We start from the raw sequence: 57,325 nt of genomic DNA, 5'->3' as shown, positions 1-57,325 counted from the left end.
GCAGTTTGCCCAGCCGTCGGCAATCGAAATGGTGCGGCAGACCGGCGACCTGACCGCCGACATCGACCTCGACTTCCTCTGGGAATGCGCGCCGGCCGAGGAATTCGGCTTTGCCGAGCTGGCCGCCGAATACTACGGCGCCGATGCCGGCCCGGTGCAGCAGGCCGCGCTGGCCATGGCGCTGCATGGCAACCCGGTCTATTTCCGCCGCAAGGGCCGTGGCCGCTACCTGCGCGCCCCGGAAGACCAGCTGCAGGCCGCGCTGGCCGCCGTCGAACGCAAGAAGCAGCAGGCGCTGGTGCAGGCCGGCTATGAAGACCAGCTCAAGGCGCGGACGCTGCCGGACGCGTTCCGGGGCAAGGTGCTGCAACTGCTGTTCAAGCCGGACAAGAACAGCCTCGAATTCAAGGCGATGGACGCCGCCTGCACGGCGCTCGGCATGACGCCGATGCGGCTGATGGTGGCCGTAGGCGGCGTGTCCAGCCCGCGCGCGCTGCACGAGGCCAAGTTCCTCTCCGAATGCTTCCCGAAGGGCACCGGCTTCCCGGACGTGGACGTGCCGGAGCCGGGCGGCGACCTGCCGCTGGCCGACGTGCAGGCGTTCTCGATCGACGATGTGACGACGACCGAGATCGACGACGCGCTGTCCGTCACCGAACTCGACGGCGGCAAGCTGCGCGTGGGTATCCACATTGCTGCGCCGGCGCTGGGCATCAAGCGTGGCGATGCGCTCGACGCCATCGCGCGGCATCGTCTGTCCACGGTGTACTTCCCGGGCGACAAGATCACCATGCTGCCGGACCCCATCGTGGAGCGCTACACGCTCCAGGAAGGGCGCACCTGCCCGGCGCTGTCGCTCTATGTGACGGTGGACCCGAACACACCGGACGGCATCGCCATCACCGCCAGCGAAACCCGCGCCGAGCGGGTGCCGATTGCCGCCAACCTGCGCCACAACCTGCTCGAGGACGTGGTGACCGAGGCCGCGCTGGCCAACGGCACCGGCGACTACCCGTTCCGCTCCGCGCTGACGCACCTGTTCCACCTGGCCAACCACCTGCATGACGAGCGCCAGCGCGCGCGCCTCGCCAGCGGGCTGCGGCCGGAGTCGCACAACCGGGCTGACTACAACTTCTATATCGATCAACTCGAAGGCGGCGCCGAGCGCGTGCGCATCGAGCAGCGCCGCCGGGGCTCCCCGCTGGACAAGATCGTGGCCGAGCTGATGATCCTGGCCAACAGCACGTGGGGCAAGCTGCTGGCCGACCACGGCGTGCCGGGCATCTATCGCACCCAGAAGGCGTGGGGCATGCACCGTACGCGGATGCAGACCTACCCGGCGCCGCATGAGGGGTTGGGCGTGGCGCAGTACGCGTGGAGCACCTCGCCGCTGCGCCGTTACGTCGATCTGGTGAACCAGTGGCAGATCCTGGCGGTGGCGCAGCATGGCGTCACGGCCAAGCTGGTGGCGCCGTTCAAGCCCAAGGATGCCGRCCTGCTGGCCGCTGTGGCGGACTTCGAAGGCACCTATGCGGCCTATGCCGAGCACCAGTCGACGATGGAACGCTACTGGTGCCTGCGCTGGCTGGCCCAGGAAGGCCGCGAGAAGCTGATGGCGACCGTGCTCAAGGAAGGCGCGGTGCGCTTTACCGAGATTCCGCTGGTCACGCGCGTGGCGGAACTGGCGCAGGCGGCCCGGGGCACCCAGGTGCTGCTCGAGATTGCCTCGACGGACGAGATTTCGCTGGAAGTGTCGTGCCGCGTGCTTGAGGTCTTCGCCGGGGAAGGCGAAGTCCCCGAGGAAGAGCTGGAGAGCGACGAGGAGGCGGCGGAAGTGTCGGCCGAGGCCGCTGCCGAGGCGGCGGCCGAAGATGCGGCGGAAGCGGCTGCCGAGGGTGGCTCGGAAGGGGCGCCGGAAGGCCAGGAAACCCCGGCCGGGGAGGGCGCCGAGCCCGCYTCGGACGACGAGGCGTCGGCGCCACGCGACACCGGGGCCRGCCCGACGGCCTGACCCCTTCGGAAAAGCAATCCGCTCCCTTACAATCGAAGTCTGATCCGGCCAACCCCGCCTGCGGTGGGGTGGCCGCCCTTCGTATTCACTGTCTGCATTTCCGGACGCTCCCGCCCACCGCCATCGTGAACGCCGTTCTTGTTGCTCCCCGCCATCCCCTGCAGTGGTGGCATTCCAGCGGCACGCTGGCCAAGGCGCTGGCCGTGTCGGTGGCCATTCACGCGCTGATCCTGATGGTGCGGATTGCCGCGCCCGAAGTCTTCGAGATCAAGCGGTCCGATCCGCAGCTCGACGTGGTGCTGGTCAACTCCAAGTCCGCCGAACGCCCCCGCAACCCGACCGTGCTGGCCCAGGCCAACCTGGACGGCGGCGGCGACCACGACGCCCAGCGTGCCACCACGCCGCTGCCGGCGCAGACCGAGTCCAAGGATGGCGACCTGATGCGGCTGACGCAGCGCCGCATCGAGCAACTGGAAGAAGACCAGCGCCGGCTGATGACGCAATCGCGCGAAGCCGCGCCGAGCGTGCGCAGCCAGCCCGTGAAGCCGGGCGAACAGCRGCAGCCGGCCCCCACGCGTGGCCAGGACGACCGCACCGCCGTGACCGAGATGGCACGGCTGGAGGCCGAGATCGGCCGGAACCTGGAGCAGTACGCCAAGCGGCCCAAGCGCATGCAGCTGACCGCGACCAGCGCGCAGGGCGTGGACTACGCCCAGTATTACGACCGCCTGCGCCGCAAGATCGAGACGCGCGGCACGAGCGACTTCCCCCAGCGCAATGGCAAGCCGCTGTACGGCCAGCTGATCCTGGTGATCAACGTCAACCGGCTCGGCAAGCTCGGCTATAACCGCGACGGCTACAACGTCGAGTCCATCGACGTGGCCAAGAGTTCGGGCGACCCCGCGCTGGACCGCCAGGCCGTGGCCATCGTGCGCGCCGCCGCGCCGTTCGGCGCCTTTACCCCGGAAATGCAACAGCGCCAGGACATCCTGGAAGTCATTTCCACGTTCAAGTTCACGCGGAGCGGGCTCGACGTCCGCCTGCAACCCCGTTGATGACCACAGACCTGACTTCCCAGCCGAACCCGCCCGTGCAGCAAGACCGCTACGTGGTGGTGGGCAACCCCGTTTCGCACAGCCGCTCGCCGGCCATCCACGCCGCCTTCGCGCGCCAGACCGGCGAAGCCGTGCAGTACGACCGCCTCGAAGCACCGCTCGGCRCCTTTGCCGACACGGTGCGCCGCTTCCTGGCCGAAGGTGGCCACGGCTTCAACGTGACCACCCCGTTCAAGCTGGAAGCGTACGACCTGGCCGACCGCCTGACCCCGCGCGCCGAAGCCGCGGGCGCGGTCAATACGATGTGGATCGAGGACGGCCTGATCCATGGCGATAACACCGACGGCGTGGGCCTGGTCCGCGACATCCAGGACAACCTGGACGTGCTGCTGGAAGACAAGCGCATCCTGCTGCTCGGCGCCGGTGGCGCGGCCATGGGAGCGATGCTGCCGCTGATCGAGTGCCGTCCGGCGCGGATCGTGGTGGCCAATCGCACCGCTTCCAAGGCGAGCGATATGCTCGAGGAATTCGTCGAAGCGGCCGACCAGTACAACGTGGAACTGTGGGGCGGTGGGCTGGACGCGCTGTCCGCCCTGAGCGAGGAAGAGCGCTGCGACGTGGTGATCAACGCCTCGTCGAGCAGCCTCCAGGGCGAAGTGCCGCCCGTGCCTGACTACCTGCTGGGCGAGGGCGTGCTGGCCTACGACATGATGTACGGCGCCCGTCCGACCGTGTTCCTGGCCTACGCCGCCCAATGGGGCGCGCGCACCAGCGACGGCCTGGGCATGCTCGTGGAGCAGGCCGCCGAGGCGTTCTACAACTGGCGCGGCGTGCGGCCCAACACTGTCCCCGTTCTCGCGGAATTGCGAGCCGGGCTCCAGGCCGAAGCCGCCCGCTGAGGCCACCCGGCTTGGCGCGCCAGCGGACTTCCTCCCGATCGCCGGCGCGTGCCGGCAGCGCGGCCAATCCGCTGCGCTGGCTCGGCTATCTCGCCGGCTGCCTGGTGGCGGGCGTGCTGGCGATGCAGCTCTACTTCTTCCTCCAGATTGCYGCGTGGCAGGTCGTGAACCCATCGTCCACGACCTTCATGCGCGCCGAGCGCTGGCGGCTCTGCGGCGCCAATGTCTGGAGTTGCGGGGTCGAGCGCGAGTGGGTGCGCTACGACGACATCTCGCGGCACCTGAAGCGCGCGGTCATCGCCAGCGAGGACGCGGATTTCGTCAATCATCCCGGCTACGACCTCGACGCGATGCTGACCGCCTGGGAGCGCAACAAGCAGCGCGGGCGCATCGTGCGCGGCGGGTCGACCATCACGCAGCAGCTCGCCAAGAACCTGTTCCTGGCGCCCGAGCAGCACTACCTGCGCAAGGGCCAGGAGCTGGCCATCACGTGGATGCTCGAGTTCTGGCTCGACAAGCAGCGGATCTTTGAGATTTACCTGAATTCGGTGGAGTGGGGCGAGGGCGTCTTCGGTGCCGAGGCCGCCGCCCAGCACTACTTCCACACCTCGGCCGCCAAGCTAGGCGTCGGGCAGGCCGCGCGGCTCGCGGCGGCGCTGCCGGCGCCGAAATGCTTCGACAAGAAGACATATTGCGCCAACGTGCACGTCAACTTCCGCGTCAAGGCGTCGATCATCGCGCGCCGCATGGGCGCGGCCACGCTGCCGGACTAGCGCTTCCGGCAACGGGCGCTGGCGCTGGCACTGACTTCAGCTCAGCCAGCCCTTGCGGCGGAAGTAGATCAGCGGAATCGCCGCCGACACGGCCATCAGCGCGATGGCCCACGGGTAGCCCGCGGCCCAGTCCAGTTCCGGCATCAGCTTGAAGTTCATCCCGTAGATGCTCGCGATCAACGTCGGCGGCATCAGCGCTACCGACACCACCGAGAACAGCTTGATGATCTTGTTCTGGTTGATGTTGATGAAACCGACCGTCGCATCCATCAGGAAGTTGATCTTGTCGAACAGGAACGCGGTGTGGTTTTCGATGGAGTCGATGTCGCGCAGGATCTGGCGGGCCTCGTCCTGCTGCTCGGCGGACAGCAGCTGGCTGCGCATCAGGAACGACACCGCGCGGCGCGTATCCATGACGTTGCGGCGAATGCGGCCGTTCAAGTCTTCCTCGCGGGCGATGGTTTCCAGCACGTCGGCGGCGGCGGCATCGGTCACGTTCTCGGCCAGCACCCGGCGGCTGGCTTCCTCCAGCCGCTCGTAGATCTCCTCGATGGAGTCGGCGGAGTACTCGGCGTCGGTGGCGTACAGGTCCATCAGCACGTCCTTGGCATTGCGCACCGAACCCGGCCGCATGCGCGCGCGCAGGCGCACCAGCCGGAACACCGGCAGATCCTCGTCGTGGATGGAGAACAGCACGTCGCGCGTGAGCACGAAGGCCACGCGCACGTTGCGCGACGCCTCGTCCTCGGCCAGCAGGAAATCGGTGCGGATGTGGATGTTCTCGTCCTCGCCCTCGAAATACCGGGCGGACGCTTCCAGGTCACCGAGGTCCTCGAGTTCCGGCAGGACGACGTTATAGGCTTCCTTGATCCATGCCAGCTCCTCGTCGTCGGGGCTGACGACGTCGATCCAGATGGGCTTGTGCTGCAGCAGCTCATTGCGCTCGTCGACCTGCTCCTGGGCAAGCCGGCCTTTCTGCAGGACGAACAGGTTGATCATCCCTGGGTTCCTTGTTACTGATGGCGCGGTTGTCGATGCATCGAAGACAGGCGCAGGCAAGGCAAGCCAGCCGGGTGACCATGGCGCGGCCACGGGCAAGCGTGATCGCGCTGCGGACGGCCGCAACAAAGCGGCGCGCGGGCAAGGCGATGGCGTTTGCCTGGGTTTGGCTGGCTGGCCGGGAGAGGGAAGATCCGAAGCGCGACACGGCAGTCAGGGCGACGGCCGCAGGGGGAAACGGAAAGACACTCACCCGCAGGTGTCTGCGGGCAAGGACGTCGATAAGCAAGGGCAGGGCCCCGCGGATCGTCGTTACGCAGCCCGCAGTGACATGGCATCCGACGATGTCGCGGTACGACCGCGGCAACTCGAACACCCGATGCTACTGCCCACGTACTTTCTCCGGGATTCTGATGGCCGCGAGTGTAATCCAACGCAGGGGGGCTTGTTAAGCGAAATCTCATCCCGCGCGCCACCCGTTGCGCGCCGCGAACGCCGCCCTACGTTTGGCTTACAGGCGGCGGCGCAGCAGCGGGGCCAGCATCACCGAAGACAGCGCCGCGAACATCAGCACGATGGCCGCGTAGTCCTGCCAGTGCGGCGTCTCGCCGAGCAGCCACATGCCCGAGAAGACCCCCACCACGGGGATGAACATGATCGACAGGCTGGACACCACCGGCGGCAGGCTGCGCGCCAGCGCGAACCAGACCAGGTGGCAGTAGGCGAAGACCACCACGGCGTTATAGGCGATGGCGCCCCATTCCACGGCCGTGGGCATGCGCCAGCCCGACTCCAGCAGCAGCGTGCCGAGGCCCAGGAAGGGCAGGGTGATGGCCAGCATCCAGAACGTGAGCGCGCCGATGGGAATATCCACCTGGGTCCGCTTCATCAACTGGGTGCCGAGGCCCCAGCCGGCCGCCGCCACCAGCATCAGCAAGGTGCCGGCCGGGCTGCCGGTGAGCGCGGCGATCTCTCCCGAGAGCAGCAGCACCGTGCCGGCCAGCGCGCAGGCAATGCCGATCCAGGCGGACAGGGCGATGCGGTCCCGGAACAGCACCAGCCCCCAGACCACGGCCCAGATCGGCATGGTGTAGCCGAGGATGGCCGCGCGGCCCGAGGACAGCATCTTGACCGCGCAGATCGCGAACAGGTGCCAGATCACCATGTTCGGGATGGCTAGCTTGATCACCATCGGCCAGCTGGCGCGCGGTACGTGGAGGGATTCCCCGCGCAGCTTCAGCGCCAGTCCCAGCGCCACCAGCCCGCCGGCCATGCAGAGCAGCCGGAAGCCCATGGCCGGGAAATGGGCGACGCCCACCTTCATGATGGGCCAGTTGATGCCCCAGGCGAGCGTGAGGATGACGAGCAGGACGATGCCGCGGCGATCGAGGGTCATGGGAGGCGAGACGGGATTTGGCGACGTAGCGAGGTCGCTCTTATTAAGCGGGAGCGCAAAACCCGAAAACGATAGCACGCAACGGGTAAAATTGCGCCAACGCCATATATCGTGCGCCGGACCGCGCTGCCGGCGCCCCGCGACAACCGGCCGGCGCGCCGCCGCGTTATCCTTGGATAACGTCCGGCCCCCGGGCCTTACCCAACATCGAGCATCCCATGACTTTCACCGAGCAGCTGTCCGCCGCATGGCAGCGTAACGATTCCCTGCTGTGCGTCGGCCTCGATCCGGACCCGGCCAAGCTGCCGCTGTCCCTGACCAGCACGGGCGGCGCGATTTTCTCGTTCTGCCGGGAGATCGTCGACGCCACGGCCGACCTGGTCTGCGCCTTCAAGCCGCAGATCGCCTATTTCCATTCGCAGCGCGCCGAGGACCAGCTCGAGCAACTGATCGAGTACATCCACGATGCCCACCCGGGGATTCCGGTGATCCTGGATGCCAAGCGCGGCGACATCGGCTCCACGGCCGAGCACTATGCCGTGGAGGCGTTCGAGCGCTACCGCGCCGATGCGGTCACGGTCAGCCCGTACATGGGGTTCGATTCGATGTCGCCGTACCTGGCGCATCCGGGGCGGGGGGTGATCGTGCTGTGCCGGACCTCCAACCCGGGCGGCTCGGACGTRCAGTTCCTGCAGGTCGACGGCAAGCCGCTCTACCAGGTGGTGGCCGAGGCCGCGCGCGAGCGCTGGAATACTAACGGGCAGATGGGACTGGTGGTCGGCGCCACGTTCCCGAATGAAATCGCCAAGGTGCGCCAGATCGTGGGTGACATGCCGCTGCTGATTCCGGGCATCGGCGCGCAGGGCGGGGACATCGAGGCCACGGTGAAGGCCGGCCGCACCGCCGACGGCACCGGCATGATGATCAATTCCTCGCGCGCCATCCTGTACGCGAGCCGTGACAAGGATTTCGCCACGGCCGCCCGGAATGTGGCGTTGCAGACGCGCGAGACCATCAACCGCTATCGTCACGGTTAAGCGACGATCAGCGTGATAGCCGCCGGAGCGGGCAGCTTACTGCTCGTTTCGGATCAATTCGAAGAGGCCGCGCATGGCATGCTCCGCGGCCTGGCGGCGGATCTGGGCGCGATCGCCCTTGAACCGCTGCGTCTGCGTCAGCGTGGTAACGCGGTTGCTCCAGCCGAAACAGACCATGCCGACGGGCTTTTCCGGCGTGCCGCCGCCCGGGCCGGCCACGCCGGTAATCGCCAGCGACACCTGCGCGCGGCTGTTCAGCAGCGCGCCCTCGGCCATGGCATGGGCCACTTCCTCGCTGACCGCGCCATGATCGCGGATCAGCTTCGCCGGCACCCCCAGCATCGTGGACTTGGCTTCGTTCGAATACGTGACGAAGCCGCGCTCGAACCAGCCCGACGACCCGGCCACATCGGTGATCGCGGCGGCGACGAGGCCGCCGGTGCACGATTCCGCCGTGGCAAGCATCAGCGAATGTTCCGCAAGGACGGATCCGGCCTGGATGGCAAGCTGGTCAAGCAGGCGACTGACGGACATATCGACGAATCCTTATTTGACGATGCGATGCCCGCTCAGAACGAGCGCCAGAGCGCGAACACGAGCAGGGTGTAGAAGGCCGCGAAGATGTCGTCGAACATCACGCCAAACGCGCCGAGCAGGCCGGGGCCCTTGAGCGTGCGGTCGTAGTAGGCGATGGGTGCGGGTTTGGCGATGTCGAACAGGCGGAACCACAGGAACGCCGCGAACTGGCCCCAGAAGCCGGTGGGGGTGACGAACAGCAGCACCAGCCAGAACGCCACGATCTCGTCCCAGACCATGCTGCCATGGTCATACACGCCCATATCGCGCGCGGTACGCCGGCACGCCCAGATGCCGACGAGGAAACCGCCGGCGATGATCCAGAGCCACGTGGACGGCTCGATCCACATCGAGATCACAACGAACGACAGCCAGCCGTACAGCGTGCCGACCGTGCCCGGGCTGACCGGCGACAGCCCCGAGCCAAAGCCGAGTGCGATGGCGCGTGCGGGATGGCCGAGCATGAAGCGCGCGGTGGGGCGCGTGACGCGCGCGGTTTGTCCCGCTTCCAGCGTGACGGGGGGAACAGGGTCGCGCGGCGCGGCCCCGGGAGGATAGGCGGACATCAGGAGTTGGCTCGTCTGTCTTGCTTTTGTCATATGGCGCGCGGCGGTGGCTCCCGCCGAGCGCATGGCGGCATCATGACATGGCTCGTGCGCGAAGTGTCAGGAAGCGAAGTGGTCGAACGCGGTGCCGCTGAAGGCGTAGGGGTTGCCGTCACCATCCACCAGGCGCAGGCCCGGCTCCGGTGTGATGCTGCCGGCACGCGTCAGCGGCAGGCCGAGTTGCCGGGAGATGCCGGCGATGGCTTCGCGCGCGCCGACGGGCGCCGTGAAGCACAGTTCGTAGTCATCGCCGCCGGCCAGTACGCATTCGCGCTGGCGCGCCAGCGGCTGGGCGCCGAGCACTTCGGAGCGAGGCAGCGCATCCACGTCGATGATCGCGCCCAGCGCCGACCGGGTGAGGATATGGCCGAGGTCGCCGATCAGCCCGTCCGAGATATCGAGCGCGGCATGGGCGATGCCACGCAGCGCCATGCCCAGCGCCACGCGCGGGGTGGGGGTGTCCATGCGCGGCCGGATGATCGTGAAATCCGGCTCGGGCAGCAGCCATTCGCCCCGGCAGTCGCCCAGCGCCAGGCGGGCGTCGCCGAGGGTGCCGGAGATCCAGATATCGTCGCCGGGCCGCGCGGCATCGCGGCGCAGCGCCTGACGGCCGGGCACATCGCCGAACACGGTAATCGACAGCGTAAGCGGTCCCTTGGTCGTATCGCCGCCGATCAGCTCGCAGCCGTGGGCATCGGCCAGCGCCAGCATGCCGGCGGCCAGTTCGGCCAGCCAGGCGGGGTCCGCCTCGGGCAAGGCSAGCGCGAGCGTGAAGGCGCGWGGTTCGGCGCCCATCGCGGCAAGATCGGAGAGGTTGACCGCCARTGCCTTGTGGCCGAGCGCACGCGGGGGCACATCGGGGAAGAAATGGCGGCCGCTGACCAGCATGTCGGTGCTAATGGCCAGTTGATGGCCCGGACGGCCCTCGATCAGCGCGCAATCGTCGCCTACGCCCAACGCGGCCTTGTGGACTGGCCGGGTGAAGAACTGGCGGATCAGGTCGAATTCGGAAAGCGGGGCGCTGGCGGGGTCCGGCATGGGGGATGGGSGTTTGGCGAAAAAAGCCGTGGGAGATTACCGGTGGTCAAGCCCTTCGGCATGCGGCATATTGTACCGAAACGCAAAGCTGCCTCGCGCAAAACGCTTATTGTGAAATAATATTTCACAATATAAAATGCGCAGTTCAAAAAGCAGAGACAGCGGGTACGTGGAGCCGGCCCGCTCGGTTTTCCGCGAATTTCAGTGCGGCTCCACCGATCGGAAGATGCGCAGATGACCAGTCCTCAGCAGTCCCCGTCCCAAGACGATCTGAAACAACAGCAGCGTGAGGCGCTGCGCAAGGCCGCGCTCGAGTATCACGAGTTTCCGACCCCGGGCAAGATCTCCGTCACCCCGACCAAGCCGCTCTCGAACCAGCGCGACCTGGCCCTGGCCTATTCGCCAGGCGTTGCCGCCGCTTGCGAGGAGATCGTTGCCGATCCGGCCAATTCCTTCCGCTACACCGCGCGTGGCAACCTCGTTGCCGTGATCACCAACGGCACGGCCGTGCTGGGCCTGGGCGACATCGGCGCCGCAGCCTCGAAGCCGGTCATGGAAGGCAAGGCCGGCCTGTTCAAGAAATTCGCCGGTATCGATGTGTTTGACATCGAGATCGACGAAAAAGACCCGCAGAAGCTGGTCGATATCATCGCCTCGCTCGAGCCGACCTTCGGCGGCATCAACCTTGAGGACATCAAGGCGCCGGAATGCTTCTACGTGGAGCGCACGCTGCGTGAGCGGATGAAGATTCCCGTCTTCCACGACGACCAGCACGGCACCGCCATCGTGGTGGGCGCGGCGGTCATCAACGGCCTGAAGGTGGTGGGCAAGGACATCTCCGAGGTCAAGCTGGTCGCCTCGGGCGCCGGCGCGGCCGCGCTGGCCTGCCTGGACCTGCTGGTGGACCTGGGCCTGCCCATCGAAAACATCTGGGTGACCGATCTGGTCGGCGTGGTCTACGAAGGCCGTACCGAGCTGATGGACCCGGAAAAGGCGCGTTTCTCGCAGAAGACCGACAAGCGCAAGCTGGCCGAAGTCATCGATGGCGCCGACATCTTCCTGGGCCTGTCCGCTGCCGGCGTGCTGAAGCAGGACATGGTCCAGCGCATGGCCGACAAGCCGCTGGTGCTGGCACTCGCCAATCCGAATCCGGAAATCATGCCGGAGCTGGTCAAGGAAGTGCGTCCGGACGCCGTGATCGCCACGGGCCGTACCGACTACCCGAACCAGGTCAACAACGTCCTCTGCTTCCCGTTCATCTTCCGCGGCGCGCTCGATTGCGGCGCCACGACGATCACGCGTGAAATGGAAGTGGCCGCCGCGCACGCCGTGGCCGAACTGGCGCGCCAGGAACAGAGCGACATCGTGGCGACGGCCTACGGCATCCAGGACCTGTCCTTCGGCCCGGAATACCTGATCCCGAAGCCGTTCGATCCGCGCCTGATCGTCAAGATCGCCCCGGCCGTGGCCGAGGCCGCCGCCAAGTCCGGCGTGGCCGCGCGTCCGATCGAGGACATGGACGCCTACCGCCTCCAGCTCCAGCAGTTCGTGTACCACTCGGGCACGCTGATGAAGCCGATCTACGCGGCAGCGCGCAAGGTCGAGATGGAGAAGAAGCGCATCGTCTTCGCCGAGGGCGAGGAAGAGCGCGTGCTGCGCGCAGTGCAGGTCATCGTCGACGAAAAGCTGGCCAACCCGATCCTGATCGGTCGTCCGGCCGTGCTGACGCACCGCATCGAGCGCTTCGGCCTGCGCCTGCGCATGGGCGTGGACTTCACCGTGGTCAACCCCGAGCACGACGAGCGTTTCCGGGATTATTCGGAAAGCTACTACAAGATGATGGCGCGCGAGGGCATCACCCAGCAGTACGCCAAGCTGGAGATGCGCCGCCGTACGACGCTGATCGGCGCCATGCTGGTCAAGAAGGGCGAGGCCGATGGCATGATCTGCGGCACGGTCAGCACCACGGCCGCGCACCTGCGCTACATCGACCAGGTGCTGGGCGGCACGAACAAGGTCTACGCGGCCATGAACGGGCTGGTCCTGCCGGGCCGCCAGATCTTCCTGGTGGACACCCACGTCAAYATCGACCCGACCGCCGAGGAACTGGCCGAGATCACGATGATGGCGGCGGAAGAACTCAAGCGCTTCGGCATCGAGCCGAAGGTGGGCCTGCTGTCGCATTCGAACTTCGGTACGTCCGAGGCGCCTTCGGCACGCAAGATGCGCRATACGCTCGCCATCCTGCGCGAACGCGCACCGGAACTCGAGGTGGATGGCGAGATGCACGGCGACAGCGCGCTCGACCAGAAGCTGCGTGATTCGCTGGTGCCGGACGGCGCGCTGGTGGGCGAGGCCAACCTGCTGGTGTGCCCGAATATCGACGCAGCCAACATCTCGTACAACCTGCTCAAGGTGGCGGCGGGCAATAACGTGGCCATCGGCCCGATCCTGCTCGGCGTGAAGGAGCCGGTGCACATCCTGACGCCGTCGGCCACGGTGCGGCGTATCGTCAACATGACCTCGCTGGTCGTGGTGGATGCGGCGGCCAAGCGCTGAAGTCGGGTATTTGCCACGCGGTATCAGGAAAGCCGGGTTCGCCCGGCTTTTTTCATGCAGCCGTTCGGGGCATCGTATGCAAGGTTAGTATGCGCCCACATCCAAATAACATATTGAAACAATTGAAGATTTCCGGCGCGGCGGCGCGCAGGGATTGATTATTGGTGGACATGCGCGTAACCTTACGCCTTTGAATGCAGGCGCTCGTCCCGGGCGCGCCGGTGCCCGCGAGCAGGTTTCGCGCGCCGGAATGACCGTCCAACCAATATTTCGATAACGTGGGATCCAGGATTTCCCCGAACCAGACGCAGCGGCAGTCACTTTGGCAGTCCCTGAGCCTGGCACGACGCCTGGGCCATGTGTTGGCGGGCGCGGCGCTGTCGGTGGCCATCGCCACCGGTGCGCAGGTTGCGGTGGCTCGGCAGGCGACGCAGGATCTGGGCGCCAGCATCGACGGCATGGCGGGAACCATCGCCACGCAGCAGTTGCCCAACGATGCGCGCCAGACACTGGAGCGCATCGAGTCCGGCGGGCCGTTTCCGTTCGACAAGGATGGTTCGCGGTTCGGTAATTACGAACGCATCCTGCCGCAGCAGCCGCGCGGGTATTACCGCGAATACACCGTCAAGAACAGCAACACCAAAAGCCGGAATCGGGGAGCCAGGCGGATCGTTTGTGGTGGGGATCAGCGCGCCGCCAACGACTGCTATTACACGGAAGACCACTACAACAGTTTCAAACGGATAACCAAATGATGACTGACATTTTCGGATTGGGCGACGCCCTTGCCGCCCGCGAGGAGCGCGGCGCCGGAGATGGCTGGCAACGGGCCCACCATCAGGCCCAGAACCTTTATGACAACGTGCTCATGATGCCCCGACAGGAGCTCACGCACAGACTTCCGCCCGCATGCGCGCCCGCCATGGTGACCTGGGCCGACGACGGCACCAGCGAGGGAGCCATGAACCTGTTCAAGACGGTGCGTCCGAACATCGTCCAGTCGATTCGCGCGTTCCGCGTGCCTGAACTGGCCCACGCGGCCGCCGCGCTGAACCAGCATTTCCTGTACGCCAATTGCGCCCATTGCGCGAGCAAGGCGGAGATCCTTGAGACGATTGCCACGGAATTCACCTTCCCGAAGCATTTCGGCAAGAATTTCGATGCGCTGTCTGATTGCCTGACGGACATGATCCACAAGGCCGGCCCGCAGCCGGGCTTCGTGATCGTGCTGGAAGGACTGCCGATTGCGCAGAAATTCGACAAGGAAGGGCGTGAGGTGCTGCTCGACGTCTTCCGCGACGCGGCCGAGTTCTGGGCCGAGCGCAAGGTCCAGTTCCGGGTGTTCTACTCRTTCGCCTGAAGCCGCCTGCTGAATAAGAAATGCCCGCTGTTGCAGCGGGCATTTTCTTTTTGCAGGTTCGGACGGGCGGGTCAGGCCGATGACGGCAACTGGCCGTTCGGCGTGAGCCGGTCGATCAGCTCGGGCAGGCCCTCGCTGAGGCTGGCCGCCACGTCGTCCTGCGACATGCCCGTGGTTTCCGCCAGCGATTGCAGCGCGCCGCTGCCGCCGAGTGCGCCGCTCAGGTCCGCCGGGCTGACCGGCTCGTTGGCGCCGCCGCCAATCCACGAATCCACCTGCTGGCCGAGACCGGCCTGCGAGAGCATGTCGCGGAGCGCGCCGATGCCGCCCGTGGCCGCACCCATYGCCTGCGCGCTGCCGGTGGCCTCGCCCTGGCCGCCCAGCAGGCCGCCGAGCAGCGAGCCGAGGTCCATGCCGCCGGGCGCCGGCGCGCTGCCACCGCCCAGCATGCCGCCGAGCATCCCGCCCAATCCTCCAAGTCCACCCAGTCCGCCAAGCCCGCCCGCCGCGCCCGGATCGCTCGCGTCGGCCGGCGCCACGCTGCCATCGGCGCCCTGTGTCTTGTTGCGCATCGCCATCATGGCCAGCAGGCCGAGCGCGATCATCAGCTTCGGATTCATGCCGCCCCCGCCGGGCTGGCCATCTTCGCGTTGCCCGCCCAGTTGGCCGAGCACGCCGCCCAGCACGCTATCGAGTAGTCCCATCATCGACTCCTTTGGAGTTTGGAAGGTCAGAATCCGCCAAGTACGGCGTTCAGGGCCGCCAGGCAGGTCAGCCCGGCGGTTTCGGTACGAAGGATGCGCGGCCCCAGCGACACGCCCGTGAATCCGGCGCGGATCGCCGCCGCCTCTTCCTCGGGAGATAGCCCGCCTTCGGGGCCGATCACCAGCGTTACGCCCTGTTCGCGCCAGGCATCGCGGTGCGCGGCGGCCAACTCGGGCAGCGACGCCGACGCGCGTGGCGAAAGCAGCAGCCGCGGCGCACCTCCAGCCGGTTGGGCCGATGCCGCCAGCCACGCTTCCAAGGTAGCCAGCGGCGCCACGTCCGGCAAGCGGTTCCGTCCGCATTGCTCGCACGCGGCCTGCACAAGGGCCTGCCAGTGCGCCTGGCGGCGCGCGGCGCGGTCGCCCGACAGCCGCACGACCGAGCGCGCAGCCTGCAGGGGCTGGATCTCGGTGACGCCGAGTTCGACGGCTTTCTCGATCAGCCAGTCCATCTTGTCGCCGCCGGCCAGCCCCTGCGCCAGCGTCACGCGGTAGGGCAGTTCGGCCTCGGCCGGGTCGTGGCCGGCCACCTGCGCGGTGGCGTGCCGCTTGCCGATGTCCGCCAGCGTGGCCGCGTGGCTGCCGCCGCGGCCGTCGAACAGCGTGATGGCGTCGCCCGGGGCGAGGCGCAGCACCTGGATGTGACGCACCACGGCGTCGGGCAAGTCGAGCACGGCATCGGCAGTCAGTGCCGAGTCAATGAAAAAGCGAGGGGGCATCAGTCAGTCAGGAGTTGGCGGGCGCCTTGGCCGGGTCGAGGCGGGTGGCGAAGCCCCAGCGGTAGCCATCCGGGTCTTCGACCATGCAGTAGCGGTCGCCCCAGAACTGGTCGGCGGGCGGCATCACGCTGATGGCGCCGGCGGCGAGGGCCTGGGCGTAGATGGCGTCCACGTCGCCACAGTAGACATAGAAGGTCTGCGGGGCCTCCACGCCGAGCGAGCGCGGCGTGCGGGCGGTGCTGCCCCAGGCGCCTTCAGGCGCGAACATGACCACGAGTTCGCCCTGGTAGTGCATCTCGGCGTGGGTCGGCACGCCGTTTTCGTCGAGCACATGGCCGGCGGTGAAGCCGAACGCGCGGCTGTAGAAGTCGAGCGCGGCGCGACCACTGGCCACCGTGAGGTACGGGGTCAGCCAGGGCGTGTTGGACGGTCTGGGCATGATGGTCTCCGGATGGGCAGGCGTTTCCGGTGCATGTTACTTGGAGCCGCCGGCGCTGTCGAAGATCGCCTGCAGATGGCGCGGGTGCGTGAACAGCGTCGGATGGAGATCGGCGTGGTAGCAGCGCAGCGCGGACGCAAGCTGCCACTGGCGCAGGCGCGCGGCGATCTGGCTCGCGGGGCAGGCGGCGATGTCGAGTGCGTCGCTGGTCAGCGCGATCCCCCACAGYGCGCCGTAGGCCGGGATGAACGTGGCGAGCGGCGCCACATGGGCGAATAGTTCGCGCAGGCGCGCCAGCAGCAGCCGGGCTGTGTCGGGCCGGTGCAGCGGCGGGCCGAGGTGGATCGACATCGCCCCGCCCGGCGCCAGGCAGCGGCGCGCGGCCTGCAGGCCGTGGAGGGAGAAGAGGGCGGTGGCCGGGCTGCCATCGTCGGCTTCGGTCAGATCGAAGACGATCAGGTCGAAGCGCCGGCCGGCGCGGCCGAAGGCTTCCATCAGCCCGAGCGCGTCGCCGATGGCGATGTGCAGGCGCGGATCGTCGGGCTTGCCGGGCGCACTCAGGGCGCCCTGATGGATGCCCGGCAGCCATTCGCGCGCCAGGCGGACCACCTCGGCGTCCAGTTCGGCCACCACCACCTCGCGGATCGTGGGAATGCGCAGCAGTTCGAAGGCCGAGCCGCCGTCACCGCCGCCCACCACCAGCGCACTGCGCGGGCTGCCGTGCGCCGCGGCCATGGGATGGACCATCAATTCATGCTGGATCCAGGCGTCCGCTTCGGTGCTCATCACGCGGCCATCGAGCCGGAAGATGCGGCCAAATTGGGCGCTGTCGCCAATTTCGATCTGTTGATGGRCGGAACGTGACGCCGCAACCACATGGATATCGCCCAATGTGGCGCCTACGCCGGGTGCCAGCCATTCGGTCCAGCTTTGACGACCCCTTCGAGCCGTGCCCGGGCGTCCGGAAATACCCTCTGCTTCTGCTAAAATTGCGGTTTTCCCGCGCTCAGGTTCTCGCCGCATGTCTGCCCTCGCCCATCCCGCCACCAGCCCTTTCGCCTCGCAGCCCGCCAAATTGATGGCGGACGCCATCCGCGTGCTTGCCATGGACGCCGTCCAGCAAGCCAATTCCGGTCACCCCGGTGCACCGATGGGCATGGCGGATATCGCCGTGGCGCTCTGGGGCCGGCACCTGAAGCATAACCCCACGAACCCGCACTGGCCCGACCGCGACCGCTTCGTGCTGTCCAACGGCCACGGCTCGATGCTGGTCTACGCGCTGCTGCACCTGACCGGCTACGACCTGCCGATCGAGGAACTGCGCAACTTCCGMCAACTGCACAGCAAGACCGCCGGCCACCCCGAGTACGGCATCACGCCGGGCGTGGAAACCACCACCGGCCCGCTGGGCCAGGGCATCACCAACGCGGTGGGCATGGCGCTGGCCGAGCGCCTGCTGGGCGAGGAATTCAACCGCCCCGGCTACGACATCGTCAACCATCACACCTATGTGTTCCTGGGCGATGGCTGCCTGATGGAAGGCATCAGCCACGAAGCCTGCTCGCTGGCCGGCACGCTCAAGCTGAACAAGCTGATTGCGATGTGGGATGACAACGGCATCTCGATCGACGGCGACGTGGTGCACTGGTTCGCCGACGACACCCCGAAGCGCTTCGAAGCCTACGGCTGGAACGTGATTCGTGGCGTGGACGGCCATGACGTGGTGGCCGTGGACAACGCCATCGCGCAGGCCAAGGCCAGCGACAAGCCGACCCTGATCTGCTGCCGTACGATCATCGGCAAGGGTGCCCCGAACAAGCAAGGCGGCCACGACGTGCACGGCGCCCCGCTGGGCGGCGCCGAAGTGCTGGCCACGCGCGAGGCGCTGGGCTGGACGCACGCCCCGTTCGAACTCCCGCAGGACGCCTACACCGCCTGGGACGCCAAGACCAACGGCAACGCGCTGGAGCGCGCCTGGGACGCGCTGTTCGAGTCGTACGCCGAAGTGCATCCGTATGAAGCCGGCGAATTCACGCGCCGCATGCGCGGCGAGCTGCCGGGCGCGTTCGACGCCGCCGTGGACGCCTTCATCGCCAAGTGCGAGGAAAAGGCCGAAACGATCGCCACGCGCAAGGCCAGCCAGAACACCATCGAGGCCTTCGGCCCGGTGCTGCCCGAATTCCTGGGCGGCTCGGCCGACCTGACCGGCTCGAACCTGACCAACTGGTCGGGCAGCCAGGCCGTGCGCGTGGACGCCTGGGGCAACCACATCAACTACGGTGTGCGCGAGTTCGGCATGAGCGCCATCATGAACGGCATCACGCTGCATGGCGGCTACATCCCCTACGGCGCCACGTTCCTGACTTTCTCGGACTACAGCCGCAACGCGCTGCGCATGGCCGCGCTGATGCGGATCCGCTCGCTGTTCGTGTTCACGCACGATTCCATCGGCCTGGGCGAAGACGGCCCGACCCACCAGTCGATCGAGCACGTGGCCAGCCTGCGCCTGATTCCGAACATGGATGTCTGGCGTACCGCCGACACCACCGAGACCGCCGTGGCCTGGGCCGAGGCGATCCGCCGCGAGAACGGCCCGAGCTGCCTGATCTTCAGCCGCCAGAACCTGCCGTTCCAGCGCCGCGATGACGTCACGCGCGCCAATATCGCACGCGGCGGCTATGTGCTGCGCGATGGCACCAACCCGCGCACCAAGCGTCCGGACGCGGTGATCCTGGCCACGGGCTCCGAAGTGGGCCTGGCCGTGGGCGCCGCCGAGCAGCTGGCTGCCGATGGCGTGCACGTGCGCGTGGTATCGGTGCCGGCGACGACCGTGTTCGACAAGCAGGACGCCGCCTACAAGGTCAGCGTGCTGCCGGCTGGCGTGCCGCGCGTGGCAGTGGAGGCCGGCGTCAGCGACTTCTGGTGGAAGTACCAGGTCCAGGCGGTGGTCGGCATCGACACCTTCGGCGAATCCGCCCCGGCCGGCGTGCTGTTCAAGCACTTCGGCTTCACGGTGGAAAACGTCGCCGATACCGTGCGCGCCACGCTCGCCMAGTAATTCCCGCCCGCGCGGCAGCCGGTGCGACGCGCCGGTTGCGGCGCCGGCCCCGCTTTCATCGATCGCACTCTAGGAGATAGACATGACCATCAAGATCGGCATCAACGGCTTCGGCCGCATCGGGCGCATGGTGTTCCGTGCCGCCGTGGCCAACTTCAAGGACGTTGAAGTGGTCGCCATCAACGACCTGCTCGAGCCCGATTACCTGGCCTATATGCTCAAGTACGACTCGGTGCACGGCCGCTTTGACGGCGAAGTGGCCGTGGACGGCAACACGCTGGTCGTGAACGGCAAGAARATYCGCCTGACCGCCGTGAAGGACCCGGCCGAGCTGAAGTGGGGCGAGGTGGGCGCGGACGTGGTCATCGAATCGACCGGCATCTTCCTGACCAAGGAAGGCGCACAGAAGCACATCGACGCGGGCGCGAAGAAGGTGATCATGTCGGCGCCGTCGAAGGACGACACYCCGATGTTCGTGTACGGCGTGAACCACGCCTCGTACAAGGGCGARGCGATCATCTCGAACGCCAGCTGCACGACSAACTGCCTGGCCCCGGTGGCCAAGGTGCTGAACGACAAGTGGGGCATCAAGCGCGGCCTGATGACCACGGTGCACGCCGCCACGGCAACGCAGAAGACCGTCGACGGCCCGTCGAACAAGGACTGGCGCGGTGGCCGCGGCATCCTGGAAAACATCATCCCTTCGTCGACTGGCGCTGCCAAGGCCGTGGGCGTGGTGATTCCGCAGCTGAACAAGAAGCTGACCGGCATGTCGTTCCGCGTGCCGACCTCGGATGTGTCCGTGGTCGACCTGACCGTCGAACTCGAAAAGTCGGCAACTTACGATGAAATCTGCGCCGAAATGAAGGCACAGAGCCAGGGCGCGCTGAAGGGCGTGCTGGGCTACACCGAAGACAAGGTCGTGGCGACGGAYTTCCGTGGCGACGCGCGCACCTCGATCTTCGACGCCGAAGCCGGCATYGCGCTGGATGGCACCTTCATCAAGGTCGTGAGCTGGTACGACAACGAGTGGGGCTATTCGAACAAGTGCCTGGAAATGGCACGCGTGGTGGCCAAGTAATCGTCGCAGGCTGGACGAAGTACGATAAAAAACGCGCCTTCGGGCGCGTTTTTTTTATGGCTGCGAGGCGAGTGGCGGTAGCGGCTGGGCGTCGACGCCGTCGCCATCGACAATGAAATGGCCGCCGGCCACATGGTGGATGGTGCGCAGTGCATCGTGGCCGGCAAAGTGCCAGCGGCCCTCGCTGAACACGCGGCCGTCGGCATGCGCGGCCACCACTTCGCCGAGGAACAGGTCATAGCCGGCCTGGATGGCAGGTTCCGGCAGCAGCCGGCATTCGAGCCACGCGGCACAGCCCTCGAGCAACGGCGCACCGACGACATCGCCCTGGAAAGTCTGCAGTCCGTAGGCGGCGAACTTGTCGATCCCTTGCTGCTCGGAGATGGCCAGGCCAGAACTGGAGCCGAGGGCTTGCGTGACATCCACCTGGCTCACCGTCGGCACGTGCAGCGCGAATTCACCGCTGGCCTCGAGCAGTTGGCGCGTCCACGTGGCWTTGTCGAGCACCACGGCCACCTTCGGCGGTGCGAAGTCCAGCGGCATGGCCCAGGCCGCCGCCATGATGTTGCGCTGGCCGCCATGCGCGGCGCTGACCAGCACGGTCGGGCCATGGTTGAGCAGCCGGTAGGCTTTGGCGAGTTCGACGGGAAGGCGGTGGGACGTCATGGCGCGAAATCGGACGATTCTGAGTGAAAGATGCGGGCTTCCGCTCACTATACGCCGTCGGCGCAAAGGCTACCGGGGCGTCTTTTGACATTATCTGTCGCTATCCAGTCAAATCCCGCCCAATCCGAGCCCTCGTAGTGCGAGAAATGATGAATTTGCTTTTCCCGGTAGTTTTTTTCTCTTACACTCGGAAGAATCTGTTGAACTCTGATGTGCAGCCAGTGAAAGTGGTGGGGCCATCTAAGCGTGGGCATAACAACCGGGCCTGATCATGGTGAATGTGGATACCAAGCTGCTGGTGATTTTCACCGAGCTGCTGAGCAAGCGAAACGCCACATATGTGGCGGAAAAGATGCATATGACCGCACCTGCGGTCTCGCATTCGCTTGGCCGCCTGCGCGAGATCTTCGACGATCCTCTTTTTATCCGCGTGCCTCACGGCCTGACGCCGACGCCGCGCGCGCTGGAACTGGGCCCCAAGATCCGCGACATGCTGGATCTCTGGTCGTCCATCAATGAAGGTGAAGTCGACGACTTCGACCCGGCTATCGCGACCGGCACCTTGAATATCGGCTTTGCCGCCGAACTGGGCGACACGGTCTTCAATCGTTTCATTCTCCGTATCAAGCAGATGGCGCCGGAACTGCACATCCGGCTGGTCGAATCCCATTCGTGGGAATCGGACGTCGCTTCGATGCGCGCCAACGAGCTGGACCTCGCATTTTCGCCATTCCCGACCCGGCATCCGGAGATCGTCGAGGAGATGGTGACGTCGTTGAACCTCTGGGTTTGCGCCCGCAAGGACCACCCGCTGCTCAAGACCGATTTGACGCTTGAGCAATACCTCGATTGCAGCCATATCTTCATGGCGCACTCGGGCGGCGCCGGCCGTCCGGCTCCGTCGCTGATTCCGCTCGATTACGCCCTGCAGCAACGAGGCCTCAAGCGGAATGCGACGCTGACGGTACATTCGTGGCGTGCTCAGGCCGAACTGGCTGCCCAGACCGACATGATCTTCACGGTCAACGCGCTGACCAAGGACATGGCCTGCGAGACCTACGGCCTCAAGGCTTTCCCGCTACCAGCTGAACTCAACACGCTGCTGGGCCTGAACATGTTCTGGCACCGCAGCCGCAACACGCACCCCATGCTGGTATGGGCGCGTGGCCTGTTCCGGCAAGTGGTAGCCGAGTTCGTCGGCGTCCAGGCCGTCACCCCGCGCGGCCTGCGCGTGGTGGAAGAACAGGATCAGGATATTCCGCAGCCGTAATCGGACTCTGCAGCAAGCGGTTAAACGACTCGGGCGCCTTGTGCGCCCGAGTCGTTTTTATTTGTGCCATCGCAAAGTGCCAGCAGTTTCGGACATGTCTCATATCCGGCCAGGTGATGCCCTGCTAGCGTCGCCATTCGCAACCAACCCAGGGAGCAATGAATGGCGCAGGACATTTTCTTGAACCTCAGCGGCATCGCGGGCGAGTCCATCGACGCGACGCATACCGGTGATATCGAAGTGCTCGAGTGGGCGTGGTCCGTCAGGCAACCCGCAAACATGCACGCAGGCAGCGGGGGCGGCGCCGGCAAGTGCGCCGTCGAGGATCTGACGTTTGACCACTATACGGATCGGGCCTCGCCCAATCTTGTCCAGTACTGCCTCACCGGCAAGCATATTGCCCGCGCCATCCTCGTCATGAGAAAGGCGGGCGGATCACCACTCGAATATCTGAAGATGACGATGGAGGACGTGCTGGTCACGCAGGTGGCTCCCGTCTACTACAACACCATGCGCGTGCCGAGGGAGCGCGTGGCGCTGTCGTTTTCGCGATTCCGGCAGGAGTATGTCGTGCAGAACGCGGGTGGCGGTAGTGCGGGGACGATAGGGGTGGGGTACGACGTCAAGGCCAATGCGGTGATTTGAGGAGAGGTCATGTTGCTTATATCGAAGAGCGGCATCGTTGACGCCGAGCGGGTCAAGGTGAAGATCTTTCCAGGATTGGAGAGAACCCCCATGCTCAAGGTCAACGGGATAGTGGTCCACCAAACGAACTCTTCCACATCGGGCAGTACGTTCGCGCATTATCAGAAGGCGGGAGCGCATGGCGCGCATTTTCTGATCGACAAGGATGGGACGATATACCAGACCGCATCCGTGTATAAGCGTACCAACCATGTTGGCTGGCTTAAATCACGCTGCCTGGAAACCAGCCAGTGTGCGCCTGCCGAATTTCGGGATGCGCAGAGAATCAAGGGGATCAAGAAGCTCTCCGCGTATGAGCACAAGAAAGAGTCTCCAGCGCGATATCCGGGCAACAATGACTCAATCGGAATTGAAATCGTTGGCCGGGAAATCGGTAAAGTCGAGGGATATGAGGCCGTCAACGAAGCGCAAAATAGATCGTTGCGTTGGCTAGTCAGGGAGCTCGCCGAAACGTTGGGAGTGTCGATGCGCGAAGTGCACAAGCACCCCGACATATCCTACAAAAAGCCGTCGGAAGCGAGGTCGGCGAAATGGCAGGACTGAGAAACGCCGCACTAGCGCTATGTCTCTTGAGTGGGCTAGCAACTCATTCTTACGCTAGAGATGTTAAGAAGGTCGTTGTGGAGAGCGTCGGCCTGAGCGATATAGAGGGGGTTGCCGAGGAGGCCTGCAAAGCGTTTAAGCCAACCGCTTCTCAGATCCGGGCGTATTTCTCAAGAGCTTATCCAGTTGACGGATTCTGGTCGACTAATAAATTCTATTCTCCGTGCCATGCGAAAGGCTCTGTGGAATTTTCCGACGGAAATGCGGGGCGGTGGATCCTGACGTCCAGTGGCATCGCCGAGTTGACGTGGAACCTAAGCGGGCGGGTAGTGCTATATCACGAGAAAAATGGGTGGAGCGACCCATTTCGAGGCATGTACGATGGGCCGGAGCAATAGCGCGRCCGAGGGGAGGCGAGGGGGCAACGACTCGATCTAGCCTCCCAAATAAAAAAACCGGCGCCGAGGCGCCGGTTTTTGTTGCCTGCTCGCTGGGCCGTGGCCCGCGGCGGCTTATCGTTTGGGTCTGTGGGGACAGTCGTTCTTGGTGCAGTTGCCGTACAGCGACAATGCGTGTTCCTGCAGTGCAAAGCCGCGCTCGCGCGCAATGCTTTGCTGGCGTTGCTCGATGTCGGAGTCGAAGAATTCCTCGACCCGGCCGCAATCGAGGCACACCAGGTGATCATGGTGCTTGCCTTCGTTGAGTTCGAAGATCGCCTTGCCTGATTCGAAGTTGTTGCGCGACAGCAGACCCGCCTGCTCGAATTGGGTCAGGACGCGATATACCGTGGCGAGACCGATATCCATGTGCTCGTTGAGCAGGATGCGGTACACGTCTTCGGCGCTCAGGTGGCGCTGTTCACTGGTCTGGAAGATCTCGAGGATCTTGAGGCGGGGGACGGTCGCCTTCAGGCCGATGTTTTTGAGGTCCGCCGGACTCGGCATAGGCGTGACTCCCTAGAGTACAATGTCTGGATAGTTGAATCATAAGGGTTTTGGCGACAAAAGTCGCCCCGGTGCCACGGCCTGTACCGGACCCGGCACTATCCTTTCCCGTCTGAAAGCGAGATCCATGCGTTCATTCCGTACGACCGCCATGCGCCTGCCGCTGGTGTCTTCCCTGCTGGYSGCCGCCGTGCTGGCCGGCGCCTGCTCGGCCTATGACAGCACGTCGCGCAAGGTGGCCGACGCCATCACGCCGTATCGTATCAATATCGTACAGGGCAATTTCGTCTCGCGCGAGGCGGCGTCGCAACTGCGCGAAGGCATGACGCGCGATCAGGTCCGCTTCCTGCTGGGCACGCCGCTCTTGACCGACGTTTTCCACGGCAATCGCTGGGATTACGTGTTCTCGTTCCGCCGCGGCAGCACGCCAGTCGTGCAGCAGCGCCGCTACACGGTGTTCTTCGATGGCGACAAGCTGGTCAAGTTTGGCGGGGACGAACTGCCGTCCGAATATGAGCTGATCGCCGAAATCGACGGGATGAAGGCAGCCCTGCGCAACCAGACGCCGGGCAAGATCGTGACGAGTTCGAGCAGCGCACCGGCTGACGCCCCGGCCACGCCGGCACCGGCCGCACCGGCAGGCGCTGCCGATAGTGCCGCCCCCGTGCCGCCGACCGCCGCGCCGGCCCCCGAAGCCGCCCCGGCTCCGGCCACCCCGCCAGCCACGCCCACGCCCGACACGTCCGCCAAACCGGCAAGCTGACCGGCACGCGGCCCGTTGCGGGCCGCGCCCGGAYGCCATGCCGCCTCGCCGCCCCGGCCGGGCGGCGCCCCTTCCCCCGACATCGCACAAWCACCATGAATATTGCAATCGCAGGCGCTTCCGGCCGCATGGGCCGCATGCTCATCGAACATGTGCTGAATACCGACGGCGTGACGCTGACCGGCGCGCTCGACGTGCCCGGCGCCGCCGCGCTGGGCCAGGATGCCGGGCTATTCCTGGGCCGCGCCACGGGTGTGACGATTTCGTCCGATGTGGACGCCGTGCTCGGCGCCGCCGACTGCCTGATCGACTTCACGCGCCCCGAAGGCACGCTGGCCCACGTGGCGGCGGCGCGCCGGCTCGGCAAGAAGATGGTGATCGGCACCACGGGCTTCGACGCCGCCGGCAAGCAGGCGCTGGCGGACGCTGCCAAGTCGATCGCCATCGTCTTCGCCGCGAACATGAGCGTGGGGGTGAACGCCACCTTCAAGCTGCTGGAAGTGGCGGCAAAGCTACTTTCGACCGGCTATGACATCGAGATCATCGAAGCCCACCATCGTCATAAAGTGGACGCGCCATCGGGCACGGCGCTGGCCATGGGCGAGGTGGTTGCCGGCGCGCTGGGCCGCAGCCTGGACGATTGCGCCGTCTACGCCCGCGAAGGCCATACCGGCCCGCGCGACGCCAACAGCATCGGCTTTGCCACCGTGCGCGGCGGCGATATCGTCGGCGATCACACCGTGATGTTCGCCGGCATTGGCGAGCGCATCGAGATCAGCCACAAGTCGTCGAGCCGCCAGTCGTACGCCGATGGCGCCGTGCGCGCGGCGCGCTTCCTGGCCGACAAGCCGGCCGGCCTGTTCGACATGCAGGACGTGCTGGGCCTGAAGTAAGCCCGGCACACGCCAAAAATTGCCGAAAATGGCCCGCCGCGTGGCCATTTTCAGACTTTTCGCCGTCCGTGGCGGGTGTCCGCCACGGTTATAATCGGCTCTTTCGCAAATCGGTCCGCCCGGCACCCCAGGTGCGCGCGGAACGCCGTCCCCGATCCGACGTCCTGATCCGTCGTACCAAACATGCAAGACAAATATCTTCCTTCCGCCGTTGAACAAGCCGCCCAGCAGCACTGGCAGGCCACCGAAGCCTACAAGGTGGCCGAGCACGCTGTGGGTCCCGACGGGAAGGAGAAGTCGAAGTTCTACGCCTGCTCGATGCTGCCGTACCCGTCGGGCAAGCTGCACATGGGTCACGTGCGGAACTACACGATCAACGACGTAATGGCGCGCTACCTGCGCATGAACGGCCACAACGTGCTGATGCCGATGGGCTGGGACGCGTTCGGCATGCCGGCCGAGAACGCCGCGCTGAACAACCACGTGGCGCCAGCCGCCTGGACCTACGACAACATCGCTTACATGAAGAAGCAGATGCAGTCGATGGGCCTGGCGATCGACTGGTCGCGCGAGGTGGCAACCTGCAGCCCGGACTACTACCGCTGGAACCAGTGGCTGTTCCTGAAGATGCTGGAAAAGGGCATCGCCTACCGCAAGACCGGCACGGTCAACTGGGACCCCGTGGACCAGACCGTGCTGGCGAACGAGCAGGTCATCGACGGGCGCGGCTGGCGCTCGGGCGCGGTGGTGGAAAAGCGCGAAATTCCGATGTATTACCTGCGGATTACCGATTATGCGGASGAGTTGCTCGGTGATCTGGATGCGCTGGGCTGGCCCGAGCGCGTCAAGGTCATGCAGCAGAACTGGATCGGCAAGAGCACCGGCGTGCGCTTCGCGTTCCCGCACAAGATTTCGGGCGCGGACGGCAAGCTCGTCAATGACGGCAAGCTGTACGTGTTCACGACCCGTGCCGACACGATCATGGGCGTGACGTTCTGCGCCGTGGCCGCCGAGCACCCGCTGGCTACCCTGGCCGCGGCGAACAACCCGACGCTGGCCGCCTTCATCGACGAATGCAAGCATGGTTCGGTCATGGAAGCCGACATGGCGACCATGGAGAAGAAGGGCATGCCGACCGGGCTCCAGGTCGAGCACCCGCTGACCGGCGAGCCGGTGGACGTCTGGGTCGGCAACTATGTGCTGATGAGCTACGGCGACGGCGCCGTGATGGGCGTGCCGGCGCACGACGAGCGCGACTTCGCGTTCGCGAACAAGTACCAGCTGGCGATCCGGCAGGTGGTGGACGTCAAGGCCCWGCCGTTCTCCACCGAAGCGTGGCAGGAATGGTACGGCGACAAGGAAGCCGGCAAGCTGGTCCACAGCGGCAAGTACGATGGCCTGGGCTATCAGGCCGCGGTGGACGCCATCGCGGCCGACCTCGCCGCCAAGGGCCTGGGCGAGAAGAAGGTGACCTGGCGCCTGCGCGACTGGGGCATCTCGCGCCAGCGCTACTGGGGCACGCCGATCCCGTTGATCCATTGCGATGCCTGCGGCGTGGTGCCGGTGCCCGAGCAGGACCTGCCCGTGGTGCTGCCGGAAGACCTCGTGCCGGACGGCACCGGCAAYCCGCTGAACAAGGACCCGCGCTTCCTGAACTGCACGTGCCCGTCCTGCGGCAAGCCCGCGCGCCGCGAGACSGACACGATGGATACSTTCATCGACTCGTGCTGGTACTACATGCGCTACACGTGCCCGGACGCCCCGACGATGGTCGACGCCCGCAACGACTACTGGATGCCGATGGACCAGTACATCGGCGGCATCGAGCACGCGATCCTGCATTTGCTGTACGCCCGCTTCTGGACCAAGGTCATGCGCGATATGGGCCTGGTCAAGTTCAGCGAGCCGTTCACGAACCTGCTGACGCAGGGGATGGTGCTCAACGAGACCTATTACCGCGAGGACGCCTCCGGCAAGAAGCACTGGTACAACCCGGTCGAGGTGGACGTGCGGACCGACGAGCGCGGCCGCCCGCTGGGTGCCACGCTGAAGGCGGACGGCCAGCCGGTGGTGATCGGCGGCGTGGAGAAGATGTCGAAGTCGAAGAACAACGGCATCGATCCGCAGGCGCTGATCGACCAGTACGGCGCCGACACGGCGCGCCTGTTCGTCATGTTCGCCGCGCCGCCCGAGCAGCAGCTCGAGTGGAGCGGTTCGGGCGTGGAAGGCGCGTCGCGCTTCCTGCGCCGCGTGTGGAACTTCGCCCATGCCAACGCGCAGGCGATTCGTGACGGCGCCGGCACGGCGTTCACGGCCGATGACGCCGCGCTGCGCCGCGACCTGCACGGCGTGTTGAAGCAAGCGAATTACGATTATCAGCGCATCCAGTACAACACCGTGGTCTCGGCCACGATGAAGATGCTGAACGCGCTGGAAGACGCTAAGGGCGCCTCGCCGGCCGCGCGCCGCGAGGGCTTCGGCATCCTGCTGCGCGTGCTGTACCCGGTGGTGCCGCACGTTACGCACGCGCTGTGGCAGGAGCTGGGCTACGCCGAGCAGGGCGGCGACCTGCTGGACGCCGCCTGGCCGCAGGTGGACGAAGCCGCGCTGGTGCGTAGCGAGATCGAACTGGTGCTCCAGGTGAACGGCAAGGTCCGTGGCAGCCTGACGGTGCCGGCCGATGCCGATCGCGCCGCCATCGAGGCCACGGCCGCCGCGAGCGAGATTGTGGCGAAGTTCGCCGCCGGCGCCGCGCCCAAGAAGATCGTGGTTGTGCCGGGCCGACTCGTCAACGTGGTGCTCTGAGGCGCCCGGAAACAAGGGAATTGCGAAGCATGGACGGAATCAACACAGGACGTCGCAGGGTGCTGGCCGCGATGGCGGCAGCCGGCTTGCTGGCCGGCTGCGGCTTTCACATGCGCGGCAACGCCGACTTCGCGTTCAAGCGACTCTATATTGGGCTTCCGGCCAATTCGCTGATGGGATCGGACCTGCGCCGCAACATCCGCAATGGCTCGGACACGCAGATCGTCGATGATCTGAAGGAAGCCGACGCGATTCTCGATGTGCTGGGTGACACCCGCGGCAAGTCGATCCTGTCGATCACGACCGAGGGCGTGGTGCGCGAATACCGGTTGACGCAGCGGTTCAGCTTCCGCCTGCGCGACCCGGCCGGCAAGGAACTGATTCCGCCGTCGCAACTGGTCCTGACCCGCGACCTGACCTACAACGAAGCCAACACGCTGGCCAAGGACTACGAGGAGCAGCAGCTCTATCGCGACATGCAGCGCGATATCGTCCAGCAGCTGATGCGCCGCCTGGCCTCGGTCAAGGCCATCTGAGAGCGGCTAGACTCCGCCCCGCACCGCGATGCAACTGAAGCTCGACGGACTCGACGCGCACCTGAAGCAGGCCCAGGCCAAGGGCATGGCGCCGCTGTACGTCGTGCATGGCGACGAACACCTGCTGGTGCTCGAAGCGGTAGACCGGCTGCGCCGCACCGCGCGCGAGGCCGGTTTTTCCGAGCGGGACGTSCTCGTGGCGGAGCGCGGCTTCCACTGGAGCCAGCTGGTCGAGGCCCAGCAGTCGATGTCGCTGTTCGGCGACCGGAAAATCGTGGAATTGCGGATCCCGACCGGCAAGCCCGGCAAGGATGGCGGCGAGGCGCTGCGCGCCGTGGCGGCCCAGCCGTCGCCGGACGTGGTGATGCTCGTCACGCTGCCCCGGCTTGATTTCGCSACRTCCAAGTCRGCGTGGTTCCAGGCGCTGGAGTCCGCCGGGGTMTCGATCAAGGTCGATGCCGTGGACCGCACGCGGCTGCCGGCCTGGGTTGGCGAGCGGCTGGGATTGCAGCAGCAGCGCGTGGAACCGGGCGAGGCCGGGCGCCGSGCGCTCCAGTTCATCGCCGACAAGGTGGAAGGCAACCTGCTCGCCGCCCACCAGGAAATCCAGAAGCTCGGCCTGCTGTACCCGCCCGGCGTGCTTACCTTCGACCAGGTGCACGACGCGGTGCTCAATGTGGCCCGTTACGACGTCTTCAAGCTGTCCGAGGCGATGCTCGGCGGCGACGTGCCGCGCCTCACGCGCATGCTCGAAGGGCTGCGCGGCGAGGGCGAGGCCACGGTGCTGGTGCTCTGGGCGCTGACCGAGGAAATTCGCGTATTATCCAAAGTCCGGCAAGGGCTGGCGGCCGGCAAGCCGGCGGGCGTGCTGATGCGCGAATTGCGCGTCTGGGGCCCACGCGAGCGGCTGGTGCCGCAGGCCGCGCAGCGGTTGGCGCTGCCGCAGCTGGAAGCCGCGCTGGCCATGGCCGCCCGGCTGGACCGGCAGGTCAAGGGCCTATCCGACCTGCCAGGCGCAGGCGGCCTGGGCGGCAGCCTCCCGGCCGAGCCATGGGATGGCCTGCTGCAACTGGCGCTGATGATCGCGCGCCCGGCCTGAGTTTCCGATCGACCGGTCGCCTGACCTACCCGCACGACACCGGCCCCCGGGCCCCCGAGACACTACTACGCAGTCGAGCCAGGAACGCCTGGACACCATCATGACCGAGTTCGATCTCAACGCTTACATGGACCGCGTTGGCCAGCAGGCCCGCGCGGCGTCGCGCGCGATGGCGCGGGCCACCACGGCCGACAAGAACCGCGCGCTGCTGACCATCGCCGCCGCCATCCGCCGGGATGCCGACAAGCTCAAGGCCGTGAATGCGCGCGATGTGGAGCGTGCCCGGGCCAACGGCCAGGACGCCGCGTTCGTGGACCGCCTGACGCTGTCCGACAAGGCCATCGACACGATGGCGGCCGGGCTGGAGCAGATCGCCGCGCTGGCGGACCCGATCGGCGAGATCACCAATATGAAGTTCCGCCCGACCGGCATCCAGGTCGGTCAGATGCGCGTACCGCTGGGCGTGATCGGCATCATCTATGAGTCGCGCCCGAACGTGACCATCGACGCCGCGGCACTGTGCCTGAAGTCCGGCAACGCCACGATCCTCCGCGGCGGCTCCGAAGCCATCGAGTCGAACACGGCACTGGCCGCGCTGGTGGCGGAAGGGCTTTCGTCGGCCGGGCTGCCGGCCGAGGCCGTGCAGGTCATCGAGACCACCGACCGCGCCGCCGTGGGCCGGCTGATCACGATGACGGAATATGTCGACGTGATCGTGCCGCGCGGCGGCAAGAGCCTGATCGCGCGCCTGATGGAAGAGGCCCGCGTGCCGATGATCAAGCACCTGGACGGCATCTGCCACGTCTACATCGACACCGATGCGGACCTGGACAAGGCCATCCGCGTGGCCGACAACGCCAAGACGCAGCGCTACGCGCCGTGCAACACGATGGAAACGCTGCTGGTGTCGCGCGACATCGCCGCCGCCGTGCTGCCGCCGTTGGCCAGCATCTATCAGGAGAAAGGCGTGGAGCTGCGCGTCTGCGCCGCCACGCGCGCCACGCTGGAAGCGGCCGGCTTCGGCAAGCTGGTCGATGCCACCGAGGAGGACTGGCGCCTCGAATACCTGGCGCCGGTGCTGGCCATCCGCACCGTGGACGGGCTCGACGCGGCCATCGACCATATCAATACCTATGGCTCGGCCCACACCGATTCGATCATCACCGAGAACTACACCGCCGGCATGCGATTCCTGCGCGAGGTGGATTCGGCCAGCGTGATGATCAACGCCTCCACGCGCTTCGCCGATGGTTTCGAATACGGCCTGGGCGCGGAGATCGGCATTTCCAACGACAAGCTCCACGCACGCGGCCCGGTCGGGCTGGAGGGGCTGACTTCGTTGAAATACGTCGTATTCGGGCACGGGGAAATCCGGACCTGAGGATTGCCGGCCACGCTTCTTAAAAACGCCAAAACAACGTCCACCACCAATGCTCTGGGTCAAGTCGTTCCATATCGTCTTTGTCGTGTCGTGGTTCGCGGGGCTGTTCTACCTGCCGCGCATCTTCGTCAACCTGGCGATGGAGACCGATCCGGCCGGCGTGCAGCGGCTGCTGCTGATGGCGCGCAAGCTGTTCCGGTTCATGACCATGCTGGCCGTGCCGGCCGTGGTGTTCGGGCTGTGGCTGTACCTCGGCTATGGCATCGGACGCGGCACGGGGCAGGGCTGGATGCACGCCAAGCTGGCGCTGGTGCTGGTGCTGATCGGCTACCACCACGGCTGCGGCGTGCTGTTGCGCAAGTTCGAGCGGGGCGCCAATGCGCGCTCGCACACGTTCTATCGATGGTTCAACGAAGTGCCGGTGCTGGTGCTGCTGGCTATCGTGATCCTCGTGGTCGTGAAGCCGTTTTAAGCGATCTACGATTCAGCGTTCTCCCCCAAAGCCTTACATGAGGTCATGATGAGCAAGCAGGTCGAGTACTTCCTGGCGCCGCAGTCCCCGTTTACCTACCTCGGACATGCCCGCTTCGTCGACATCGCCAACCGCCATAACGCCCAGGTGCTGCTGAAGCCGGTGGATCTTGGCAAGGTGTTCGCGGTGTCCGGCGGCGTGCCGCTGGCGCAGCGTCCGCCGCAGCGCCAGGCATACCGGCTGGTGGAACTCGAGCGTTGGAGCCAGTTCCTGAACATGCCGATGCATCTGCATCCGACGTTCTTCCCGGTGTCCGGCGATGCCGCYGCCCGGCTGATCATCGCCGCGCAACTGGCGCACGGCACGGCGCGCGCGCTGGAGTTGACCGGCGCCATCTGCCGGGGCGTGTGGGCGGACCAGCGCAATATCGCCGATGCGGCCACGCTGGCGCTGATCGCGGACGAGGCCGGCCTGGACGGCGCCAATCTGCTCAAGGCCAGCGAGGGTCAGGCCGTGCAGGCCGCCTACGCGCAGAATACGCAGGACGCGCTCTCCGCCAACGTGTACGGCGCCCCGTGGTTCGTGCTGGATGGCCAGCCGTACTGGGGCCAGGACCGCCTCGATTTCCTGGACCGCGCCCTGGCCGCCGACTAGCGGTCCGCCGCGCGGTCCGCTACGCTAGTCTCACTCCCGTCCGCCACGGCGGACGTTTTTGTTTGCAGGATGYTCTTCCCATGACCCAAGCCTTCTTTGCTCCTTGCCCGCGTGGCCTGGAATCCGCCCTTGCCGAGGAACTGCGGGAAATCGCCCAGTATCCGGCCGTGGTGGCCGCCGCGCCGTTCCAGGTGCATCGCGAGGTGCCGGGCGGCGTGCCGTTCTCGGGCGAGATGGCGGCGGCCTATGCCGTCAACCTGCACTCGCGCATYGCCAGCCGCGTGCTGCTGCGCGTGGCGCAGCGCGGCTACCGGCATGAGGACGATGTCTACGCGCTGGCCCGCCAGCAACGCTGGGATCAGTGGTTTTCGCCGGATGAGTCGCTGCGGGTGGACATCACCGCGCACAAGTCACCGCTGCACAGCCTGAACTTCACCGCGCTGCGCGTGAAGGACGGTGTTTGCGATGCCATGCGCGAGGCGCTCGGCGACCGTCCCAGCGTCGATACGGTCAGCCCGGATGTGCGGATTTATGCGCATTTGACCGAGTTCGACTGCACGCTCTACCTCGACACCACCGGCGARCCGCTGTTCAAGCGCGGCTGGCGCATGGAGAAGGGCGAGGCGCCGCTCAAGGAAAACCTCGCCGCCGGCATCCTGCGGCTGGCGGGATGGGTGCAGGGCCAGACCGACCGCCCGTTCTTTGATCCGATGTGCGGCAGCGGCACGTTCCTGGTGGAGGCGGCGCAGGTGGCGCTGGGCCTCCCGCCGGGCGGGGCGCGGACCTTCGCGTTCGAATGGCTCAAGGGCATGGACAACAAGGCCTGGCAGGCCCTGCGCGCCGATGCGCAACGCGCCAAGGAGGCGGCGGCCAAGGGCGTGGCGGCGCTGGAGATCGCCGGATCGGACATTTCCACGGACATGCTGACCATGGCGGACGCCAACTGGCAGCGCGCCGGGCTGCCGGGCGAGGTGCCCCTGAAGCAGGTGGATGCGCGCTTTGTGCAGCCACCGTTCGCCACGCCGGGCGTGATGCTGATGAATCCGCCCTATGGCGAGCGGATYGCCGTGCGCGGCGAGCAGCGCCGGGGCGCACTGCCCGAGGCCCCGCGCGACGAGGCCGAGGAGGCCGCCGCGAACCAGTTCGCCAGCGCCTTCGCTACCACCTTGAAGCAACACTTCGCGGGCTGGCAGGCGTGGGTGTTCACGGGCGACCTGAGTATGCCGAAGCGCCTGCGGCTCAAGGAATCGCGCCGCACGCCGCTCTACAACGGCAATATCGAATGCCGGCTGTTCCGCTTCGACATGGTGCGCGGCGGCAACCGCAAGGAAGGCGGGGAAGCGCCGAAGGAATAAGGGGGATGCGGGACGGTCAGGCTTATGCCTGCTTGTTCCGGCCCGTCAGCGCCTCGGGGTTGCGGGCGAAATCGCTCAGGAACCCCTGCAGGCTCACCACCGGCTCCTGGAGCAGGTGGCGCGGCAGGTCGAACAGCGCGTAGAAATACTCCTCGCGCCCTTCGCACCGCTCGGCCGGCAGGCAGTATTGCTCCCAGTCGGCGCACGCCGGCGTGTACATGCCGTTGCCGGGCCAGAAGAACGGCACGATGCGGCCYTCSCGCAGCCCTTCGATCAGCGTGGCCGGCGCCTCGTAGGCTTCGGCCGACTCCACCTGGCTCATCAGCCCGGCGCGCGTCTCGATCACCATCAGCGTGGCATGTCCCTGCGCCGTCAGCAGCAGGATGCCCACCGGATTCGGATACAGGTAGTACTCGACGAAGCCATAGCGCGCGGCGGTCTGGCGCACGCGGTCGGCCATCACCGGATCGGACAGGAACGCGTACGAGTGCCGCGTGAGCAGGTCGCGCAGCGTGCGCGAGATYGCCGCGAAATACTGTTGCTGGAGTGCGTCGATTTCCTGGTCGAGCCGCGCCACCATGTTCGGATCGTGCTTCTTCACATAGCGGTCGATCAGCCCATGGTTGAAGCCTTGCACCGCAATGCTTTCGTCGGCGGTGCCGGTCAGCAGGATGGTCTTGCACGGCAGGTCCTGCAGCGCCTGGCAGAACTCGAGGCCATCCATCTGCGGCATCGAGTAGTCCACCACGATCACCCCGGGCTGCATGAAGCGATGGATGTCGTGGACCTGGCGATAGATGCGGTCCACGTCGAGTTGCACGGTGCGCCGCTCGCTCAGGAAGGTCAGGTCGTCGTGGGTCACGCGCACGGGCAGGAAGGCCGGATGCCGGGTGGCATAGGCTTCGCGGATCCATGTCAGTGCCTCGCGCGGGTCGGTGAAGCTCACCACGGCGCGCGACGCGTCCATCTGGAATGCCAGGCTGTCGATAAACGATTTGCTGTCGTCCACCAGCACCGTCAGGACGGGGTGATGGAAGACCGACAGGTTCCTGTCATGCGGGCTGAATGTCATGGTGCGATCTACGCTGCGGCCGGCAGCGAATGAAGAGCGAGGGTTTGGGGGCCGTGGCAAGCCAGTATAGCGCGCGGATGGGTCCACGCAATGTTGCCGCACCAAAGGAGGCCAAAAGCAAACGGCCGGCGTTGGTTGCCGGCCGCATGTCTTCGATTTCGTTGATTTCAGGTCTTCACGCCGCTTTAATCACCGAGGGTTTCCGGCCTGATTGTCAGTCGGATTCCGATTCCGATTCGGATTTGCGTTCCGCGGTGTCCGGCCTTATTCCACGGCCTTGAACATGTCCTCGACCACCTTCTTGGCATCGCCGAACACCATCATGGTCTTGTCCATATAGAACAGCTCGTTGTCCAGGCCCGCGTACCCGGCCGCCATCGAGCGCTTGTTCACGATGATGGTCTTGGCCTTGTACGCCTCCAGGATCGGCATGCCGGCGATGGGCGACTTCGGATCGGTCTTGGCGGCCGGGTTGACCACGTCGTTGGCGCCCAGCACCAGCACAACGTCGGCCTGCCCGAACTCGCTGTTGATGTCCTCCATCTCGAAGACCTGGTCGTACGGCACCTCGGCTTCCGCCAGCAGCACGTTCATATGGCCCGGCATGCGGCCCGCCACGGGGTGGATCGCGTACTTTACGATCACGCCCTTGTCGTGCAGCTTCTCGGTCAATTCTTTAAGTGCATGCTGAGCACGGGCCACCGCCAGGCCGTAGCCGGGCACGATGATCACGGTTTCGGCATTGCCCATCAGGAACGCGGCGTCGTCGGCCGAGCCGGACTTCACGTTGCGCTGGGCCTGCGCGCCGGCCGGGCCGGCTGCCGCCGCGTCGCCGCCGAAGCCGCCCAGAATCACGTTGAAGAACGAGCGGTTCATCGCCTTGCACATGATGTACGAGAGGATGGCACCGGACGAGCCCACCAGCGAGCCGGCGATGATCAGCATCGGATTGTTCAGCGAGAAGCCGATGCCCGCCGCCGCCCAGCCCGAGTACGAGTTCAGCATCGAGACCACCACAGGCATGTCCGCGCCGCCGATCGGGATGATGATCAGCACGCCCAGCACGAAGGCCAGCGCCAGCATGATGAGGAACGGCAGCCACGCCTGCGAYAGGAAGAAGATGATSCCGAAGCCGAACATCGCCACGGCCAGCAGCAGGTTCAGCCAGTGCTGGCCCGGGAACACCACCGGGGCGCCCTGGAACAGCCGGAACTTGTAGCGCCCCGCCAGCTTGCCGAAGGCGATCACCGAGCCCGAGAACGTGATGGCGCCGACGAAGCAGCCGATGAACAGTTCGATCCGGTTGCCGGTGGGAATCAGGTGCGAGCCAGCCGGCGCGATGCCGAACGCAGCCGGCTCCGCCACGGCGGCCACGGCGATGAACACCGCCGCGAGACCGATCAGCGAGTGCATCGCCGCCACCAGTTCCGGCATCTTGGTCATCTCGACCTTGCGCGCCACATAGGCGCCGATGCCGCCACCGACGACCAGCGCGCCGAAGATCAGCGCCAGGCCCGTGCCCACCGACGACTGGGCCGTGCCCGCCGCCAGGAACTCCTCCTTGAGCTTGACGATCAGCGCCAGCGTGGTCACCACGGCGATGGCCATGCCGATCATGCCGAAGGTGTTGCCCTTGCGGGCCGAAGCGGGGTGGGACAGGCCCTTGAGCGCCTGGATGAAGCAGACCGAGGCCACGAGGTACAGCAGCGTGACGAGGTTCATGCTGRCGAGTCCGGTCATCGTGCCCCCTCCTTGCCAGCCAGCTTCTTCGGTTCCTTCTTCTTGAACATCTCCAGCATGCGCTGGGTCACGAGGAAGCCGCCGAACACATTGACGGCCGCCAGCGCCACCGCCAGCGTGCCCATGATGCGGCCCACGCTGCCTTCCGTGAGGCCGGCCGCCAGCATGGCGCCGACGATGATGATGGCCGAAATCGCATTGGTCACGGCCATCAGCGGGGTGTGCAGGGCCGGCGTTACCGTCCAGACCACGTGGTATCCCACGTAGATTGCCAGCACAAAGATGATCAGGTTGATCACCGTGTGGTTCACCATCTCCATCGACTTCTCCTCGTTGCTTTCGAATTCTTCGTGCTTCGTATCGATGTGGGACTGCAGGGCCGGCACCGCCACCGCGCCGGGCGGCTCGCCCCGGGCGCGGCTATCGCAAAAAATCCAGAAAGATCAGTCGATCTTCTTGATTTCCTTGATGCGGTTCTTCTCGTCCACCAGGATGACCTTGGGCTTATAGGTCTTCACTTCCTCGTCGCTCATCGGTGCGTAGGTGCAGATGATCAGGTGGTCGCCCAGGTGCGCGCGGCGCGCGGCGGCGCCGTTCAGCGAGATCTCGCCGCTACCGCGTGCACCCTTGATGATGTACGTGGAGAAGCGCTCGCCGTTCTGTACGTTGTACAGCTCGATCTTTTCGAACTCCTTCATGTCGGCAGCGTCGAGAAGATTCTCGTCGATGCCGCACGATCCCTCGTAATGGAGGTCCGCCTGCGTCACGGTGACACGGTGGAGCTTGGCGCGGAGCATGTTGCGTTGCATGGGTGATACGTCCTTGGTTGAGGCTGGGTGGGCCGTCCGCCGGTGTGTCCTGGCGTGGCGGCTCCGGTTGGGAATCTAGGCGGCCTGCCTGACGAGCTGGCCGTCCTTGCACATCAGGCAGGCGGCGACGATGTCGTCCTCAAGGTTGAGCGTGTAGCGCGCATCCTTGTCRACGATCAGCTTGAGGAAGTCGAGCACGTTGCGCGCGTAGAGCGCCGAGGCGTCCGCGGCRACCATGCCGGCCAGGTTGGTGTAGCCGATCAGGACCACGCCGTGGCGTTCCACGACCTCGTCGGCCACGGTCAGCGGGCAGTTGCCGCCCTGGGCSGCGGCCAGGTCGACCACCACTGAGCCGGGCTTCATCTGCTTGACTGTGTCTTCCTGCAGCAGCACGGGCGCCTTGCGGCCCGGGATCAGCGCGGTGGTGATGACGATGTCGGCCTGAGCGGCGCGCTGGTGCACCAGTTCCGCCTGGCGGCGCATCCAGTCGGCCGGCATGGGACGGGCGTAGCCGCCCACGCCCTGGGCGATCTCGCGTTCCTCGTCGGTCTCGAACGGTACGTCGAGAAATTTGGCGCCAAGCGACTCGATCTGCTCTTTTACGGCGGGGCGGACGTCCGAGGCCTCGATCACGGCGCCCAGCCGCTTGGCCGTGGCAATCGCCTGGAGACCGGCYACGCCGGCGCCAAGGATCAGCACGCGCGCGGCCTTCACCGTGCCGGCGGCCGTCATCAGCATCGGCATGAAGCGCTGGTAGTGGTGCGCGGCCACCAGCACGGCCTTGTAGCCGGCGATGTTGGCCTGCGACGACAGCACGTCCATGCTCTGCGCGCGCGTGGTGCGCGGCGCGGCCTCGAGCGCGAACGCGGTGATGGCCGCACTGGCCATGCGCGCGTTGTTCTCGATATCGAAGGGATTGAGCATGCCCACCAGCACGGCGCCCGGCTTGATCTGGGCGCGCTCGGCATCGTCCGGTGCCCGCACCTTCAGCACCAGCTCGGCGCCGAAGGCATCGGCAGCCGTGCCGATCCGTGCGCCGGCGGCTTCGAACGCCGCGTCGGGAATGCTGGCGCGTACGCCTGCGCCAGCCTGCACCGTGACCTGATGCCCTTGGGCAACGTACTTCTTGATGGTCTCCGGGGTGGCGGCGACGCGTGCCTCGCCTGCCCGCGTTTCCTGCGGGATGCCGATATGCATCGTCAATTTCTCCTTTAGCTGGCGTCGTATCTGATTGGGCGGGCTGACGTCCTGGCCCGTTGGTCCACCGCGGCGCGGCGCACCAATTTTTGCGCAGCTTACCCGAAACTTACGTTCGGTGGTGACTGCCCGGTCGACGATTTGTGCGGTCGCCACGACTCATTTTTGCGACGCATGAAACGACTCGTTTAATGCAGGCMGGATTCCCTCTTGATTCGAACATGTTGCCGGGGCGCCCAATCTTGATGCCGATTTGATGCGCCGCTCCGTATCGTGACGGGTACGCCGCTTTCCCTCTTTTTCGGGGAAGGGCGCCTCCAAACACCCGTTACGCATCCAGCATCCATGATCGCTACCCGCCTTACCGCCCTCGTCCTCCTTGCCGCCCCGTGCGCCACCGCGCTCGCCCAGGAGGCGGAAGCCTCGCCCCACACCTTCACCGCCAATGTCACGCTGGCCAGCGAATACCGCTACCGGGGCCTGATGCAGTCCGACCGCCGCCCGGCCATCCAGGGCGGGTTCGACTACACCCACGCGAGCGGGCTCTACCTCGGCAACTGGAACTCAAGCATCAGCTGGCTTTCGGACAGCAACGCGGAAGTCTCCGCCCCGGTGGAGATGGATTTCTACGGCGGCTTCCGCAACACGTTCAAGCTGGCCGACGCCGAATTCAACTATGACCTCGGCGTGCTCGAGTACTACTACCCTGGCGATTATCCGAGTGGCTTCACGCGTCCCTACACCACCGAGGTCTATGCCGGCATCGGCTACGGCCCAGTGTTCCTCAAGTACTCGCACGCGCTGACCAACCTGTTCGGATTTGGCGACACCAAGAACAGCTACTACATCGACCTCACGGCCAACGTGCCGCTCAATGTGTGGGACCTGACGGTCAACGCGCACGTGGGCTACCAGGGGGTGAAGAACCTCAGCGACGCCTCGTATACCGACTGGAAAATCGGCGTGACCAAGGACTTCGGCAAGGGCCTGAGCGTGGCCGTAGCCTACCTCGACACCAACGCCAAGCGTGGCACTTATACGAATTCGCATGGCCGCTACATGGGCAAGGCGACCGCGCTCGCGTCCATCACAAAGACGTTCTGACCGGGTTCGACGACGCGGCGTTGATGCGTTGTTGATACCCGGCGCCGCGATTGCTGCATCAATTTGAGACGCCGCTCCCTAGCATGGAGCCATGTTCCACAGACGATCCGCCCCGCGCGGATTCAAGCGTAATGCGACAGTCGCGACAGTCCTCGAGCCTCGCCATTGCCTTTGCCACCGTCCCGCGCCGCCGCGCCGGGCGTGACGCCCTGCCAGCCTCCGCCGCCAGCGATGGCCACTGGATCCGCCTGCGCCTGGCGGTGGCCTCGGCGCAGGTCTTCATGCTGCGCCAGACGCTGCACGTGGCCATCGGCAAGCTCGCCCGTGTGTATGTGGTGGAGGTGGACCATCGGCACGGGGAAACCACGCTCCATGTGGAAGTGGAGCGCGCCGGCCGCGACGCCGCCATGCACGCCATCATGACCGCGCTGCCGGCCGCCGAGTTCGGCATCACGACGATGCTGGGGAGCGATCATGCCGCGCACTGATTCGGTCATCGGCGATGGCCTGTGGCTGCCGCTGGTCACGCCGCTGCGCCACGGCGCGCCCGACCTGCGCGCCGCCCAGCAACTGGCCGCGCACTATGCTGGCGCCGGTGTGGATGGCCTGATCGTGCTCGGCACGACGGGCGAGGGCGGCCTGCTGACCGAGGCAGAGCGGCTGATGGTCACCGCAGCCGTGCTTGAGGTGGCGCAGGGCCGCATGCCGGTCATGGCGGGCGTGGGCGGCGTGGACACGCGCTCGGTCTGCGAGCAGGTGCGCACGCTGGATCGATTCGACCTCGCCGGCTACCTCGTCCCGCCGCCGTACTACCTGCGCGTGTCGGACGAGGGCATCGCCTGGCACGTGCGCCGCGTGGCCAGCCAGACGGCGCGCCCGCTGATGCTCTACAACGTGCCGAAGCGCACCGGCTCCACGATTTCCCCCGCGCTGGCACTGCGGCTGGCCGACCATCCGCAGGTCGTGGCGATCAAGGAATGCGACCGCACCGGGCTGCGCGCGTTGGCCGGGCAGGATGCCCTGCGCGTGTTCTGCGGCGAGGATGCCGCCATGCTCGACCACCTGCTGGCCGACGGCGCAGGCGTGGTGCCGGCTGCCGCCCATATCCGCCCGGACTTGTTCGTCCGGCTGCTGCAACTGGCCCGCACCGGCTGCGACGAAGCGGCGCGCGCGCTGTTCCGCCAGCTCTCGCCGCTGATCGACCTGATGTTCGCCGAGCCGAACCCCGCGCCGGTCAAGGCCGCGCTGGCGCTGGCAGGCCTGGCCCGCGCCGAGGTGCGCCAGCCGCTCACGCCGGCCACGCGCGCGCTGACGGCCCGCCTGGAAGCGGCCATGGCCCTGCTGCCGCCCGCGGTGTTTCCGCCCTTTCCGCCTTCATCCCTGCACATTCCGACAGCAACCGGTAAAATGCCGGATTGCTTAAAAAATGTGCATCATGTCACGTGAATGGAACGCCAGCGTCACAGTTGCCGCTGTCATCGAACGCGGCGGCCGCTTCCTGTTGGTTGAAGAGGAAACGCGCGACGGCCTGCGGCTGAACCAGCCGGCCGGCCACCTGGAAGCGGGCGAGAGCCTGATCCGCGCCGTCGTGCGCGAGACCCTCGAGGAAACCGCCCACACCTTCGAGCCGCGCGCGCTGATCGGCTGCTATATGAGCCGGGGGCTCTCCTCGCGCGACCAGGGCGACACCACCTATATCCGCTTCGCCTTCACGGGCGACCTCGGCACGCTCGATGAAGGCCGCCAGCTCGATACCGGCATCATCCGCACGCTGTGGATGACCGCCGAGGAACTGCGCGCCTGCCCCGAGCGCCATCGCACCCCGTTGCTGATGGCCTGCGTGAACGATTACCTCGCCGGCAAGCGCTTCGCGCTGGATGTGCTTTATACGCATCCCACAAGCGTGGCGGTCAGCACCGGAGACGCATCGTGAGCGGCAAGCGGGTGGTGGTGGGTATGTCGGGCGGGGTCGATTCGTCGGTCACCGCGTGGCTGCTCAAGCAGCAGGGGTACGAAGTCATCGGCCTGTTCATGAAGAACTGGGAGGACGATGACGACAGCGAATACTGCTCCACGCGCGAGGACTGGCTCGACGTGGTGTCCGTGGCCGACCTGATCGGCGTGGACGTGGAGGCGGTGAACTTCGCCGCCGAGTACAAGGACCGCGTGTTCGCCGATTTCCTGCGCGAATACTCGGCCGGGCGCACGCCCAATCCGGACGTGCTCTGCAATGCCGAGATCAAGTTCAAGGCGTTCCTGGACCACGCGATGTCGCTCGGCGCCGAGACCATCGCCACGGGCCACTATGCGCGCGTGCGGCAGGCGGACAACGGGCGCTTCGAGCTGCTCAAGGCGTTCGACCACACCAAGGACCAGAGCTACTTCCTGCACCGGCTGAACCAGGCGCAGCTGTCGCGCACGCTGTTCCCGCTGGGCGAGATGCCGAAGACGCGCGTGCGCGAGATTGCCGCCGAAATCGGCCTGCCGAACGCGAAGAAGAAGGATTCGACCGGGATCTGTTTTATCGGTGAACGGCCGTTCCGCGACTTCCTCAATCGCTACCTGCCGACCAAGCCGGGGCCGATGAAGACGCCCGAGGGCAAGGTGGTGGGGGAGCACATCGGGCTGGCGTTCTATACGCTGGGCCAGCGCAAGGGCATTGGCCTGGGCGGCAGCCGCGAAGGCAGCGGCGACGCCTGGTACGTGGCGCGCAAGGACATGGCCRMYAACACGCTCTACGTGGTGCAGGGGCACGACCATCCGTGGCTGCTGACGCCGGTGCTGGAAGCGGCGGACCTGTCCTGGGTGGCGGGTGAGCCACCTGCGGCCGGCGCAGAGATGGCGGCCAAGACGCGCTATCGCCAGAGCGATGCGGCCTGCCGCGTGGAAGCGGCCAACGGCGAGGCGCTGAAGCTGGCCTTCGYCGAAGCGCAGTGGGCGGTGACGCCGGGGCAGTCGGCCGTTCTCTACGACGGCGACGTCTGCCTGGGCGGCGGCATCATCCAGTAATTGTCTGATGAGGCACATCGGCGCACAGAGGCGCCGGCGTGCCCAATCTACCGCTCAACCCGCCGAAGGCGGGGCGGTGTCGATGAACGACTGGCGCTTCTCGATCTTTTCCTGGAACGCGGCGAGGTTCGGGTACTGCTCGCGCCAGGCGATGTCCGGGAAACGGAAATCCAGATAGGCCAGCGCGCAGCCCACGGCCACATCGGCCAGGGTGAAATGGATGCCGGTGCACCACGGGCGGTCGCCCAGGCCGGAAGACATCGCGCCCAGTGCGGCGTCGATCTTGGTCCGCTGGCGCTTGACCCATGATTCGCTGCGCTGGCCCTCTTCGCGCTGGGTGGTTTCCAGGCGGACCAGCAGCGCGGCGTCGAGCAGGCCATCGGCCAGGGCTTCCCAGCAGCGCACTTCGAGGCGCTCGCGGCTGCCTTGCGGAATCAGGCGGCCGACTGGCGACAGCGTATCGGCGTATTCGGCGATCACGCGCGAATCGAAGACCGCGCCGCCATCCTCCATGACCAGGCAGGGCACCTTGCCGAGCGGGTTGAACTGGCCGATGATGGTCGCGGGCGACCAGACGTTCTCCTCGATCATCTGGTAGTCGACCTTCTTTTCCGCCAGCACGACGCGCACCTTGCGCGCGTACGGGCTGGTGTGGGACGCATACAGCTTCATGTTCTCCCCTTGAGCTTGTTATGAAGTGCATCGGCGCTCTGTGGCTGCCATGGCGCCCTGGCGGGCGGCATGTCGATGGACTTCATAACAGGCTACTGGAACGGCGAGCGCGAGTATACCCGCGCCGGCCCGCGGATGCCGTGTCAATGCGGCGCTTCGCACGCTCTGTGTCGCCTGACCCATGGCGCGCCGCACAGGCGCGGTGGGCGATGGTAAAATCCCGCGTTGCGCGATGCCGGCCAGCCCTTTGTGGCGTGCCGGCGGCAGGTCCGATGGCGCGCCCGGCGGCTCGCCCCGTGCGGCGCATCGGTCGCTTGAAGCCGCCCGCCTCGCCAGTCTTCGCATGGTTACCGCGCCCCCGCGGAAACCCGTCTTCCCTCTTTCTCCCGGTTGCCAGCATGTCCACCCCATCCCTTTCGCCGCTCACCGCACTGTCTCCCATCGATGGCCGTTATGCCGCCAAGGCCGACGCGCTGCGCGAGTGGCTCTCCGAGGCGGCCTTCATGCGTAATCGCGTGAAGGTCGAGGTCAACTGGCTGATCGCCCTGGCYCAGGCCGGCCTGCCGGACGTGCCGAAGTTCTCGGCCGATTCCGAGGCGAAGCTGCAGGCACTGGTGGAGAACTTCACCGAAGCCGACGCCGCCCGCATCAAGGACATCGAGGCCGTGACCAACCACGACGTCAAGGCCGTGGAGTACTGGCTCAAGGAACAGGTCAAGGGCAACGCCGAGCTGGAGGCCGCGAGCGAGTTCATCCACTTCGCCTGCACCTCGGAAGACATCAACAACACCTCGCACGGCATGATGCTCAAGGGCGCCCGTGACGGCGTGCTGGTGCCCACGCTCCAGCGCGTGCAGGCCCGCCTGGTGGAACTGGCCAAGGCCAACGCTACCCAGCCGATGCTGTCGCGCACGCACGGCCAGCCGGCCAGCCCGACCACGCTGGGCAAGGAAATGGCCAACGTGGCCGCCCGCCTGGCGCGCGCCATCGAGCGCATCCAGCGCGTGGAACTGCTCGGCAAGATGAATGGCGCGGTGGGTAACTACAACGCCCACCTGTCGGCCTACCCGACGTTCGACTGGGAAGCGTTCTCGAAGCAGGTGATCGAGTCGCGCCTGGGCCTGAGCTTTAACCCGTACACCATCCAGATCGAGCCGCACGACTACATGGCCGAGCTGTTCGACGCCATCGCGCGCGCCAACACGATCCTGCTGGACCTGAACCGGGACGTGTGGGGCTATATCTCGCTGGGCTACTTCAAGCAGCGGACCAAGGCCGGCGAGATCGGCTCGTCGACGATGCCGCACAAGGTCAATCCGATCGACTTCGAGAACTCGGAAGGCAACCTCGGCCTGGCCAACGCCGTGCTGCGCCACCTTTCGGAAAAGCTGCCGGTTTCGCGCTGGCAGCGTGACCTGACGGACTCCACCGTGCTGCGCAACATGGGCGTGGCGTTCGGCTACAGCCTGCTGGCCTACGAGGCCTGCCTGCGCGGCCTGGGCAAGCTGGAAACCAATCCGGAACGCCTGAACGAAGACCTCGACAACTGCTGGGAAGTGCTGGCCGAGCCGGTGCAGACCGTGATGCGCCGCTTTGGCGTGCCGAACCCGTACGAACAGCTCAAGGAGCTGACGCGCGGCAAGGGCATCTCGCGCGAGGCGCTGCAGACCTTCGTGTCGGGCCTGGCGATTCCGGACGATGCCAAGCAACTGCTGCTRGACATGACGCCGGCCAGCTACATCGGCAAGGCCGTGGAACTGGCGAACAAGATCTGACGACGCAGGCGGACCCGGAAGGGGTCTGAATCGACGGGAAAGAAGGGCTGGCGTTGCGCTGGCCCTTTTTTTCGCCCCTGCGGCAATGCGTCACATCAAATCATTTGAACGACTTCATGAAGTTCCGCATCTCATAGCGCACGGACGAATGCCAATAATGCGAGAATTCCTGCCAGCAGGGTAGGGCGACACAAGCCCCCGCTGGCCGATGGCCGGTCCGGACGATCGCTATAAGAAAAATCGAAGGGATTCACAGACATGACTTCATACGGGGTGCACAGCGTCGCGCGCAGTCGCGGCGGCAATGGTGCCAATGGCTACACGGCGACCGCTATCGGCCTGCACTGGCTGATCGCGTTCGGCATTTTCGCGGCGTTCGGGCTRGGCCTGTACATGACCGGCATTCCGGGCCTGACGCCGACCAAGCTCAAGCTCTTCTCGTGGCATAAATGGCTCGGCGTGACGATCTTCGCCGTGGCCGTGCTGCGCGTGCTGTGGCGCGCTACCCACGTCGCACCGCCCGTGGCGGCCGGCACGCCGGCCTGGCAGGCCGGCGCCGCCGCCGCCGCGCACCATCTGCTGTATGTGCTGATTATCGTGGTGCCGCTGACCGGCTACTTCTATAGCCTATCGGCCGGCGTGCCGGTGGTCTACCTGGGTCTCTGGAAGATGCCGGTACTGATCGAGGCCAATACCACGCTCAAGCCGATCCTGCAGGCCGCCCACGCCTGGCTCAACTACCTGATGGCAGGTATCGTGCTGCTGCACGCGGCCGCCGCCATCAAGCACCAGGTGATCGACCGCGACGGCACGCTCGCCCGGATGATTCCGTTCCTGCGCTGAATGACATCGTATTTTCCTGAGAGGAGTGCACCGATGAAACGCATGACCCGTCCTGGCGCCATCGTCGTGGCCGCCGCGCTGGCCACGGCCGGCCTTGCCGCCAACCTGGCCTGGGCGCAGATCGACACAGCCAAGAGCACCGTCACCGCCACGGCGCGGCAGATCGGCGTGCCGATGGAAGGCAAGTTCAAGAAATTCGACGCAACGGTCGATTTCGACCCGGCCAAGCTGGCCACGTCGTCCGCCAAGGTGGAAATCGACGTGTCGAGCTTCGAGATCGGCGATGCCGAGACCACCAAGGAGGTCAAGGGCAAGGACTGGTTCGACGCTGCCAAGTATCCCAAGGCCGTGTTCCAGTCCACCGCCATCAAGGCCGGCGCGGCGGGCAAGTACGATGTGACTGGCAAGCTGACCATCAAGGGCAAGACCCTGGACGTGGTGGTGCCTGCCACGTACAAGCAGGACGCGGCAGGGCAGGTGTTCGACGGTGTGCTGCCGATCAAGCGCACCGTGTTCAATATCGGCGACGGCGAATGGAAGGACACTTCCGTGGTGGCCGACGACGTGCAGATCAAGTTCCACATCGTAACCCCGGCGAAGAAGGGCTGAGGCAGGCCGCGTGCCCGCCCATCGATTTCCTCGCTGTATTTCGACTTTCCTCTCCAACCTTTTGACGGGAGACCTAGACATGAAGATGCGCACCCTGTTCGCGGCTGTTGCCGCTGCCTCCGCCACGCTGGCCGCCGGCGCCGCCATGGCCAATGCCGTGACCTACAACGTGGACCCGACCCACACCTACCCGAGCTTCGAGGCCGACCACCTGGGTGGCCTGTCCAACTGGCGCGGCAAGTTCGACAAGTCGACCGGCGTGGTCACGCTGGACCGCGCGGCCAAGGCCGGCACGGTCGAGATCAAGATCGACCCGTCGTCGATCGACTTCGGCAACGCCAAGCTGAACGAGCATGCCAAGGGCCCGGAAATGTTCGACGTGCAGGCCTTCCCGGAAGCCACGTACAAGGGCAAGTTCTCGAAGTTCAAGGGCGACGTGCCGACCGAAGTGGATGGCGTGCTGACGCTGCGCGGCGTGTCCAAGCCGGTGAAGCTGGAAATCCGCCAGTTCAAGTGCATCGAACACCCGATGCTCAAGCGCGAGGCATGCGGCGCCGATGCGGTGGGCCAGTTCAACCGCGCGGACTTCGGCATCGACTACGGCGCGAAGTACGGTTTCAAACAGGACGTCAAGCTGGCGATCCAGGTGGAAGCCGTCAAGGCGGACTAAGTCAGGCGTTTGTTACAAGACGCGAAGGGCCGGCAACACGCCGGCCCTTTTTTTCGTTCCTGCCGATACCCCTCTTCATGGCGCGGAAGCAATGTTGTATGGTTTCCGACAGCCACAGTACAATGGCTCGCCGCAGTCCCACCTTCGGGGGCGCCGCGCCTGCCATTCCTGGCGTGCGTCTGCCCCATAACCGGTCACGCGCATTGTTATGAGTATTGGCTGCATTCCCTGATTCCGGTATCCCCGCCGCAAGCTTCTTGCCTGAGCTGTACCCGGCCGGCCCCTTCGGGTGCCCCGGCCCGCAGCGTTCCCTGGATTTCCCTGGCGCGATACCGTGTACTCCAAAACGCAAATCGATCCGGTAGTTAGCTTCCGCAACTCGCAGGGCGAGCAGGTGCGGGGCACGATCATCAATCTCCAGCGCAAGTCGCTGGTGATGGAAATCTACAATCCTTACTCGATCGTTCAGGTCAGCGAGGTGCTCAGTGAGCTGAGCGTGCGGATGGGGGCGAAGAACGCCTACCTCGGCAAGGCCGTGGTCATGAGCCTGGTGAATACCGGCCTGACCGCCGTGGTCTCCCTGACGCTGATCGACGAATGGCGCGAGCTGACCGACGTCAACGACGCACCGAAATCGGTCGCGCGCGAAGCCGAGCTCTTCGTGCAGGACTGGGACACCCGTTTCAATATCCGCCGCGACTACCAGATCGTGGTCAACGAGATGCGCGCGTATCTCTCGGAGGTGTCGCGCTGGGTCGAGCAGGTGGACCTGACCGAGTCGCTGCCGAAGACCGAGGGGCGCCTGCGCGAGGACGTGTTCTACGAGCTGGCCGTGCCGCTGATGGGCAAGGTCAAGGTCTACCTGGACTGGCTCGAGGGCGAGGCCCAGCAGGTGGACCCCGAGATCGCCCCGGTGCACCGTACCTACGCCCAGGCGGCCCTGCACCCGCTGCTGCTGCGAGCCCCGTTCGTCTATCGGACATTTACGAAGCCGCTCGGCTATGCCGGCGACTACGAGATGGTCAACCAGATCCTGAGCGACCCGCAACAGGGGCCGACCACGTACTTCCAGATCGTCAACACGGCGTTTCTGAAGGCGGCGGTGGCCACCGCGCACCGCAACCGGATCGACCTGCTGGTCGATTACCTGACMCGCCAAGCCGAGCGCGCGCGCGCCGAAGGCCGGCCGTTCCGCGTGCTGAACGTGGGCTGCGGGCCGGCGTTCGAGATCCAGCGCTTCGTGCGCGAGTATCCGAATCCGGAACTGCTGTCGTTCCAGCTCGTGGATTTCAGCGAGGAAACGCTCGCTTACACGCGCAGTTCCATCGAGCGCTCGGCGGCTTCGGCCGGGCACAAGGTGTCCGTCGACATGGTCCACCAGTCGGTGCATGACCTGCTCAAGCGCCGCATCTCGCCCGACGACCCCACCACGCGTACGTTCGACGCCGTGTACTGCGCCGGGCTGTTCGACTACCTGTCGGACAAGGTCTGCGCGCGGCTGCTGACCTATTTCGCCTCGCGCACGCGCCCGGGCGGCAACCTGCTGGTTACGAATGTCCACTCCGACAACCCCGAGAAGTTCGGGATGGAGCACCTGCTGGAGTGGTACCTGATCTACCGCGACGAGGCCAGTATGGCCTCGCTGCTGCCGGAGAACTCGAATGCCCACCGACTCTATGTCGATGAAACCGGCGTCAATGTCTTCGCCGAAGCCGCTATCCAGTGACGCCGAGGCGGCGCCGTCCGCCCCGGCCGCGCGTGGCAACGAGCTGTACGCCGGCTACCAGTCCGAACTGGCCGACTTCCGCCTGGCGTTCAGCCGGGGCGGCGCCTACACGGCCATCGTACTGGTGCTGCTGGGCGTAGGGCTCGACTACGGCCAGTATCCGGACAAGCAGCTGCCATTCGCCGTGGCGCGGATCGTGGTGTCGCTGCTGATCGCCGGGGTGATCGTCGCGCTGTACAGCAACGCCGGCCGCCGCTTCGCGCCGTGGCTGACGATGTCGTGGCTGCTGCTGCCGCAGGTCATGATCGCGTGGATGATCTCGCAGACCGAAGGCGTGGAGTCGCCGTACTACGTGGGCCTGAACCTGGCGATCTTCGCCTCGGGTATCGCGCTGCCGTTCGGGCTCTGGCAGAACCTCGTCTTCGGCGTGCTCTCGTACCTGCTCTACGCCGCGGCGTGTTTGCTGCACTCGGGCGGCGTCGAGCCGATGGGCACTTTCATCGTCAATTCGCTGTTCCTGCTCTTTGCCGCGGCGGCCAGTGGCGTGTACACGTTCTTTAATGAACGGGCGCGCTTCATGCTGTTCCGCCTGAAGGCCGAAGTGGCTGACAAGAACACCGAACTCGAGGTCATCAACCGCAAGCTGGTCGATATCAAGGGCCAGATGCTCCAGCAGGAGAAGATGGCGGCCATCGGTACGCTGGCGGCGGGGTTGCTGCACGAAGTCAACAATCCGGTGAACTTCTGCCTGATGGCGATCGAGGTGGCCATGGAGGAACCGGTCACCAAGAACGAGCCGGGCCTCGAGGAATGCCTGGTCGATGCCAAGCAGGGCATGCAGCGCATCCAGCATATCGTCTCCGACCTGAAGACATTCGCCTACCGCAAGCCGGGGGCCGAGGTGGAGGGCACCCCGTTCCTGTTCGAGAAGGCGCTCGACTCATCGGTCCGGCTGACCGCGCACGAGTTGCGCGGCGTAAAGGTCACGCGCGAATTGCCCGACGATACGCTGGTGATGGGCGACGAAGCGGCCATTATCGGCGTGCTGATCAACCTTTTCTCGAATGCCGCGCTGGCCATGCGAAAGGCCGGTACGCAGCAGCCTGCCATCCACACCACGGTGAAGTGGACCGATGGGCGGATGCACGTGGCCGTACGCGACAACGGGCCGGGCATCGCGCCGGAGCATCTCGCGCGCGTGTTCGAGCCGTTCTTCACCACCCGCGAGGTGGGCCAGGGGCTTGGCCTCGGGCTGTCGATCAGCTACGCGGTTGTCGAGCGCCACGGCGGCGTGCTGTTTGCCGAGAGCGAACTGGGCCAGTGGGCCGCGTTCAGCTTCGACCTGCCGCGCGCGGAGTGAGGGGGCAATGAGCGATACCAGCCAGCCGCGCCCGACCGTGCTCTACGTCGATGACGAAGAGATGGCGTGCAAATACTTCGCGCGGGCCGTCGGCAACGAATATGAGGTGCTGTCGGCCACCAGCGCCGATGCCGCCATGGCGGTGCTGCACGCACATCACGCGCAGATTTCCATTCTAGTAACCGATTTCCGCATGCCGGGGCGTGATGGCGGTGATTTGCTGCGCCAGGTGGCGCAGGAATACCCGCACATCGTCCGCCTGCTCGTGACGGCCTATGCCGACAAGGACATGCTGCTGAAGACCGTGAACAGCGGCGAGGTCTTCCGCATCCTGGAAAAGCCGCTGGCCGTGGCCGAGATCCGCGACGTGCTGCGGCTGGCCGGCGAGCGCCACCGGGAACGCGCGGTMCGYCAGCAGCGSCTGATGGCCATCGACGAGACGCTGGCGTTCCTGGCCCAYGARCTGAACACCCCGCTGGCGGCCATCGCCAACTTCGCGCGCGGCATCGGCTCGCGCGTGGCGGGCGAGTACAGCCCGCAGCGCAACGCCGAGATCGGCCATGCGGCCGGTGCGATGCATGACAACGCCCAGTATTGCCTGGCAGTGCTGTCGTCGTTCCTGCAGTCCGTGCGCAGCAGCGCGGGCACGGTGGCGCCCAAGCCGGGTGTTGGGCAGGAGGTCAGCGCGGGCGCGCTGGTGGCATCGCTACTGGATACCTATCCTTTTGCCGATAACCAACGTGACTGGGTGCAAGTTGAGCTGCATGGCGATTTTCCGGTGCCGACGCTGCCGAATTGCGTGGCGCTGGTGCTGTCGTCCGTCATGAGCAACGCGCTGCGGGCGCTGGGCGACGTGCCCACGCCGGCGCTGCGCTTCGTGGTGGTGGCTGGCGAGCGCCCCGAGATCCGTATTGCTGACAATGGTCCCGGCATTCCCCCGGAAGTGATGGACCGGCTGCTTGTGGACCCGGTCACGACGCACGCGGCGGCCGGCGGCAGCGGCCTCGGCATGATTTTCTGCAACCGCGTGATGCAGTCGTTCGGCGGCGGCATCCGCATTGCSTCGGCAACCGGGGCCGGCACCACCGTTACCCTCGATTTCCCAAATTTCAAGAATCGTATGCACAGGAGTGATCGATGAGCGAACTGAATACTACGCAGGCACCCCCGGCGATTCTGTTCGTCGATGACGAGGCCACGGCCGTCAAATACTTCCAGCGCGCCATTGGCCAGCTGGCTCCGGTGGTAACCGGCGGCTCGGTGGAGGAGGGCAAGGCCCTGCTCGACGCCCATGCCGATAGCCTCGCCGTGCTGGTTTCGGACCAGCGCATGCCGGGCGAGTATGGCAATGAACTGCTGCGCTACGCGCGCGAGCGCTACCCGCACATTGTGCGCATCCTGACCACGGCCTATTCGGAACTGGACCAGACCGTGGAAGCGGTGAACCAGGGCCAGATCCATCGCTATATCAAGAAGCCGTGGGATATCACCGCGCTGCGCATGGAGCTGAAGCAGGCGCTGGAGCTGGCCGGGCTGCGCAAGGAGCGTGACCAATTGCTGCGCGAGAAGCTGTCGGTGCTGCAAAAGCAGACCGTGGCCACGCGCGTCGGCATGGTGCAGGCGTTGTGCGCGAGCCTGATCGGCCCGGGCCGCTTCCAGCCGGTGGAAACCTATCTCGCCGGCACCTCGCTGGCTGGCGCGCGCAACGCGGAACCTGACTGGCAACGCCTGGACTACGCCGATCTGGTCGGCGCGGAGAGYCAGCGCAGCGGCACGTTCGGCCACGCAGTGGGCAAGCGGCTCRTCGAATTGCGAGGTCGTCTGGCCGGGAAGGGTGCCGCCGACGCGGTGGCGGTCCTCGCCGAAACGCTGGGCGACGGCGCCGTGCGGCGCGACGGCGATACTGTGACCTGGCTGGCCCCGTCGGCGCTCGGCGAGTTCGTTGGCAACCCGGTGGGCGAGGTGGTTTCGGCYGGGCACGCCGACTGGCTGGCCGTTCTGCTATGGATCGAGGAAGCCGGTGGCGCGCTGAAGTTGCAGCGCGAGGCCGATGCCATCTCGGCACGCGCCGGCGTGCGGACCGAGACGTTCGCTTCGGACCGCCTCGCGGTGTGGATCGAGCAGCTGTCGGACTAAGCCTGCGGCATAGCAACGAAAAAGGCGCCCTCGGGCGCCTTTTTCGTTTCCAGCGTGCCAGCAGCCGTCAGGCCTGCGCGCCGAAGTTCGGGTCGTTGCGGTCGTTGGTATCGCCGGGCTTCTTCTCGCCCTTGATCAGGTCCTCGCGCTTCACGCCCAGCCACATCGCCAGCGCCGCAGCCACGAACACCGACGAATAGATACCGAACAGGATACCCACCGTCAGGGCCAGCGCGAAGTAATGGAGCGTCGGGCCGCCGAAGAAGAACATCGACAGCACCATCATTTCGGTCGAACCGTGCGTGATGATGGTCCGCGACATCGTGCTGGTGATCGCGTTGTCGATGACCTCGTGCGTGGTCATCTTGCGGTACTTGCGGAAGTTCTCGCGAATCCGGTCGAAGATCACGACCGACTCGTTGACCGAGTAACCCAGCACCGCCAGCACCGCCGCGAGCACCGACAGCGAGAATTCCCACTGGAAGAACGCGAAGAAGCCCAGGATGATCACGATGTCGTGCAGGTTGGCGATGATGCCCGCCACCGCGAACTTCCACTCGAAGCGGAACGACAGGTAGATCACGATGCCGGCCACCACGCACAGCAGCGCCAGCAGGCCATCCGTGGCCAGTTCCTTGCCCACCTGCGGGCCGACGAACTCCACGCGCTGGAGCTTCACGTCCGGCGTGGCGGCCTGCAGCGCGCCCATGACCTGCTCGCTCTGCTGGGCCGAGGTCACCGGCTTGCCGTCCGGACCCTTCTGCAGCGGCAGACGGATCATGATGTCGCGCGAGGTGCCAAAGTTCTGCACCTGCACGTCGGTGTAGCCGAGCTTGCCGACCTGTCCCCGAATCTTCTCAAGGTCGGCCGCCTGCGAGTAGGTCACCTCCATCACCGTACCGCCGGTGAACTCGATCGACAGGTGCAGGCCCTTCTGCCAGAGGAAGAAGACAGCCGCGGCAAACGTCAGGAAGGAAATCACGTTGAAGACCAACGCGTGCTTCATGAACGGAATGTCGCGCTTGATGCGGAAAAATTCCATGATGTTGTCCTGATGTGTCCGTGCTTACTTGGCGACCGGCGTTTCGGTGTCCGGCTTCCAGATCTGGCCGATGGCCACGCTCTGGAGCTTCTTCTTGCGGCCGTACCAGAGGTTGACCAGGCCGCGGTTGAAGAACACCGCCGAGAACATCGAGGTCAGGATGCCCAGGCAGTGCACCACCGCGAAGCCGCGCACCGGGCCCGAACCGAAGGCCAGCAGCGCGAGGCCGGCGATCAGGGTGGTCACGTTGGAGTCCAGGATGGTGGCCCACGCGCGGTCGAAACCGACCGCGATGGCCATCTGCGGCGAGGCCCCCGAGCGCAGCTCCTCGCGGATACGCTCGTTGATCAGCACGTTGGCGTCGATGGCCATGCCCAGCACCAGCGCGATAGCGGCGATGCCCGGCAGCGTCAGCGTAGCCTGCAGCATCGACAGCACGGCAATCAGCAGCAGCAGGTTCACGCCCAGCGCGGCCACCGAGAACATGCCGAACAGCATGTAGTACAGCACCATGAACACGGCGATGGCGCCGAAGCCATAGGCCACGGAGTCGAAGCCCTTCTGGATGTTGTCCGCGCCCAGCGACGGGCCGATCGTGCGTTCCTCGATGATGTCCATCGGAGCCGCCAGCGAGCCGGCGCGCAGCAGCAGCGCCAGGTCATTGGCCGCCTCGGTCGAGTACGAGCCCGTGATCTGGAAGCTCGAACCCAGTTCCGACTGGATCGTCGCCACGGTCAGGACTTCACCTTTGCCCTTCTCGAACAGCACGATGCCCATCGGCTTGCCGATGTTCTCGCGCGACACGTCACGCAGCACGCGGCCGCCCTGGGCGTCGAGCTTGATGTTGACGGACGGGCGCTGGTTCTGGTCGAAGCCGGCCGAGGCGGATTCGATGCGGTCGCCGGTGAAAATCACCTGCTTCTTGAGGACCACCGGCGCGCCGTTGCCCTGGGTGAACAGCTCRCTGCCGAACGGCACCGGGTCGCCCGGACGCGGGTTGCGCGGCGCGTCGTTGTCGGCCAGGCGGGCCTCCAGCGTGGCCGTGCGGCCGATGATGTCCTTGGCCTTGGCGGTGTCCTGCACGCCGGGCAGCTGCACCACGATGCGGTCCGCGCCCTGTTGCTGGATCACCGGCTCGGCCACGCCGAGTTCGTTCACGCGGTTGTGCAGCGTGGTGATGTTCTGCTTGACGGCGGCGTCCTGCACGGCCTTGCGGGCTGCGTCGGTGAACGTGCCGACCACGTTGTTGCCGTCCATCGTGAACGACAGTTCCCGCAGGCTGTCGGCCAGCACGGCGCGCGCGCGGTCGCCATCGGCGGCGCTGCCGAAGCGCACGATCAGGCGGGCGCCATCGCGGTCGATGCCGCCATGGCGGATGTTCTTGTCACGGAGCAGGGTGCGGGCATCGCCGGACAGGCTGTCCAGCTTCTTGTCCACCGCGCCCTTCATGTCCACCTGGAGCAGGAAGTGCACGCCACCGCGCAAATCCAGGCCCAGGTACATTGGCAGCGCGTGCATCGCGGTCAGCCAGCGCGGCGAACCGGACAGCAGGTTCAGCGCCACCACGTAGGTCGGGTCGGCCGGATCCGGGTTCAGCGCCCGGGTCAGCGCATCCTTGGCCTTGAGCTGCTCGTCCGTGGTGCGGAAACGCGCCTTGACCGAGCCGGACTGGCCGGACACGTCGAAGAACACGCCGTCAGGCTGGAGCTGACTCTGCGCCAGCACCTCTTCCACGCGCTTCTGCATGGACAGGTCGACCTTGACGGTGGCCTTGGCGGACGAGACCTGCACGGCCGGGGCCTCGCCGAAGAAGTTCGGCAGGGTGTAGATGATGCCGATGGCCAGGGCCACCAGGATCACGATGTACTTCCAAAGCGGATAACGATTCATCTCTGGCCAGTCATTGCGGTTGGCGTGGCCGACGGGCGCGCGGGGGGCGCGCCGATCCGGCCGGACCGGTTGGCAAACAGCCGCCTGGCAGCCCTGGCCGGGTCTGGTATGGACCCGCGGGCTGGTTCAGGCGGCTGCTGGGGCATGCGCACGGCAAGATGAACAGCCGTGCTGACGAACATGCCGGGAAAATCAGGCGGGTTCAGGCGCCGCATGCGTGGCGCCCGGCGGGCCCGGTCAGAGCGACTTCAGCGAGCCCTTCGGCAGCACCGTGGTCACGGCATTCTTCTGCACGGTGACTTCGGTGCCTTCGGAGATTTCCACTACCACGTATTGCTCGTTGACCTTGACCACGCGGCCCAGGATGCCGCCGGCGGTGACGACTTCGTCATTCTTGGCCAGCGCTTCCATCATCGCCTTGGCTTCCTTCTGGCGCTTCATTTGCGGGCGGATCATGATGAACCACAGCACCGCAAACATCAGGATGATGGGCAGGAAGCTCATCAGGCCACCCGCCGCGCCACCGGCGCTGGCAGTCTGGGCAAAAGCGTTGGAAATCAGCACGTTACTTCTCCGTCACAAAGGTCAATCAGGGAATCGGGCATTCTATCACCCGTGTTTGTCCCGCCAGAGCATTCTAGGTTCGAATTGCGGGTTTGTTCGGGGTGATTTGCACGTCCTTTTCCAGACGTTGCAGACACCCGCCAACATTCGACCATGCCACCGCCCGAAGTTCATTCGGTTGTCTGGTTTTCAGAACATTCTCAAGCGGCGCCTACTTGGTCCCGCGCGCGCGGTGCTCGGCGAACTGGCGCCGGAACGGCTCGAAGCGGTGCTCCTCGATAGCCGTGCGCATCTCGCGCATCAGTTCCAGGTAGTAATAGAGGTTGTGGATCGTGTTCAGGCGCGCGCCGAGGATTTCGCCCACGCGGTGCAGGTGGTGCAGGTAGGCGCGCGAGAAATTGCGGCAGGTGTAGCAGCCGCAGGTCTCGTCCAGCGGGCGCGGGTCGTTGCGGTGGGCCGCGTTGCGGATCTTCACGTCGCCAAAGCGCGTGAACAGCCAGCCGTTGCGGGCGTTGCGGGTCGGCATCACGCAGTCGAACATGTCCACGCCCGAGGCCACGCCGGCCACCAGGTCTTCCGGCGTGCCCACGCCCATCAGGTAGTGCGGCTTGTTGGCCGGCAGGCGGGGGCCCACGTGCTCCAGCACGCGCAT

56 protein-coding genes (2 of these 56 only partly in view) are annotated in these 57,325 nt (G+C 65.9%); 35 read left to right on the top strand and 21 right to left on the bottom strand.

Annotated elements, in window-relative coordinates:
- From AB4Z27_RS03485 to mtgA, 4 genes are all read left to right on the top strand, one after another.
- Positions 1-2,011, top strand: the 3' portion of a protein-coding gene (locus AB4Z27_RS03485) for a ribonuclease catalytic domain-containing protein (RefSeq protein WP_441643906.1). Its footprint begins 128 nt before the window's first position; only the last 2,011 of its 2,139 coding nucleotides appear in the window; its start codon lies off the left edge, out of view; the stop codon is at positions 2,009-2,011.
- Positions 2,012-2,136: 125 nt separating this feature from the next.
- On the top strand, positions 2,137-3,066 hold the full coding sequence (locus AB4Z27_RS03480; protein WP_441643905.1) for an energy transducer TonB family protein: 930 nt from the start codon (positions 2,137-2,139) through the stop codon (positions 3,064-3,066).
- Entirely contained in the window at positions 3,066-3,965 is a 900-nt protein-coding gene (aroE, locus tag AB4Z27_RS03475; RefSeq protein ID WP_441643904.1) for a shikimate dehydrogenase, read from the top strand. Before AB4Z27_RS03480 ends, aroE begins: the two co-directional genes overlap by 1 nt.
- A gap of 71 nt (positions 3,966-4,036) precedes the next feature.
- On the top strand, positions 4,037-4,738 hold the full coding sequence (mtgA, locus tag AB4Z27_RS03470) for a monofunctional biosynthetic peptidoglycan transglycosylase (protein WP_441592375.1): 702 nt from the start codon (positions 4,037-4,039) through the stop codon (positions 4,736-4,738).
- A gap of 36 nt (positions 4,739-4,774) precedes the next feature.
- Here the strand turns inward: mtgA and corA are convergent, their stop codons facing one another.
- Both corA and AB4Z27_RS03460 read right to left on the bottom strand, forming a co-directional pair.
- Entirely contained in the window at positions 4,775-5,737 is a 963-nt protein-coding gene (gene corA / locus AB4Z27_RS03465; RefSeq protein WP_092298717.1) for a magnesium/cobalt transporter CorA, read from the bottom strand.
- A 511-nt stretch (positions 5,738-6,248) separates the two neighbouring features.
- Entirely contained in the window at positions 6,249-7,133 is an 885-nt protein-coding gene (locus AB4Z27_RS03460) for a DMT family transporter (RefSeq protein WP_092298720.1), read from the bottom strand.
- 218 nt (positions 7,134-7,351) lie between these two features.
- On the opposite strand from AB4Z27_RS03460, the gene pyrF reads away from it, so the two are divergent.
- Positions 7,352-8,170, top strand: coding sequence for an orotidine-5'-phosphate decarboxylase (gene pyrF / locus AB4Z27_RS03455; RefSeq protein WP_092298723.1), 819 nt, complete (start codon positions 7,352-7,354; stop codon positions 8,168-8,170).
- Between the two features lie 36 nt (positions 8,171-8,206).
- Here the strand turns inward: pyrF and AB4Z27_RS03450 are convergent, their stop codons facing one another.
- From AB4Z27_RS03450 to thiL, 3 genes are all read right to left on the bottom strand, one after another.
- Positions 8,207-8,704 (bottom strand): CinA family protein, encoded by a 498-nt coding sequence (locus AB4Z27_RS03450; RefSeq protein ID WP_092298726.1) that lies wholly within the window; start codon positions 8,702-8,704, stop codon positions 8,207-8,209.
- A 35-nt stretch (positions 8,705-8,739) separates the two neighbouring features.
- Positions 8,740-9,312, bottom strand: a complete 573-nt coding sequence (locus AB4Z27_RS03445; protein ID WP_092298728.1) for a phosphatidylglycerophosphatase A family protein — start codon at positions 9,310-9,312, stop codon at positions 8,740-8,742.
- Between the two features lie 99 nt (positions 9,313-9,411).
- Complete coding sequence (gene thiL / locus AB4Z27_RS03440; protein WP_092298731.1) at positions 9,412-10,389, bottom strand: thiamine-phosphate kinase; 978 nt, start codon at positions 10,387-10,389, stop codon at positions 9,412-9,414.
- Between the two features lie 234 nt (positions 10,390-10,623).
- Between thiL and AB4Z27_RS03435 the strand changes: the two genes are divergently transcribed.
- The 3 genes from AB4Z27_RS03435 to AB4Z27_RS03425 all read left to right on the top strand — a co-directional run bounded on the left by AB4Z27_RS03435 (position 10,624) and on the right by AB4Z27_RS03425 (position 14,308).
- Positions 10,624-12,948: an NADP-dependent malic enzyme gene (locus AB4Z27_RS03435; protein ID WP_441643903.1), complete on the top strand. Its 2,325-nt coding sequence runs from the start codon at positions 10,624-10,626 to the stop codon at positions 12,946-12,948.
- 359 nt (positions 12,949-13,307) lie between these two features.
- A complete protein-coding gene (locus tag AB4Z27_RS03430) occupies positions 13,308-13,703 on the top strand; it encodes a ribonuclease domain-containing protein (RefSeq protein WP_092298737.1) in 396 nt (131 codons plus the stop codon).
- Positions 13,700-14,308, top strand: coding sequence for a barstar family protein (locus AB4Z27_RS03425; protein ID WP_092298740.1), 609 nt, complete (start codon positions 13,700-13,702; stop codon positions 14,306-14,308). Before AB4Z27_RS03430 ends, AB4Z27_RS03425 begins: the two co-directional genes overlap by 4 nt.
- A 71-nt stretch (positions 14,309-14,379) precedes the next feature.
- Here the strand turns inward: AB4Z27_RS03425 and AB4Z27_RS03420 are convergent, their stop codons facing one another.
- From AB4Z27_RS03420 to AB4Z27_RS03405, 4 genes are read right to left on the bottom strand one after another with little or no spacing between them, the layout of a single operon-like run.
- Positions 14,380-15,012 (bottom strand): YidB family protein, encoded by a 633-nt coding sequence (locus tag AB4Z27_RS03420; protein ID WP_441643934.1) that lies wholly within the window; start codon positions 15,010-15,012, stop codon positions 14,380-14,382.
- A 26-nt stretch (positions 15,013-15,038) separates the two neighbouring features.
- Positions 15,039-15,791 carry a 16S rRNA (uracil(1498)-N(3))-methyltransferase gene (locus AB4Z27_RS03415; protein WP_092298746.1) on the bottom strand — a complete coding sequence of 251 codons (753 nt, stop codon included), beginning with the start codon at positions 15,789-15,791 and terminating at the stop codon, positions 15,039-15,041.
- Positions 15,792-15,798: 7 nt separating this feature from the next.
- A complete protein-coding gene (locus AB4Z27_RS03410) occupies positions 15,799-16,230 on the bottom strand; it encodes a VOC family protein (RefSeq protein ID WP_092298749.1) in 432 nt (143 codons plus the stop codon).
- Between the two features lie 36 nt (positions 16,231-16,266).
- A complete protein-coding gene (locus tag AB4Z27_RS03405; RefSeq protein ID WP_441643933.1) occupies positions 16,267-17,106 on the bottom strand; it encodes a spermidine synthase in 840 nt (279 codons plus the stop codon).
- Between the two features lie 145 nt (positions 17,107-17,251).
- On the opposite strand from AB4Z27_RS03405, the gene tkt reads away from it, so the two are divergent.
- Together tkt and gap are read left to right on the top strand one after the other, a co-directional pair.
- Entirely contained in the window at positions 17,252-19,288 is a 2,037-nt protein-coding gene (tkt, locus tag AB4Z27_RS03400) for a transketolase (protein WP_441643902.1), read from the top strand.
- Positions 19,289-19,370: 82 nt separating this feature from the next.
- Complete coding sequence (gene gap, locus AB4Z27_RS03395; RefSeq protein WP_092298755.1) at positions 19,371-20,369, top strand: type I glyceraldehyde-3-phosphate dehydrogenase; 999 nt, start codon at positions 19,371-19,373, stop codon at positions 20,367-20,369.
- Between the two features lie 54 nt (positions 20,370-20,423).
- Here gap and AB4Z27_RS03390 read toward each other — a convergent pair whose 3' ends face one another.
- Positions 20,424-21,035 carry a flavin reductase family protein gene (locus AB4Z27_RS03390; RefSeq protein WP_441643901.1) on the bottom strand — a complete coding sequence of 204 codons (612 nt, stop codon included), beginning with the start codon at positions 21,033-21,035 and terminating at the stop codon, positions 20,424-20,426.
- A 271-nt stretch (positions 21,036-21,306) separates the two neighbouring features.
- On the opposite strand from AB4Z27_RS03390, the gene AB4Z27_RS03385 reads away from it, so the two are divergent.
- The 3 genes from AB4Z27_RS03385 (at position 21,307) to AB4Z27_RS03375 (ending at position 23,553) form a co-directional block, all read left to right on the top strand.
- Positions 21,307-22,305 carry a LysR family transcriptional regulator gene (locus AB4Z27_RS03385; protein WP_092298761.1) on the top strand — a complete coding sequence of 333 codons (999 nt, stop codon included), beginning with the start codon at positions 21,307-21,309 and terminating at the stop codon, positions 22,303-22,305.
- 162 nt (positions 22,306-22,467) lie between these two features.
- Positions 22,468-22,950, top strand: coding sequence for an Hcp family type VI secretion system effector (locus AB4Z27_RS03380; protein WP_441643900.1), 483 nt, complete (start codon positions 22,468-22,470; stop codon positions 22,948-22,950).
- Between the two features lie 9 nt (positions 22,951-22,959).
- Complete coding sequence (locus AB4Z27_RS03375) at positions 22,960-23,553, top strand: peptidoglycan recognition protein family protein (RefSeq protein WP_092298766.1); 594 nt, start codon at positions 22,960-22,962, stop codon at positions 23,551-23,553.
- A gap of 512 nt (positions 23,554-24,065) precedes the next feature.
- On the opposite strand, the gene fur is transcribed toward AB4Z27_RS03375, so the two are convergent.
- Entirely contained in the window at positions 24,066-24,497 is a 432-nt protein-coding gene (fur, locus tag AB4Z27_RS03370) for a ferric iron uptake transcriptional regulator (RefSeq protein ID WP_092298769.1), read from the bottom strand.
- A 127-nt stretch (positions 24,498-24,624) separates the two neighbouring features.
- Here fur and AB4Z27_RS03365 point away from each other — a divergent pair, with 127 nt between their 5' ends.
- The 9 genes from AB4Z27_RS03365 to AB4Z27_RS03325 all read left to right on the top strand — a co-directional run bounded on the left by AB4Z27_RS03365 (position 24,625) and on the right by AB4Z27_RS03325 (position 34,455).
- The gene (locus tag AB4Z27_RS03365) at positions 24,625-25,260 is read left to right on the top strand and encodes an outer membrane protein assembly factor BamE (protein ID WP_441643899.1); all 636 of its coding nucleotides are present in this window, start codon (positions 24,625-24,627) and stop codon (positions 25,258-25,260) included.
- A gap of 95 nt (positions 25,261-25,355) precedes the next feature.
- Positions 25,356-26,153: a 4-hydroxy-tetrahydrodipicolinate reductase gene (gene dapB / locus AB4Z27_RS03360; protein WP_092298774.1), complete on the top strand. Its 798-nt coding sequence runs from the start codon at positions 25,356-25,358 to the stop codon at positions 26,151-26,153.
- Between the two features lie 183 nt (positions 26,154-26,336).
- The gene (gene leuS, locus AB4Z27_RS03355; RefSeq protein ID WP_441643898.1) at positions 26,337-28,958 is read left to right on the top strand and encodes a leucine--tRNA ligase; all 2,622 of its coding nucleotides are present in this window, start codon (positions 26,337-26,339) and stop codon (positions 28,956-28,958) included.
- A 29-nt stretch (positions 28,959-28,987) separates the two neighbouring features.
- Positions 28,988-29,494 (top strand): LPS-assembly lipoprotein LptE, encoded by a 507-nt coding sequence (locus AB4Z27_RS03350; RefSeq protein WP_092298781.1) that lies wholly within the window; start codon positions 28,988-28,990, stop codon positions 29,492-29,494.
- A gap of 28 nt (positions 29,495-29,522) precedes the next feature.
- Positions 29,523-30,593: a DNA polymerase III subunit delta gene (gene holA / locus AB4Z27_RS03345; RefSeq protein ID WP_092298784.1), complete on the top strand. Its 1,071-nt coding sequence runs from the start codon at positions 29,523-29,525 to the stop codon at positions 30,591-30,593.
- Positions 30,594-30,693: 100 nt separating this feature from the next.
- Positions 30,694-31,974, top strand: coding sequence for a glutamate-5-semialdehyde dehydrogenase (locus AB4Z27_RS03340; protein ID WP_092298787.1), 1,281 nt, complete (start codon positions 30,694-30,696; stop codon positions 31,972-31,974).
- A gap of 49 nt (positions 31,975-32,023) precedes the next feature.
- The gene (locus AB4Z27_RS03335) at positions 32,024-32,446 is read left to right on the top strand and encodes a CopD family protein (protein WP_441592263.1); all 423 of its coding nucleotides are present in this window, start codon (positions 32,024-32,026) and stop codon (positions 32,444-32,446) included.
- Between the two features lie 48 nt (positions 32,447-32,494).
- Positions 32,495-33,100, top strand: a complete 606-nt coding sequence (locus AB4Z27_RS03330; protein ID WP_092298793.1) for a 2-hydroxychromene-2-carboxylate isomerase — start codon at positions 32,495-32,497, stop codon at positions 33,098-33,100.
- An 80-nt stretch (positions 33,101-33,180) separates the two neighbouring features.
- On the top strand, positions 33,181-34,455 hold the full coding sequence (locus tag AB4Z27_RS03325) for a THUMP domain-containing class I SAM-dependent RNA methyltransferase (protein ID WP_092298796.1): 1,275 nt from the start codon (positions 33,181-33,183) through the stop codon (positions 34,453-34,455).
- 22 nt (positions 34,456-34,477) lie between these two features.
- On the opposite strand, the gene AB4Z27_RS03320 is transcribed toward AB4Z27_RS03325, so the two are convergent.
- The 5 genes from AB4Z27_RS03320 to AB4Z27_RS03300 all read right to left on the bottom strand — a co-directional run bounded on the left by AB4Z27_RS03320 (position 34,478) and on the right by AB4Z27_RS03300 (position 39,273).
- Complete coding sequence (locus tag AB4Z27_RS03320) at positions 34,478-35,527, bottom strand: response regulator (RefSeq protein ID WP_092298799.1); 1,050 nt, start codon at positions 35,525-35,527, stop codon at positions 34,478-34,480.
- A 264-nt stretch (positions 35,528-35,791) separates the two neighbouring features.
- Complete coding sequence (locus AB4Z27_RS03315) at positions 35,792-37,267, bottom strand: NAD(P)(+) transhydrogenase (Re/Si-specific) subunit beta (RefSeq protein WP_441643897.1); 1,476 nt, start codon at positions 37,265-37,267, stop codon at positions 35,792-35,794.
- Positions 37,264-37,587, bottom strand: a complete 324-nt coding sequence (locus tag AB4Z27_RS03310) for an NAD(P) transhydrogenase subunit alpha (protein ID WP_092298993.1) — start codon at positions 37,585-37,587, stop codon at positions 37,264-37,266. Before AB4Z27_RS03310 ends, AB4Z27_RS03315 begins: the two co-directional genes overlap by 4 nt.
- A gap of 123 nt (positions 37,588-37,710) precedes the next feature.
- Positions 37,711-38,076 carry an aspartate 1-decarboxylase gene (gene panD / locus AB4Z27_RS03305; protein ID WP_092298805.1) on the bottom strand — a complete coding sequence of 122 codons (366 nt, stop codon included), beginning with the start codon at positions 38,074-38,076 and terminating at the stop codon, positions 37,711-37,713.
- Positions 38,077-38,151: 75 nt separating this feature from the next.
- The gene (locus tag AB4Z27_RS03300; protein WP_441643896.1) at positions 38,152-39,273 is read right to left on the bottom strand and encodes a Re/Si-specific NAD(P)(+) transhydrogenase subunit alpha; all 1,122 of its coding nucleotides are present in this window, start codon (positions 39,271-39,273) and stop codon (positions 38,152-38,154) included.
- A 345-nt stretch (positions 39,274-39,618) separates the two neighbouring features.
- Between AB4Z27_RS03300 and AB4Z27_RS03295 the strand changes: the two genes are divergently transcribed.
- The 5 genes from AB4Z27_RS03295 (at position 39,619) to mnmA (ending at position 43,386) form a co-directional block, all read left to right on the top strand.
- The gene (locus AB4Z27_RS03295) at positions 39,619-40,377 is read left to right on the top strand and encodes a TorF family putative porin (RefSeq protein WP_092298811.1); all 759 of its coding nucleotides are present in this window, start codon (positions 39,619-39,621) and stop codon (positions 40,375-40,377) included.
- A 131-nt stretch (positions 40,378-40,508) separates the two neighbouring features.
- Positions 40,509-40,865 (top strand): hypothetical protein, encoded by a 357-nt coding sequence (locus tag AB4Z27_RS03290; protein WP_441643895.1) that lies wholly within the window; start codon positions 40,509-40,511, stop codon positions 40,863-40,865.
- Complete coding sequence (locus tag AB4Z27_RS03285; protein WP_092298818.1) at positions 40,852-41,823, top strand: 4-hydroxy-tetrahydrodipicolinate synthase family protein; 972 nt, start codon at positions 40,852-40,854, stop codon at positions 41,821-41,823. The genes AB4Z27_RS03290 and AB4Z27_RS03285 overlap by 14 nt, the downstream gene beginning before the upstream one ends.
- Positions 41,804-42,310 carry an NUDIX hydrolase gene (locus AB4Z27_RS03280; RefSeq protein WP_092298821.1) on the top strand — a complete coding sequence of 169 codons (507 nt, stop codon included), beginning with the start codon at positions 41,804-41,806 and terminating at the stop codon, positions 42,308-42,310. Before AB4Z27_RS03285 ends, AB4Z27_RS03280 begins: the two co-directional genes overlap by 20 nt.
- A complete protein-coding gene (mnmA, locus tag AB4Z27_RS03275; RefSeq protein ID WP_441643894.1) occupies positions 42,307-43,386 on the top strand; it encodes a tRNA 2-thiouridine(34) synthase MnmA in 1,080 nt (359 codons plus the stop codon). Before AB4Z27_RS03280 ends, mnmA begins: the two co-directional genes overlap by 4 nt.
- Before the next feature lie 54 nt (positions 43,387-43,440).
- Here mnmA and AB4Z27_RS03270 read toward each other — a convergent pair whose 3' ends face one another.
- On the bottom strand, positions 43,441-44,058 hold the full coding sequence (locus tag AB4Z27_RS03270; protein ID WP_092298827.1) for a glutathione S-transferase C-terminal domain-containing protein: 618 nt from the start codon (positions 44,056-44,058) through the stop codon (positions 43,441-43,443).
- Positions 44,059-44,456: 398 nt separating this feature from the next.
- Here AB4Z27_RS03270 and purB point away from each other — a divergent pair, with 398 nt between their 5' ends.
- From purB to AB4Z27_RS03230, 8 genes are all read left to right on the top strand, one after another.
- The gene (purB, locus tag AB4Z27_RS03265; protein ID WP_092298830.1) at positions 44,457-45,833 is read left to right on the top strand and encodes an adenylosuccinate lyase; all 1,377 of its coding nucleotides are present in this window, start codon (positions 44,457-44,459) and stop codon (positions 45,831-45,833) included.
- A gap of 258 nt (positions 45,834-46,091) precedes the next feature.
- Positions 46,092-46,676 carry a cytochrome b gene (locus AB4Z27_RS03260; protein ID WP_441643893.1) on the top strand — a complete coding sequence of 195 codons (585 nt, stop codon included), beginning with the start codon at positions 46,092-46,094 and terminating at the stop codon, positions 46,674-46,676.
- A 33-nt stretch (positions 46,677-46,709) separates the two neighbouring features.
- Positions 46,710-47,285, top strand: a complete 576-nt coding sequence (locus AB4Z27_RS03255) for a YceI family protein (RefSeq protein ID WP_092298836.1) — start codon at positions 46,710-46,712, stop codon at positions 47,283-47,285.
- A gap of 79 nt (positions 47,286-47,364) precedes the next feature.
- Positions 47,365-47,955, top strand: coding sequence for a YceI family protein (locus tag AB4Z27_RS03250; protein WP_092298839.1), 591 nt, complete (start codon positions 47,365-47,367; stop codon positions 47,953-47,955).
- 334 nt (positions 47,956-48,289) lie between these two features.
- Entirely contained in the window at positions 48,290-49,681 is a 1,392-nt protein-coding gene (locus AB4Z27_RS03245) for a class I SAM-dependent methyltransferase (RefSeq protein WP_092298842.1), read from the top strand.
- The gene (locus AB4Z27_RS03240) at positions 49,653-51,041 is read left to right on the top strand and encodes a sensor histidine kinase (protein WP_255370932.1); all 1,389 of its coding nucleotides are present in this window, start codon (positions 49,653-49,655) and stop codon (positions 51,039-51,041) included. Before AB4Z27_RS03245 ends, AB4Z27_RS03240 begins: the two co-directional genes overlap by 29 nt.
- A 7-nt stretch (positions 51,042-51,048) precedes the next feature.
- Positions 51,049-52,182, top strand: a complete 1,134-nt coding sequence (locus AB4Z27_RS03235; protein WP_092298845.1) for a hybrid sensor histidine kinase/response regulator — start codon at positions 51,049-51,051, stop codon at positions 52,180-52,182.
- Positions 52,179-53,177: a response regulator gene (locus AB4Z27_RS03230; RefSeq protein WP_441643892.1), complete on the top strand. Its 999-nt coding sequence runs from the start codon at positions 52,179-52,181 to the stop codon at positions 53,175-53,177. The genes AB4Z27_RS03235 and AB4Z27_RS03230 overlap by 4 nt, the downstream gene beginning before the upstream one ends.
- A 67-nt stretch (positions 53,178-53,244) precedes the next feature.
- On the opposite strand, the gene secF is transcribed toward AB4Z27_RS03230, so the two are convergent.
- The 4 genes from secF to tgt form a co-directional block, all read right to left on the bottom strand.
- The gene (gene secF, locus AB4Z27_RS03225; protein WP_092298851.1) at positions 53,245-54,219 is read right to left on the bottom strand and encodes a protein translocase subunit SecF; all 975 of its coding nucleotides are present in this window, start codon (positions 54,217-54,219) and stop codon (positions 53,245-53,247) included.
- Positions 54,220-54,243: 24 nt separating this feature from the next.
- Positions 54,244-56,109, bottom strand: a complete 1,866-nt coding sequence (secD, locus tag AB4Z27_RS03220; protein WP_092298854.1) for a protein translocase subunit SecD — start codon at positions 56,107-56,109, stop codon at positions 54,244-54,246.
- A gap of 237 nt (positions 56,110-56,346) precedes the next feature.
- On the bottom strand, positions 56,347-56,673 hold the full coding sequence (yajC, locus tag AB4Z27_RS03215; RefSeq protein ID WP_092298857.1) for a preprotein translocase subunit YajC: 327 nt from the start codon (positions 56,671-56,673) through the stop codon (positions 56,347-56,349).
- Between the two features lie 211 nt (positions 56,674-56,884).
- A protein-coding gene (gene tgt, locus AB4Z27_RS03210) for a tRNA guanosine(34) transglycosylase Tgt (protein WP_092298860.1) crosses the window boundary here: on the bottom strand, positions 56,885-57,325 show its end. It continues 690 nt past the right edge of the window; 441 of the gene's 1,131 nt are visible here — the last part of the coding sequence; the start codon falls outside the window, past its right edge; the stop codon is at positions 56,885-56,887.

Source organism: Cupriavidus sp. KB_39, from assembly GCF_052114485.1.
GTDB lineage: Bacteria > Pseudomonadota > Gammaproteobacteria > Burkholderiales > Burkholderiaceae > Cupriavidus.
Note: the sequence above shows the minus strand (reverse complement) of the source record. Positions and strands in the feature narration are given on the sequence as shown.

What these genes read in the sequence shown, in the direction of transcription:
- corA (WP_092298717.1), bottom strand. Translation starts at nt 5,737, where the DNA reads ATGATCAACCTGTTCGTCCTGCAGAAAGGCCGGCTTGCCCAGGAGCAG.
- AB4Z27_RS03460 (WP_092298720.1), bottom strand. Translation starts at nt 7,133, where the DNA reads ATGACCCTCGATCGCCGCGGCATCGTCCTGCTCGTCATCCTCACGCTC.
- AB4Z27_RS03450 (WP_092298726.1), bottom strand. Translation starts at nt 8,704, where the DNA reads ATGTCCGTCAGTCGCCTGCTTGACCAGCTTGCCATCCAGGCCGGATCC.
- AB4Z27_RS03445 (WP_092298728.1), bottom strand. Translation starts at nt 9,312, where the DNA reads ATGTCCGCCTATCCTCCCGGGGCCGCGCCGCGCGACCCTGTTCCCCCC.
- AB4Z27_RS03415 (WP_092298746.1), bottom strand. Translation starts at nt 15,791, where the DNA reads ATGCCCCCTCGCTTTTTCATTGACTCGGCACTGACTGCCGATGCCGTG.
- AB4Z27_RS03410 (WP_092298749.1), bottom strand. Translation starts at nt 16,230, where the DNA reads ATGCCCAGACCGTCCAACACGCCCTGGCTGACCCCGTACCTCACGGTG.
- AB4Z27_RS03385 (WP_092298761.1), top strand. Translation starts at nt 21,307, where the DNA reads ATGGTGAATGTGGATACCAAGCTGCTGGTGATTTTCACCGAGCTGCTG.
- AB4Z27_RS03380 (WP_441643900.1), top strand. Translation starts at nt 22,468, where the DNA reads ATGGCGCAGGACATTTTCTTGAACCTCAGCGGCATCGCGGGCGAGTCC.
- AB4Z27_RS03375 (WP_092298766.1), top strand. Translation starts at nt 22,960, where the DNA reads ATGTTGCTTATATCGAAGAGCGGCATCGTTGACGCCGAGCGGGTCAAG.
- fur (WP_092298769.1), bottom strand. Translation starts at nt 24,497, where the DNA reads ATGCCGAGTCCGGCGGACCTCAAAAACATCGGCCTGAAGGCGACCGTC.
- dapB (WP_092298774.1), top strand. Translation starts at nt 25,356, where the DNA reads ATGAATATTGCAATCGCAGGCGCTTCCGGCCGCATGGGCCGCATGCTC.
- AB4Z27_RS03350 (WP_092298781.1), top strand. Translation starts at nt 28,988, where the DNA reads ATGGACGGAATCAACACAGGACGTCGCAGGGTGCTGGCCGCGATGGCG.
- AB4Z27_RS03340 (WP_092298787.1), top strand. Translation starts at nt 30,694, where the DNA reads ATGACCGAGTTCGATCTCAACGCTTACATGGACCGCGTTGGCCAGCAG.
- AB4Z27_RS03335 (WP_441592263.1), top strand. Translation starts at nt 32,024, where the DNA reads ATGCTCTGGGTCAAGTCGTTCCATATCGTCTTTGTCGTGTCGTGGTTC.
- AB4Z27_RS03310 (WP_092298993.1), bottom strand. Translation starts at nt 37,587, where the DNA reads ATGGAGATGGTGAACCACACGGTGATCAACCTGATCATCTTTGTGCTG.
- panD (WP_092298805.1), bottom strand. Translation starts at nt 38,076, where the DNA reads ATGCAACGCAACATGCTCCGCGCCAAGCTCCACCGTGTCACCGTGACG.
- AB4Z27_RS03295 (WP_092298811.1), top strand. Translation starts at nt 39,619, where the DNA reads ATGATCGCTACCCGCCTTACCGCCCTCGTCCTCCTTGCCGCCCCGTGC.
- AB4Z27_RS03290 (WP_441643895.1), top strand. Translation starts at nt 40,509, where the DNA reads ATGCGACAGTCGCGACAGTCCTCGAGCCTCGCCATTGCCTTTGCCACC.
- AB4Z27_RS03285 (WP_092298818.1), top strand. Translation starts at nt 40,852, where the DNA reads ATGCCGCGCACTGATTCGGTCATCGGCGATGGCCTGTGGCTGCCGCTG.
- AB4Z27_RS03280 (WP_092298821.1), top strand. Translation starts at nt 41,804, where the DNA reads ATGTGCATCATGTCACGTGAATGGAACGCCAGCGTCACAGTTGCCGCT.
- AB4Z27_RS03270 (WP_092298827.1), bottom strand. Translation starts at nt 44,058, where the DNA reads ATGAAGCTGTATGCGTCCCACACCAGCCCGTACGCGCGCAAGGTGCGC.
- AB4Z27_RS03255 (WP_092298836.1), top strand. Translation starts at nt 46,710, where the DNA reads ATGAAACGCATGACCCGTCCTGGCGCCATCGTCGTGGCCGCCGCGCTG.
- AB4Z27_RS03250 (WP_092298839.1), top strand. Translation starts at nt 47,365, where the DNA reads ATGAAGATGCGCACCCTGTTCGCGGCTGTTGCCGCTGCCTCCGCCACG.
- AB4Z27_RS03240 (WP_255370932.1), top strand. Translation starts at nt 49,653, where the DNA reads ATGTCTTCGCCGAAGCCGCTATCCAGTGACGCCGAGGCGGCGCCGTCC.
- secF (WP_092298851.1), bottom strand. Translation starts at nt 54,219, where the DNA reads ATGGAATTTTTCCGCATCAAGCGCGACATTCCGTTCATGAAGCACGCG.